The following is a 57,671-nucleotide window of genomic DNA, read 5'->3' on the forward strand; positions in this document are numbered from 1 at the left end:
TAGTTCTGAATCCAATCAGGAAAAGGGAATCTGATCATCTGAAATTTGTTCAGCCAGTTCCTCCGTTGTAAAACACGCCAGCTGAATGGCCGAAAAATAACCGATAATCCGAGCGTTGTTGTCAGTAGCTAACGGTGTTGTTGGGAAGGGCACTTGTGAATGATCGTCATCATAAAAAACACTTGGGCTAAAGGAAAGGTGATTTTCTTGATCAAGTATCGCTGCGTAGGCGGTGGTATCACTTTGCTGGAATTTCTCCGGCATTACTTATTCAAACGCTTTGGACAAGCCAGCCGCTAGTGACAATTTAGTGAGCATAATTCTTGAGTCGTTTTCGATTGGGAAATCGCGTTGCTTGTTGGATAGTGTAACACCTGGCTAGCGGCCAGCTTTGATGCGGCCACTACCTGTTAGTTTTTTACTTGATACATGAATGGTGTAATGCGCCCGTTTTTCGTCCTGAACCGTAAAACCTAACTGCGTGGCACCGTAAGCCATGACCTGACGGATTTGGGAGTCAAACTGATCGAACTGCAAAATTGCGTCGACGGGTTGATCAATTCGTTGCCAACGAAGCTGGGGATGGTAATACTCAGTAAAGGCAATTACTGTAGCCTGCGGGTAGGCTTCTGTAATAATTGGATAGTTTAACATAAGTAGAAGGAAGTTAAGTCACTCGACGGGTACTGATGGGTCGGAATACCTGAGTAGAGGACGTTTTTTGTTGACTCGGGAGCGGCCTGCCGGGGGCAGATGTCTTTAGGTCGGTCAGGTGAGGATTCCCGGGTTTAGGCAAACGGGGTGCCTTCAGCGTTGGTAGTTCAGCGGGGTGCTGAACGGCTCGTGCTATAATTTTCTTTACCTGATCCCAGTTCCTGCCGTTTCGAACATCCACTTTGGTTGAATCTGCTTCGGCATCCGTAAAGAACGTAAGCGCCCGCTTGGTATGGCTCATCGCCATCGGGGAGGGCGAAAACTGACGTTGATAGTTTTCGAGTACCTCTTTCAAGGGCATCCGTTGGAGGATCTCCGCCAGATCGTAAAAATCACGGCGCAATCCGCGGTTAGCCACGGCATGTACTTTCATCGCCACGGCATCCCTTAAATCCAGAAATCGGATGTTCTGCTCCGTAAGGGGGGCATGCTGCATTTGATAAGGAAACCGAATCATATCAAATTTTATCCCATCCAAAAAACCTCGAATACCTAAATCACTTTGTGCATACACATCGACACGAGCGCCAAAGGTTTGCTCCATGAATTTCTTCATGGCCTCGGCGGGAATGGCTTTAGGCGTAAACAAATCAATATCCGTACTTTGCCGGTGGCCCAGGTGCAGGGCAATTGCCCCACCCCCGCACAGTAAAAACCCGGCTTGCTCCAGCTCTCGATTCGTCATCAATTCCTGCAGCAACTGGTAGGGTTTTGCATCGATAGTTTGGAGATGATACATACGGGCTAGTTGATTATGGGCTTGGCCTTACGCATAAGATCAGTATGGAAGCATTAAGCGTGGGCAAACAGGCTCCTGATGGCGTTAAAACGAGGCATGCTTCAACTGTGATAAGTCCAGTCGTTTGTAAGCCCGGTACATTTCCGGTTTTAGATTCAGCCAGATGGCCGTCAAAGAGATGGTCGATGACTGCAATTCAGCGGTATTCAATAAGGCTTGTTTGATCGTCTCCAGATCAAAAAAATCGATTATGGCCAGCTTATCTTCATGGGTGCCCGCATCAAAAACGCGCGCGATAATTGTCTGGCGATCCTGATCGTTTTCGATATTGAGTGAGTCGACGTCGTAGCCCCATAAACTGCGCGTGGTGATTTGCAGCGACTTGCGGGAAGTATCCGGCTTGCCGGTTGCCAGGTTAGGTTTTGAATGATCTAAAGCCATGATCTTTACACTAAAAAGGATGAATAAACCTAAGTCTTATTGACCAAAAAAAAAATAGTTTAGCACGCCAAATAGGCCAGCAAATGAAATTATTAATTTTTTAGATTTCGGGCGCTATCAGACGTAAGGGCTTTACTGCGGGGACAAAAAAAGCCATCGCGTTGACCACGGTGGCACGTGAAAGCTCGGTCTATAATTCTTCCGGTGAGACTTTCTTTTCGTAGGTGGTAATCAACCGCCCCTGTTCATCGACAATGTCAACTTGCTCTACCACTTCAATCGTCGGTGTGGCATTCGCTAGTCGGTAGCCAACGTATAGAGACATCCCAACTTGAACGATTTCAGCGGCGATGGCTAAATAGAGCATCCACTGCCGCCCGGTTGCATCCTGTTTAAACAAAGCAAAGACGATCTTCACCAGGAAGACGCTGATGGCCATACCAATGCGAAGCCGGCTGATGAAATAAGCCTCTGGTCCCAGCAGAATGGCGATGGTGAGCCGAATTGCCCCTACCAGGAAAGCCTGTATGTAGTAGGGAATAGCAAACAGCTTAGGCACTTTAAACGGTAATGACAGGGGTTCAAAAAGGCGTTTCATGACCAGGCGGGCGTCTAAAAGGTTCTACCCTATCTAATATACAATCCAGCGGAAAAAGAATCGGGCTAATACGGCCGAGATGCTCACAAGCGCTTAGCAGTTCATCCCGGTTATCGCCCCTTTTTTATTTGACGGTTTGATTTAATCAAGGAGCTCGTCAAGGTGGTTAATCGATACAACGTTGCTACTGATCCTGCTTTTCACTGGTAAGCTGATTCACCCGGGCGGGCAGTTTTGCATACTCTGGTGATCGGGCAATTTCCTGCTGTAGCTTCTGGCTTAACTCATCGTATAATTCCCAATTCCAGTCTTTAAACGTCAGCGAATATAAATCGTATGGACAATCGGATACGCAGGTGTCAGCGGGGAGTGGTTGGATCTGTTTTAATTCAGGATGGCAGGTTTCCCCTTTCTTAGTTACCTGTACCGATAAAAGACTGGGAGTGCCTAACAGCGACAACAGATCAAACGGATAGGTAAGCTCTGATTCAGAAAAGTCATAGCCTCTCATTCCAATGACATCCCGGTAGAGGTGCGAACTTTGCCGAAGTGATTGCGTGTATTCTTTATGGATCAAAACGGGACGCGGTTGCTTTTGAACGAGTTCATACTGATCCGGCAACACCCAAGTCAACAGTACTTTTGGCCGTTGATACAATTGATTCGTTTGTTTGAATAGCTCCTCCTGGGTTCCTTTTTCAACAATACGAAACAAAATGCCCACGTATTCACCCGTGGTTAAGTCAGTTGGGCTTTGCTGAATGATTGGCAATAGAAGGCTCATCGTCGGTCTTAGTTAAAGGATTAAATCAAATAACTGGGGAGAATCCTGCCGTCGTTCACGAAGGTGGCGTCGAGACCAGGGTAATTTCTCATCGGTTTTCAGAAGCAAATACCGGTCTTTCTGTCTCTTTTGGTGATCCAGTAAATACTGCTTTACGTAGATCGGATTAACCGCATGGGTTCGGTGAATTCGAACAAAATCGTGCAGGTATTTTGACACCCATTTTAGACTCATCGCTAATAGATAACGGGTGTTATCCTTGAGATAAATGTAACAATACCCGCCGTTGCTTTCCAGTCGAATAATTTCTTCATTGCGCAGGGGCTCCATCTCCGATTTAATGCCATTAACGTTCACCTCTCGATAGATCAGATAAGCGGGCTCCCCAACTATAATTGCATTTTGTGTATCGTTTGTCATTGTCGCTTCAGTTAACCATTCTAACTCGTCCGTTGAACCGGATTCACCCCCCTTACAGGAAGAAAGCCGTTCTTCGTTTTCATCCGTTACTCTTATTTTTTCGGTACTTCCACTGTAGGTAGGAATTCTCAAATACCGGATCGTTGCATTAAGGCGTATACGGTGCATGGCTAAAGTAGCGTTTTTTGGGGAATTTTAGTGGCGATGGACTACTAACCTTTAACATTGGGTTTCAAATAAACCATTTTTTGAGGATATTTTTGTTTTTTTTTCGGCTCAAAAAATGCAAAAAAAGTGACTACTTGTTAGTGGCTTTCCTTTTCCACTCCAGATAGGCTTTTATGATAGCCTGTGCATCAGCGGTCTTAATCGTTTTCATCTGGCTTTCCGTAGCAAACTGCTTAGGCAGTTTAGCGTTCGTAACCCCGTCCGTTAGGTAGTACCCAAACTGCCCTTTTCTGACTTCGTATTTCCCGGCTTTGTGAATGATTGTAAGCCCTTTGGCAGCCGGTGTCGAAGAACTTGATTCTAACACTGGAATAGCAAGCTCCAGCGTTAGCTCATCGGCGGATAGCGACTCGACCCGCGTAAACGCATCGTTATATAAAAGATACGTTCCCTGTTTTGAGGTGCCTACCCGAACGGGTTTTTGCTTATACTCCCCCAGTAATCGAGTAGCTGTTTCCCGCTTGGCATCAGGAAGCGTCGCTTCCACATGGGCAATCATTCGCTGATGCATTTGATCATAGCTTTGAATAACAGTCAGAAATTTGCTTTTGCCCTCAACTATTTCGTCAAGCTGTTTCTCCATACCTGCCGTAAATCCGTAGTCAACTAATGGGGAGAAATTCGCTTCCAGAAAATCGGCTAATTGAATACCCGTAGCCGTGGGAACCAGTTTGGCTTTGTCACCCCCAACGGATTGTTGCTCGGTCGTAGTACGAATCGACCCCTGTTTCAGCGTAATGAGGGTTGCCGGCAATTTTCGGGCAGCGACATTGCCCGTTTCAGCATAACCTCGCTTTTGAATCGTCGATAGGATACTCGCGTAGGTAGATGGTCGCCCGATCCCTTTCTGTTCCATATTTTTAATCAGGGTTGCTTCATCAAATCGCTTTGGGGGCTGTCGGTAGGTTTGTTTACCCTGCATTTGATCGACGCGCAGCGTTGTACCAACCGCTACGGGCGAAATAACGGACGCTGCGTCACTTACCTCCTCCTCATCGGCCTCTGTATAGATAGCGCGGTAACCCTCAAAAATTAAGGTACTGGCTTTTGCCTGAAACGTATCAATGGGTTGCCCGGTGCCGATCGTTAGCATGGTCTCCTCGTACTGGGCTGGTTTCATTTGTGAGGCCATGGCCCGCGTATAGATGAGCCGGTATAAGGATTGTTCATCCACGTTATTTCCCGCCGTTTTAACATCCATATGAGTCGGTCGGATCGCTTCATGGGCTTCCTGCGCATCGGCTTTGACGGGAAAGCGCCGGGGCTGAAAATAGGATTCACCGAATTGGCTAATAACCTGCTGTTGAATGGCCTCAACCGCTTCAAGCGAGAGGTTGGGTGAGTCAGTACGCATATACGTAATATGACCCGCTGCGAATAACGCCTGAGCAACCTCCATAACCCGTTTTGCGCCCCATCGGTCATTTCCTTTGGATAGCTTGCGAATGGCTTCCTGTTGCAGTAAGGAGGTAGTGAAAGCCGGACCAGGCTGCCGCAGTACGGGCTTGCTTTGTTTATCCAGCAAGCGCCACAACTTGCCGGTGGCGGTATTTAGATAAGCCTGTAAAACAGGCAATGCGTTCATTTTTTGGATGTCCGCTTCCCCCGACCCTACGTAATTGGCTTTGATTAACTCATGTTTAGGGCTCGTAAAGACAGCCGTGAGCTTGAAGGTGAACTGATCTGTAAACGAAGAGATCGTTTTTTCCCGTTCTACGATTAGCTTTAAAGCAACACTCTGCACGCGGCCTGCTGTTAGATTTTTACCTGTTTTGCGCCGGGCGATATCCGATACTTCATAGCCGGCGATCCTGTCGATGGCACGCCGGGCTTCCTGGGCTTTGACCAGGCTCATGTTGATTGGCCGCCGGCTGTCCAGCGCTGATTTGATAGCTGCTTTAGTAATCTCCTGAAAGGTGGCCCGTTGTGCCTTGTCTGGTGATAGGTTGAGCAATCGGCTCAAATGCCAGGAAATGGCTTCGCCCTCCCGATCAGGATCAGTGGCTAAAATTACATGATCAGCACCCACCTCCCGAACCAGATTCTTTAGGCCACTAACGACTTTTTCCTTATCCCGGCTTACCTGATAGGACATGCTGTAGTTGCGCTCCCGGTTGATGCCTAACTCCTTTTCCGGCAGATCCTGAACGTGACCTACACTGGCGGCTACGTGCCACTGGCCGCTACCATATAATTCATCAAGGTATTGACCTATTTTTTGTTTTTTATTTGGTGACTCAACAATGAGTAGATGCTTAGCCATGAATTAAGAAAAGTAACGGGTTAGAAAATTAGATAGGTAAGCTGTCAACCCGACAAAAAGTACACGGCCATAAAACCCCCATTCATAGGGCCTACCCTGACCATTGGTACCCACGCAAAAGCGAACCGCTATCCAGCTTAGGCCGGTTGCCCAGAGCACACATTGTATCAACCGCCACAACCGTTCGAAAGACCCACCGGCTGTTCTGGTTGCCAGCACGGAGCTGCTCAGGCGTCCAAACCAAAAATGAATGACTAACCCCAGGACTACCAGTAGCAGGAGCTGACTCCATAACGGCCAGTTTCCTATTTCTTGAGTAAACTTATTCATCCTTATGCATCAGTTGATGAGCGGCTTGAAAACAAGGCAGAAACAAGCCTTCTTGTTGATCTGCAATCAGCGTTTGACAGCTTGAAAATTCATAGTCGAATGGGACAATTCCCAAGCTTATAAAGCTGTTGTGGACGGCTAAGGCGTCAATCAAATTCAAATCATCACCGGATTCCATTAGAATGCCAACGTAAGGCATGTCAGGATCTTCGGTATCAATGACATATACGACGCCAACGCTGCCACAGGGATTATGAGGCCCATAATGCGGTTCAGCAAGGGTTACCAGCTGTCCGACTTGCCAAAGCTCAGGCAGCGCATCGGCTTTTTGAGATAAATTAGGAAATTGATCCATCAGTGAGGCAAGAGGTTGAGCAAGGGAGAAACCTTCAAAATGTTTCATAAAGGTATATATTTAAATACTTTTTGACCAAATTTTACGGTCTCTTTTTTATGAAATTTTTGATCAGATTTAGAGCAGTAAACACAAAGGCCAACCCATCTTGATGCCCTTTTAAGAAAGTTGACTTATCTAATTTGCTTTATTAAGCGGTATGCTTCGGCAGAAATGTGGCGAACTGACTGAACAAGTAGGTAAGAGGGGCGAATGATTAAGTTAAGTAGTACTATCTGAACAGATACTTAAATGATCAGCAGGGATCTGCTTTATTCAAACATAAATACCGGTATACGGTGATGCGTTCGCTCAATGGCTTAATGAGCCGTTTTACAAGGAAGAATGACCTGAGCTGTCCGAGTAAACGGCCCTTGTTATGTCTACAACTAACTAGGCATGATCAATGGGGGGACGCGGTATCTGTTTTCAGCCTAGCCAGGAGCGACTCATATCGACGCACTAAGAAGTGATAAATAACCAGCTCATGCCGCCGTTGTTCCGTGGGGAATAGACGGTTGATGTGCATGTGAATAAGGCTGGTTAGCAGCTCATCTTTAACGACCGTCTGGGGCTTTTGCTGATAGAATAAATTGATTTGATCAAGTGCCGCTTGAAACGCCTGCGAGCGGTGCAGGAAGTCGTCAGTAAGTTGTTGCGCCTGATCGAAGATTGAATCGGCATACTGACGAAATAAAGAATTTAAGCCTTTTTTGACAGATTTCAAACTGCCCTCCTCATGCCAGTAACTGGTTTGATTTCGTTGACAGAATGCAATTTTAGCTTCCAGTGAATAGCGAAAATCGTCTACTAAGTTACTGACCTGTCCTATGGCAAAAGCATAACGCTCGATATCAGATTTGGACGAGTTCTCCTGGGAGGACAAGTAAGTCAAAATCATCAGACTATCCTGGCTGAATACAGTCTCGCAGGCCGCCATCAATTCTGGCGTGTACCGTTCTATCTCACGCTGGTAGGTCTCGATTGAAAAGCGATAAACAAGTGAATCAGGTGTTGAGGGCGTGAAAAATGAATTACAGGCCTCAATAAGTTTACTAATAACACTTGTATCGGATTGAAAACGTATACGAATATGGAAGTCGGGATCGGCAAAGCGAATAAAGAAGAATTGTTGACATAACCCACTTGACAGGAGTTGATTAGTGAAGTCGAACAAGCAGTGCGTCAGAAAATAATCCGCCGCTAATTCACTGAGATAGATTTTGTAATATAACCATGGCCCACCTGGATACACGGTGCGGGCTTCCTGAGTAGTCTGATCGAAGACAACACGCTGCGTAGGATTGCCGGGCGTAGTCGAAAGCCCTTTCAGCGGTATGATCAGTTCAGACACAAAATATCTGTCTTTCTCGACAAGCCAGGGCTGGTAAGAAGCAGGTAACCATTCTGTCAATCGAATGAGCTCGTTTTTATTTAGTTCATCAAGGAGAATCGTTTGACAAGGTGCTGCATCCAGATCCAGAAACAGGGTAAGATCCCGCTCTATGAGCTGCAGGTACTTTGGTAGATTGTATAACCGGCGTATGTGTTGCAGGGTGACTGGGCCGTTCTGTTGAACAGTGGAACGGCGGATTGTCCAGCGTGCGGGTTGAAGAATTAAATTTTTGTAGGTTATTCGGGGCAGTACTGGCTGATCTTTGAAATAGCCCCATCGAACCCCATAGCGATTCGTTTCCAGCTGCTCGATGTATCCCAGGAATTGATAGATATCATCGCCTAACGTAAATTTATGCGCTGTACTAAGCCTAGGCCGTATTCGCTGGCCAGTTGATTTGTTGATGAGGTAGATTTGTTCCGTATGCGTAACGTAAACGCCTAAGTCGTTGAGGCTAATAACTCGATCAGCGGCGACCCCTGCCGGTGTCAGATAAGGTATTTCGTACGATCGTAAGACAGGCCTGGAAACTACATTTCGAGCCCGATTAGGGCTTGGCGGAGCATGTACAACTTCAGCCAGTATTTCATTTGGATACTGGGACTGCTCCCAAGCACACATCTCCTGAACCTGCCGGGTTAACAGGGGATCATTAAGACAAAACCTGCCGAGTAAAAAAGTGGGCGATGAGGTGGTTCCCGCATTAATCGAGAAATGCCAATGACTGGTCGGTAGAGGGTTGACCAAATCCTCTACGCTTTCTTTTGCTACGGGTGGTTGCTGATACAACTCGCCAAACAAATAAAAACTTGGCGGTAATGGCCGCTTGGGCTGATCTTCTAAAAGCGGGATGATATCCTCTTCGGTTAACGAAATTTCCATGTGCCCCGTTAACGAAAAGCGCTCGTAGATCAATTTAACAAGGTTTGAGGGGGTTTCGGAGGCTTCGTTGGCCGGTGATGCAAACGGAATTTGTTTTAACAGACTCGTACTTGCTTCCGACTGGACATGAAAGCCTAAACCGTATTCGGGATCGAGGGCCGTGAGCAAATCGACCGTTGCATCCTGATAACGTTCCCTAAATTTGCGAATAAAGTTGGCTATTGGAAACTCCCTCTTATTTTGAATTAATGGGAGAATCAGGGAAAACTGCTCGGCCAGCTGATGAACGAGTTGCTGGTTAAGCGATAACTGATCGGGAGTGAATACCAGATCCGTCTGGATCATTGACCCCGCGTATTCGGCAGGACTGCTTTGTGGATGGCCATTGATTTTTTTAAGCTTCTTTTGAGTGGCCTCTAAGCCCTCCAGTGTTTGATCCTGACTCATCAGATCGTTACTGATGGTCACTAATTCCCGAAGCAGCGGAGAAACTACCTGTTTTGTCTGATCCAGATGGGTCAATCTACTAATCCAACTTGGACCAGTTACCGGCATCATTAATGAGTTCGATAGAAATTGACTGTCAATTAATTGATTTACAAATACTTCAGCCTCCTGCTGGTCTTCCAAGTCGAATAGGGCCAGTAATGACTGGAAACTAAGGTAAGTTTCTTGGGTTAGTTTCTCAACGATTAGGCTTAATTCCGCTGTTACCGCGTAGGAGGTTAGTATAATCCTGAAGCCCGTTGATTCTGGAACGGATTGTGAAAATCGAAACTCTTCCTCTACCTGATAGAGGCTGTTATTGAGCGAATAAAGTAGCTGTTTGCGTACAAATGGTTCCTGCAGGATAATCTCACTAGCACTGGTGAGTAACGTGGCATCTGGTCGACTGACTACCCGCCACGGATGGCTACCCAATGTAAAAGCGTTTTGCTTGTCAACGCGGCCTAGCCCGGCCCCAGCGAATAAGCCGAAAGGAGTCGCTCGTGAATACGAGCGAAGGATGTACCGCCAAAGCGCTTTTAGGGTAGGTGAAGAAAGCTGTTGCTGATGAGCCTGCGAAAGCCAGGCTTCGTACAGGTCCGGACTTGCTAGAAACAACCCTTTTTGATTCCAGGGCTCCTTTAGCCAGTCGGTGATAAGGGGCAAGTAGTCTTGCGACTGATTCGCTTGTATTTGATCAAGACGATTAATTAAATCGCTTAGTGAATGGGTAGCCGCTCTAACGACAAAAAAAGAATGGTCACCAACTTCATTTTTTACCATAACCCTAAAAAAAATAAACCCAGCCCGTTATCAGGTGGGTTCATTAAAAAGGAGAACAAATCTCGTTAGTCACCACCGGTAGTGGTGGTAATGCTGCCTCCTGTGTTACCACCACCGGTCGAGCTTTTACCTGCGGATTTCACAACAGCCGGAGTCATCCGTGAGGAAACCTTAATTTCTTTGAGCTGGAAGCGTTTCATAAGGATTGAGTTTATATTAAGATTTTATCATCCAAATTTAAACGCAAATTCACCTTAATTCAAAAGTTTTCGACCACAGTTATCGTTATTGTCGTCATTCGCTTTGAGGAGTCTGCCGGGAGAGCGAGCTGACGCGTTGAAACTTGGCGGGGATTGAGTGAAAATCTGGGGGGTAATGATTTCTGTGCCATGGTTGCTACGAGATAAAGTGATGAGTTTAAAAGTACTTATTTCCTTTTTCAATCCTTAGAATAGGTGGCGAGTGGCAAAGAAATGAGGGTTAAGGGGGTCAGTGGCTCAGTGGTTCAACATCTTTCAGTTGACTTTTCACGACAGAGCGAGTTTGACTTGCTCCATACAGGATTTGCTGACCGGCAGTTCTTTTCCATTAGATAACAAGACTGAATTGGCGTTTAGCTTTTGCACATGATCCGTATTTACCATGAACTGACGATGGATACGTAAAAATGGCGATGGTAGATTATTCCCAATCGAGGTGAGTGTAGTCCGGGGGGTTAGTGGTTTAGTTGGTGCCGAACGGCGATTAACCTTCACATAGTTGTCCCAGGATTCTATGTAAAAAATATCTTCAAAGGGTACTCGGAACAGTTCATAATTTGTCCGGATCAAAACAAGCTTTTTGTCGTTCTCTGCCCACAATACCTTTTCCGTAGCCTCCTGACCCGCCAGCGCATGCATTAAGCGCATGCGGTTTTCTACTTTGCTGATGGCTCCCTCGAACTTATCGAAGAAAATAGGTTTTTGCAGGAAATCAATCACTTCCAGTTCGTAGCCTTTCAAGGCAAACTCAACATGGGCTGAAGTAACGACCACCAGTGGCCGGGGCGTGGGTAAGGTTTTGAGAAAATCATAGCCGTTTTTACCTGGCAGATTAATGTCTAGAAAGATAAAATCAGGCTTTGTTTTGTCAATTAAGCTCCGAGCCTCAACGGCATTGAAAGCTGTACCGACTAATTCAAGCGTAGCAATCATTTCAATGTGTTCGCTTAGAATCTTCTGAGCCAGAGGCTCATCTTCGACAATCAGACACTTAATTCGTTTCGAATTCATAGTTAACTACGCTTGATTGATGAAGTGGAATTTCTAATTGAACATGATAGATATCGGCTTGCTCGTCAATGGTGCACTTGTATTGGTCGGGTTGAAATAACAGGTTAAGCCGTTGTCTGGCGTTGTAAAGTCCCAATCCACCCGCGTCTTTGCGGGTGGATGCGTTCTCGCTACTAACCGAATTTTTAATGTCCAAGCGCAGCAGAGCGGGGTTTTCCAGTATCTCAATCTTTATATCGATCCATCCGTCGTGGTAGCTTTTATGGATACCATGTTTAAAAGCGTTTTCAATGAAGGTCAAGAGCAGTAAAGGCGGTACCAACTGACCATCGGCGTTACCATGTCGGACAAAACTGATCACGCTTGGATCACGGAGTCGGCTTTGTTCAATCTCCACGTAATTCTGAAGAAACAGCAATTCTTCTTTCAGCTCGACGAAATTATTGTGGGTTCGGTATAGCGTATACCGTAAATAATCAATCAATCGACGCAACAGTAAGGCGGCTTCGCTGTTGGTTCGGTGAATGAGGGCATACAGGTTATTGAGTACATTGAACAGAAAATGAGGGTTAATCTGATCCTGCAGATATTTAAGCTGATTTCGGGCTAGCTTCTGATTCTGATCGTATTTCTTTATGTTATCAACTCCCCAGGTGGTTAGCCAGCGTATAAGTCGCAATTGACAGGGAAGCAGTAGATAGGATAGATTAAACGCCCAGATAAAGCCCTGGGCACCCTGAGAACGAAGAAAAGCGAAAGGCCCCAGATCCAAGACATACTTCGCATTTCGTTCGATAAAGCCGGGAACTGGCTTAAAATGGGTGACAGCATACCCGAATATATAATAGTCATACACATTGAAGAGCAGAAAGACCAGGAAAAAAGAGCTGATCAGAAAAGCAATTCTTCGCCAGAGCACTTTCCGGGTGGCATAGTAATAGATCAGCACTTTTAAAAGTGATGGTAAGACGAGATACCCTACTATATAATAGGTAACTATAGTGGTCACGAGGTGGCTCATGAACATGAACCGATGTAAGCCCGGGTCCACCGGAAGCTCAGGCCGAAGCTTAAGCATCCGGTAAAAATCATTGTAATTCTCATAACAGTTCCAAAGCCAGTACAGCACGTGAATAGCAATGCGCTGAGGGGTTATCTTCCGGCCGATGGTCAGTTGCTGAATGAATTCCGGGTTAAGATTTTCTGGGTTATCTTTAGATGAAAAAAGGGACATACCTATATGTAGCTAATGACCGACCGATGAATAAACCAAAAACTCTTTACTCAGTTTTATTTCTTCATGCCTTCCTGACTATCTTTTTCACAAATTGCACTATGATGCGTGCGGTTGGTCAGTCTACTCCAGCACTTCCGGTTTCTCTAACAATAGCTGGCCAGCTTACCTCCGAGACCAAACAACCCGTTATCCAAGCGACGGTTTCTCTGCTACAGGTCGATTCTTCCCTTATCCTGACGGCGCAAAGCGATTCAAGTGGTTACTTTCGAATCAATGTCGTTCATAATGGTGCCTATCTGGTACGAATAACGCACGTTGGACTTCAATCTATATTCCAACCTGTTGTTTCAAGCGATTCGACCAGTAGCGCCCCTCTGGCCTTCACCATGCAGACTAAGGCATTAAACTTAGCTGAAGTATCAGTAAAACAAAAGCGGCCATTCATTGAATTACTAGGTGACCGAACGCTGCTGAATGTCGAAGACAATCCACTGTACTCGGGCGGAACGACTCTTGATCTACTGAGCCTGGCACCCCGGCTGTCTATCGACGTTATCAATCGAAAAGTGGCCATTGACGATAAACCGGGGGTTGTGCTTTATCAGGATAACCGGCAAGTCTATATACCTTCCGAACGGATTGTAGCTTACTTACAAAGCCTGCCGGCCAACTCCATCTCACGGATCGAGATATTAACAAATCCATCCGCTCGCTATGATGCAAACTCGGGTGGAGTCATCTTATTATTTACCAAAAACTTTTATCAACAGGGAACAAGTCTGGACCTTGACCTTACAGGTGGATTTGGCCGGTATATTAAAGCGAATGCATCCGTTGGCGTGTCAGTCCAGAAAACAAAATTGTCTGGTAAATTCCTTTACAATCCATCTTATCGACCAACGTATTTTAGTTGGAATACGTACCAGACGGTACCTGCTGGCCAGTATGCAGAGTCCGGCTATTCATCGGGTAATCAACTAAACAAGGAAGACATCAGTGCTCATTTGTTTCGCACGAATTGGGATCTCAAGCTGACCAAGCAGCAAACCATTGGGGCTGTGCTTATGCTTAACCAGATTAGTGATACGCAGAATCCATCGTCTTCTCTGGAGTACCAGCTGGCCTCGCCTTCGGCCAGACTGACCAAGATCAATTCAATCTCTCAACTGCGCTCTCGGCAACTCAATCTATCCGCTAATGTGAATTACCAGTTTACTTTTTCGAAACCCCAAACGTTTCTGACAATTGATATTGATGCAGCCCAGTATACTGACAATTCCCGATCCCGGGCTGATTACACTCTTTTGCCGGATCAGCCAAGGCCTAGTGAATCACTGGTGATTGACTATCCGAATACCATCCGGTTTAAAACAGCTAAGGCAGATTTTACGACGGCAATATTTCAGAAGGGTACGCTGGAGACCGGCGTCAAATACAGTGCTATCACTTTACAAAATCAACCCGATCTTCTTAAAGCTACGCCAGGTTTTGATTCACTTAAAAGTTCTTTGATCCGGGCATTTCATTACGATGAATTTACTTCAGCGGCGTATAGTTCGGTGAGCTACCAGTGGTCGGGCATTTCCGTACGGGCTGGTTTACGTCTTGAGCATACCCACTATGAGGCTCAGGTTAATAACCGGTTGGAGGTGATACGGGATTACACAAATTTATTTCCTACAGTTAGTATCCAGTATACCAACAAACAAAATTTCAAATACACCCTCAACTTTAATCGCCGAATTGTTCGACCTGCTTTTGACGTCCTTAACCCATCTTATATATTTTATAACCCGTTGACGCTTTACACCGGCAATCCACTTCTTTTGCCTCAGTTATCCAGTAGTTTTCAGCTTGGCCTAATTACCCCGAAACGGTTGTCGCTCTCCCTTTCCTATAATCATAGTCGGAATCGTATTACTGAGATACTCTTCCGAAACGACACCACATCAGCTGCTATTTTGAACTATTATATAAATTTTGACTGGGAAAAGAGAATGTCGCTGGTGTTATCAATACCGGTGAAAATACGCCCATTCTGGCAGGTCCAAGCAACGATGACGGGTTTGATGAGCCGCTTTTATTCCACCTTTGAACGTGTGCCCATTACCACATCACAGCCCACGGTTGTGGTTAAACTCTTGAATACGTTCAGCATGGGCAAGTTGTCGGCAACTCTCGCTTTCACGGGTCGAAATACAGCTTTAATCGGGTATCTAAAATATAAACCGATCTGGTACCTTGATGCCGGCTTACAATACTCGATTAATAATAATTCCAGCCTCAAAATGTCAGCCACTGACATCTTCCATACGTTACTTTTACAGAACTATGGGAATTACTTGAATACATCCGTTGCTTTTTACCATAAATCCGAAACCCAGCAGCTCCTTGTTAGCTACGCGCTACGGTTTGGTCATACCAAAGCCAAACCGGTTAATGAACGCGAATTCGGATCTGAGTCTGAACAGCAGCGGTTGGGAGGAAAACGCTAACAGTCCGAACATGCCCTTTAACGCTTCATTGAAAGTATTAGCTTTTATGGCTTTATATCAACCGAAATTGCCAACACTCTTGGCTTTCTTGCTTCTTTGTTTTCCCTTCGTCAGCCACGCCCAAACGCCTTCCTTTATCTCTGACAGCTTGGATCGTTACGTTCAGAAAGGCATGCAGAATTGGCAAATACCTTCGATGGCCGTCGGCATCGTTCAAGATGGAAAAATCATTATTTCAAAGGGGTACGGGGTAAGAGAACTGGGAACAGCCAAGCAGGTTGACGAAAATACGCTGTTTCCCATTGCGTCTAATACTAAGCTCTTCGTAGCTACTGCTTTCGCTCACCTGGCTCATCAGAAAAAGCTTAACCTGGATGACCCCGTCGTTAACTACCTGCCATCCTTTAAAATGTATGATGCCCAGGTTACCCCACTCTTATCAATCCGGGACTTATTATCCCATCGGCTTGGGCTTGCCGGTCACAAAGCTGATTTTGTCGCTTGGAATACTAGTTATAGCCGGTCGCAGCTCACGCAAAAACTTGCCCAGCTAAAGCCGGACTTTCCCTTTCGCCAGCAGTTTGGTTATTCAAATTTAGGCTATGTGGCAGCCGGTGAAGTGATGGCATCCATTACAGGGAATACCTGGGAGCATGAGGTCGATAACTTGTTGCTAAAACCTCTCGGTATGCAACGAACCTATTTTGATCTGACAACGATCAGGGATTCCAATGTAGCTAAACCCTATTCCACCTGCTGTACTACATCCGATCAACCGATTACACTACCCTATGACTCGCTTGGCAGTATTGGTGCGGCAACGGGGATGGTGTCTTGTTTGAAGGATATGAACACGTGGATGCTGATGCAACTTGACAGTGGACGCTACCAGCAAAAGTCTGTTGTGCCATGGGAAACGATTGCCGCTACCCGACAGCCTAATACGATTGCCAGCACTTCACCTATTCCCGGTTTTCCAATTGAAAGTCAATTCTACGCTTTGGGAGTTAGCCTTCTTTACTACGCAGGCCATCAGGTTTTTCTGCATACTGGAACAAGCTTCGGCTACCGAAGTGCTTATTGCATTGTACCCGATAAAAAAGTAGCGTTCTTTATATTTTCCTCGAATGATCTTAATACTTTTTACGAGGCATTACTTTTTCAACTACTAGACAGCTATTTAGGACAACCTTACACCAACCGGGCTGACTACTTTTTTAAAGGCTACCAACGCCGGCAGCACAATGCGAAAGAGATACTTACCATGCTTGATAAACGTGTCTCGGCCGCTAAACAACCCCCTTTCTCCATCAATTCACTTAAAGGCACGTATCATAACCCATTATACGGTAATCTCACCATCACAACCCTGGGCACTGGGAAAGGAAAAACGAATATCTTGGTTCGCTTTGAACATCACCCGTCCTTAACGGCTCAACTGGACTATATGGATGGCAATGAGTTTAGGATGACTTTTTCAAATGTGCATTTTGGCATTACACCCGCCACTATTTCTGTATCGCTCTCCGGAGTGGTGAATGGAATAGCGTTCGCTCCTTCTGATTTCTTGGATGACGACGTGTATAAGTTCACAAAAAAATAAAGTCCAGAGCCCCTTAATGGCGGCTATGGACTTGTACGAGGATCATACCAGTAGAACGAACTTAAGTCACTTCTACTAATCATCCTGGCTTCCGATTTCATCCAGTAATTGATTCCAATCCTCATCATCGTCATCTGATAGATCAGAATTTACATCGGCTAATTCCCTGAATCCAATAAAGTTGAGTTGGCCTTCCAGCCAGCAACGGGTTGATTCAGGAGACATGAGTTGACCTTCCTGGTTCACATTGATCCAGATGGCCCGGCCATAATAAACCGCACCCGTTCCAAGCCATTGCCAGCCAGGTGGCAATGGGGGTTGAGTCAGGACATCCCCATTCATGATCGCCCGATCACCGCACGGATGATGAAGAAAAAAACCAATCTCTACGGTACCGATCCAACGGCTAATATCCGACAGGGAATCGGTTAGCTCGATTGGATATACCGACTCAAGGTAAGGATCGATTAGCCAGGCGGAAAATAAAGGCTTCATAGTCGCGGACGTTTTACAGGTTACTTGACGGGTATAAAAGTAACGATGAGCGGCAATTACCTGGTGAATAAAGGCCCTAAACGAACTTAACGCGCAGTCGAAAATGTAACTAGGTTTCGTAATTGTATCGGTACACCGATTACGAGCGTCGTATTCGATTTGTTGATACCGGCTTATCGGTAAGCACCGCTGGCTTCACATGTTCTTTAGGGTCGACGGGCTTACCCGGAGGAGGGGCGGTTTGTGAATTTGGCGGCACCGTCGCTGGTGTTTCTTTCCGAATTCGCTTGGCGCCATCTTTTGGTAATTCATTATTGACCGCTCCCTTCTCATATTGATGCAGCGGTAATCCTGTTGGTCCAACCTTCACCGTTGATTTTTGATTGGCGAGGGCAGCCGGGTCGTTTTTGAATTGAGACTGCAATTTTACTAGCCACTCGGGTTGAAGCGTGATGGGGTCATGTTGCCGGTTCTCAGGTCGGTTAGCCCTTATTTTATCAATTTCCTGCTGAATCTTATCGGCTTTTACTTTTAAGTCATCATTAAAATCTTTCTCCACCGAGCGGTTCACGTAAAAGTGATTGTCCGTTAGCCGGATTTCTTTGGTTAGGTTTTCCGCCCGGATCAACATAGGTCTGTTATTGGGAATATCAACAGTAATTTCCGTATCACCCAAATACGTTTTCCCCACTTTTACTTTAGCTTTCGTCTCGTCAACTAAATGGCCCTGATTCATAACCGAACCAATTCGCTGGGCAAGCTCCTCGGGCGATTTACCCGGCGGGGATTCCACGCCCTTAGGTAAGGTTAACCGTAACTGATTTGGATTGCCTGTCTTTTGATTGCCCTCCGTCATATACGCCTGCCAGGCCTGGTCCGGTTGACCAGGTAGTTTCAAGCTACCCATGTATTGAATATTAAAGCGTATCCCCGAGAAGTCATTATCGTTGGCTAAGATGAACCGTTCGGGTTTTATGGTATCAATGATTTTTTGTAACGTGGGCAGTTGCAGACCACCGGGCTGCCCCCCTGTCGATACATAAAGCCGGTCGCCAGCTTGACGGGGCGGGTGTAGCTGGTAGTGAGAGAGGGCGTCGATGGGGTTTTCGGTAATGACAATTTCCCGGGGTTTTACGCCTGGAATAACGTTGGATAACCAAACACTATCGTGTTTGGGAGAGACGAGCATATTATGACTGGCATTGCGCGTGTTGAGAGTCACGATGTGTTCCATATTACGCATCGGGAAGGCCGTGTTGGTGCCGGTATAGCCGTTTTTCGTCTCAAACGGGCGTTGCACAATCTGGCCTTTGAATTCTGGCGCATCGATGGTCTTGTCCTCAATATGACGACTATATAGCCAATTGCGTTGTTGCAAGGGCTCGATGTTAAGCAGTCGGGCTGTTGTGGTTTCATCCAGCTGACGAATGTCTTTCAAGCCAATGGGCCGGATCGACTCATGGGAGGTGTAAACATTACCTACCATGGGGCTAAGGTGAGCATGTAACTGTTTCCAACCATCCCGACTGCCCAGATCCAGGTTTAATTTATTGGATACCATGTTAATGATCGTTCCCCGGTCGCGGTTATCCTGAAACGATTTATAGGCATAATGTCCGGTTTCCTGTACCCGGTGCACGGTGATCTTTCGCCCGGTGGATTCCTCTTCCAGAGCCGCCCAGTTTTTACCGTGTTTCCCCTTAATCGGCTGCCAGCCCTGATCAATGAGATAAGTCACTAAATTGATATCCGATTTATACCGATTGGTGAGTGAACGCTCCTCGGCAACCCGACGATCGTAAGCATCTTGGCGGTTGGTACGTTTGGCTTCCTGCGGTTGAGTTGACATAGCGATTCAATTTATAACAGGGGAAAAAGGACGGGACGAAGGCCTTACGGACGAGGTCCTTTGGGAGGCTTCACGTCTGTTTTGGGTTTACTAACTTTAGCCTTGGCTGTTTTCGCCTCTACATCGGGCTTCACCTGGGCCGGTTTGGTCGTTTGCTCCCCTTGTTTAGTCACCGATGCCGTCTTCAGTTGCTGCTGGGCTGAGTGTGGGATGGGGCGGGCAGCTGTCTGGAGATCAGTGCCGCTGGGGGGTAGGTCATTTTTTTTGTTCAGCGTCTTCATTAAATCAAGGTGCAGTAGACGTTGAACGGATTCGGGTGTTTGCTGAAGGACAGGAAGGAGCGGTTGATTTTTTCCAATCGCTTTATCCAGTTGCTGACTGAGCTGAAGTAACGCTTCAGCCTCCGTTTTTGTGGCCATGATTGGCAGGGCAAACAACTTGCCGGTTTCGGGAGCCTGGGCAAGCTGGGGAAGTTTTATCGATAATACGTATTTGGCTTTTTCGGCCTGCGGGATGACCAACACTTCAACCCCATTCGGGTAAGCTTGCGTTGTTTGCCTTATTCCCTTTCCGGCGTAACTTAAACTATCCAGTAGTGGCGTAGCCGAAGTAGATCGTTCAGCAGCTTGTGAGGTAACCAACTGGCTAGTTTTCGGGGTTTGTTCCAGTTTGGGCGGCTTGATGCGTTCAAACTTAAACCCGCTCCTAGAGGCTGCCAGACGGACAAAGGCCGAAAACGTCTGGTCATCTTTTTTCATGTTATTGATGCGGATCGAGTATCCTTCCCGTAACCGCTCTTTGGCGGACGGATCAATGGGTACGCCCAACAACTTGTCCGGTATCGGAAATTTATCGGTGTTAATCACCGTCATTTTTTGCGTTTCCGGATTAATGCCAATGATGCCTCTAAAGGGTGTACCAGACGATGGGTCGATGAGTTGAACGGCGCGCCCCATATCGCCGTACCGCTGGAGATTTTCCTTATCTGTGGGACTAAATTGGTGGCCCAGGTAATTATCTCTCAGCTGCAGCCGCGCCTGCACATGCATTACGTTGATCGATAAACCCCGCGTTGGATGATTAATGACGCTGAGCTTGGCGGCATCGCCATCCTTCAATGGAATGATGTTGGTTTGTTTACCGTCCAGTAATTTCTTTATCTCAAGGCCGACCGGTGCGGAAACTAAATTAGACGATAAGTCCAGGTGAGCGGCTAGAACTGGACGCATCTGTTCTATCGTATAGCGTTTACCTATCAACGTAGATACATAAATTGGAGAGGTGTTCTCGACGGTGCTATCCATTCATTTAATATTTTGTATATAACGTGAAATTACAAGCTCACTCGTTTATAATAGCGTTTTATACCCGTTTCTTACCGTATCCCGCTTTAGCCGAGGCAATGGGCTCAGTCTGTTTCGTATTTTTATCCGTCTTTGCTACGGGCTCATTTTGGCGTGCGGGGCTTGGCGGGGTAGCCGTACGCGCGGGCGTTCTTCCCTCCGACAACGATGAAAATTTTTGATCAGCTCGCTTAATTTCCTCCGCTGTCGCGGTTTTTTTGGGTGGCAATACGACCCCACTCTGTTCCTTTCGATAATCCAGAATTTCCATTTTAGCCTGCGCCCTTGGACTTTTCAATTCCTGGCCATGGGGGATACGGTTTAAGGGCCTCCATTCAACCGGTGAGTCACTTACCTTATTGACCCGAATCATATCCTGATAGGTTAATGCGCCCGCAGGTTTGCGAACGATTTGGCCTTTTTCATCCTTGGCCGATACGATCGTTTTCTTCCATTGTTCGTCGGCCGCCTGACGAGCAACCTGTTTAGGCGTCAACTCAGCGGGTTGTGGCGCATTTCGTTGCGTATCTCGTTTTACCTGGAGGGCGTTGAGAGCCGCCTGGTTGACAGGCGTAAATTTCAACCCTCGTTTATGGGCGGCTACCTGCACGTCGGCGGTAAAGGGCTTGCCATCCAGACCCGTCATGTTTTTTACCCGGATGACTCCGTGGTTTTTCAGCGTCTGCTGCTGTTTGTCCGTAATGGGCACGTTGCGTAGAACGGTTGGTGGTACGAATCGTTCTTGCCGAAAGACGGTCAGCCGATTTGTCTGGGGATCATAGCCCACCAATCCCATAAACTGTTGATTGGTCTCTTTATCCGTCAACGGGACGGGACGGCCTAATTCACCAGTTCGTTGCAGCCGGATGTGATCTTCGTGCGTGAGCTGGTAGCCCAAAAAGCGGGGGGCCGGCGTTCGCTCTAGTTGCCGGGGAATCAGTTCAACGCGGGGACCTTTCCCCGGATCGTCATAGACAAATAAACGGCCCTGAACCGGGGTAGTGGTTCCGTTGCTATCCGTTTGATTCAGGGTTAGGCTGGACGTACGACGGGCATTTAATAGCTCGCGCATATCCTCGGGCGATAAGCTTTCCTTTTGAATACCCAGCGGTTTAAGCTGCATTTCCAGTTGCTCCCAGGTGAAGCGGTTGCCGGTTTCCAGCGGACGCGGATTAACGGGCTTTTCGACCCTGTTTAAGCTGTTATAATCTGTAGAAGCCATAGTGTCGGTATTGATTGAAATCTTAAGAGTGACGGCGAACCGTGGGTTGTTTAGGCCGGTCCGCCGGTGCGGCTGATTTAACGGCGTTGGTTGGCCCTTTTTTCTCGTTGGTCGAGTCCGAATTCTGCCGCGCGTTACCAGCCGGTTTTTGCTCAAGATTACCCGTCTGGTTTTGCGTTATTCGGGTCGCTCCATTTTTTGAAACAACGCTGGTATCCGTTTGGGTCTGGGGCTGGAAGCGGGCTTTGGCTTTCTCCAATTCATGAGGCTTGGCTTCCTGTAGGCGAATGCCACCGATAGGCGGATTTCTTTCCAGTTTCGTCAGTAATCGGGCCTGTTCCGACGGTGATAACAAGGTGTTGTCTTGCGGTTTCATCGTAAGGGGCAAGTATGCCTTTGAAACCCCATCCTTTTTGACCGCAATGGAATCCGAGTAAGTCAGTTCTTTAACTTTTTTACGCTGTTCAAGTCCATCCCCCGTTTTTACGTCGAGGGTTGTATTGAGCCACTTTTGATTGTTCTCTGGCGTCAGCGATTTGAGATAAATCACAAAACCCTGATTCGGCTTATCCCCACTTGCCGGCTGAGGTTGCAAAGGGCCTTGTTTGATGTTCTGCGGGATCGTTTCCCGCTGCTTTTTGCCGATACGATCCAGTCGAAACTGCCCCTCCACCGCCGAGAATTGTAGCGTTGCCGCATAGGGCTTTTTATTCTCATCTAGCAGCCCCGTTAACTTGATTTGTTTACCGTCGCGCAGCAGCTCCTGTTGCTGGGTGGTCAATGGCTGACCCTTAACCTCAGCGGGCACTTTTATGGATTCTTTATCAATGGTCCGCAGTAGTTTAGCTACCGGATCATAGCCGACCAGAACTTCCCGTTTGGTAGCGGTTTGAGCATCCGTGTACTCAACGGGTCGGTTAGCCATGCCTGTCCTTTGCAACCGCATAATGTCCTCTGTATATAAGTTAAGCCCCTTCGGGACAGACAATGAGGTTTTGAGTTGGGGTGGCTCAATGTGAACCTGGGGCCCTTTACCTGGAATCTCAATGAGCAGCAGTTTTCCCTGGGCTGGGGCTACTATACCGTTTCTGTCCTTTATGGTGAAGGATACGTTCGGGTGCGTAGCATAGCCATCCAGTAATAATGCTTTGTTCAACGGATCAATTGATTTTTCTGAAATGCCCAGTTTATCCATCTGGGGCTTGATCTGTTCCCAGCTGTAGCGCTTTTCCTGGTTCACGTAGGCGGCCTGCTGCCGAAATGTTTCAGGTACAATGGGTTGGGTCGTGGCTTGTTTATCTGAGGCCTGGCTATGAGCCGTTGCCGCGGATACGGTTGGCTGATGAGCTGCCGTCGACTTGAGTCCATCCGTAGCTAATACCCGTGCCGGCGAATTGGTAACAGCAGTTGTAGTACTAGTTTCTGAAGGTCTGGTTTGCTGACGCGACTCCAACCGGTCGAGCAGTTTTATAGCCAGCTTGTCCAAAAAATGATCCATTATCCGGGACACCATCGATTTTGGCCCAGCTTCTGGTGCTGTGGTCTGGCCGTACTGACGGGTAGTAGTATCCACGCTTACTGGCGGTCCAGGCCGCTCTGAATCGACTTGTTGAGACCGGGAATTGGGGCTTGCCGTTGGTTTTGGGTCAATCGGTTGATTGGCCGTCACTTTCTGAACGTCGGCCTGGTTGATTCCCGCGGGACGCGTTCGCCGTTCGAGTTCCCGAATTAATTCCTCCAGTGACAGCTGATTGGCTTTCGATGAACCATCCGGCGTAGTTGGCTCGTCGGTTGGCTTCCGCTTGAAACCAAAGTTCTCTCCCTTAAACAGTTTGTCCATCAGGTCCTGAACAATTTTGTAATTATTCAGAAAATTGGACACCATACCCCCTTCAGTTAATTTCAATTGAAGGATTTTCGTTAATAAACCCCCTGATGATTCTCCTTCGTCAGCTACCCGTTTGGCCGGTGCCGGATTGGGCCCTTTTTCGCCGGGCATAGGCAATGATGCATCCCCTTCCGCTACTGAACGACCAGGTAGGGCGGGCGATTTTACCGAATCAAAAGCAACATTAGCGGGCTTTACGGTTGTTTCCTTAGCATCCTGATCCGTTGGAGTATTTATCGACCGTTTTTGATCCTGAACAGGTTCCGTTGAGTCGAACGCTTTTTTAAGGCGCTCTAACAAATCAATGTTCTTTACCGCTTCACCCGGTGGTGGTAAGGTTAGCGGCGTTTCGCCCGATTGATGATTTCGAACCACATTCATCAAACTAACCATGTCAATCGGCGTACTAGGTCCGTGGTGTACTACGGCTGGAAACTGTTGCGTTGTTTCTTTCAACTCCATCAAGTAATCCGTAACCCGCTGCTGCACCTCAGGCTGTCTGGTCGTATCTAACTTTTCGACCAATTGATGCATTTGCTGCCGAGTCGTATTTTCGTTGAAAATCGCTCGGGATATTTCCTCATTGCTTAAATAGTTATCGCCTTCTAGGTACTGTCGTAATTGACGAGCGTGGGCCGGCAATGCCAAACTCATTTCTGTTGTTTGAATACCCTCTGCGATCCCTAACTGCGTGGCATCGGACCGGCTCCGTTCACTGGCCATGTCAACGCGCCAGCTTTGTGCATCCATTGGCAGTAGTCCTTGATCCTTCAGCCCCTGACGAATCGGCTCGTCCACTAAACCCGGTAATTCAATACTCCGGGTGTACAGGAGTTCGAACTGGGGATACATCTCCCCCTTACGGGCTACAGTCGTATCAACGACTGCCTCACTAACCGGCTTTAGCGCATGGGCTGGTATTTCCCCTGCGTAATCGTTTAGGTAGCCAGTTATTGAGGCCGGAATCTGACCCCGTTGAAGGCCCTGCTGTTCAGCATCAGATAAGGGATTTTGCTGCTGCTGAATGCGTTGCTGGCGAAATGGCTCCAGCAATTCCTGCATGATCGGGTCCTGGGTGTAAAGCACGGTTCGTAGATCATCGGACGGCCGGGCATCCAGGGGCTTTCCCACGGCGGCGGCGCGTTCCTGGGCGGCCATATCATTGTTGATGATCGTAGCCAAGGGAACGTAGAGATTGGCCGGTAGTCGATTGTCATTTTCTTGCCGATAGGTTAAAATCGGCTGGGGCAATTGGCCCCGCTGGGCAAAAGCCGACAGCTCAGCAACCGTCAGGTCAAGGGCAGGTTCTGTAACGGGTTGAGGTTGCATCTTGGATCAGTACGTTAAGTGATTTATGCAAAAAAATGGTCAGTATCTAATCAAGATGTAATAATACAATACAGAAAGTTGGATAACTTTGGGAATGAAAATCATTTTTTTTTCGGTCACGTTTCGCCGCTTATGACTTACTCGCTCAGAACTTTCATTTTTTGCTTTTGTATCAGTTGCGGAGGGGTATTGGGCCCGGCTCAGGCTCAGGTCATTTTTAAAGTGGATTCACCCATTAAGCGCCATCAGCCCCTGATGCCTCAGCCTCAAGAAGCCCTCGAATTTGCGCTCCCTATGGTGGATGAGGTGGACTCATCGGCCAATCCAATACCTGAGCAAAACGCCATGGTTAACTCCCCAAAGCGGGATAGTCTTAGTGGATACGGGAAGCGATTATCCCCTCCCTTAAATCGTCCGGTTAACCCCAAACAATCATTTTTGGTAACCTACATGGGTAGCCCCCTGAAAAGCGATACCAGTTCTCAAAGTCGGTATCGATTAGCGCCTATTGAGTATACTGCTGCCGATTCAAGTAAACGGTATCGCTTGGACAATCGGACACTGGCCCCTCGACGGTTTGTCGATCAGGATTCGATTATGGTTGCGGTTTTGGAGGATTCCTTACGGCGTATCCGTCAACAACTGATACCTCTTGGTCAGACAGATAAAGCGTCGGCTCAATCAGCCTTTGATTTATACCGGTCCATTCCATCCATATTACCCGTTCGACTTCGCTCTTATGAAGACTTCCGGATTTCATCTGCGTACGGACTACGCGTTCATCCCATCAGTGGTCGCTTACAGAATCATGCCGGTATTGATTTACCTCAACCTCGCTTTACGGCGGTGTATGCGACGGCCGATGGCGTTGTTGACCGGGTTGTCTGGCAACCAGCCGGGATGGGGCTGGCTGTTTATATTGTTCACCCCTCCGGGTATCAAACCGGCTACGGTCACCTCGAAGACCATTCGGTACTCGTGGGAGAGGTTGTTCGCCGGGGACAAGTAATTGGCCGGGTTGGATCGACAGGCTTAGCCACGGGGCCACACCTTCATTACACCGTTTTAGCGGGTACCCAACCTGTTAATCCGGCTTCATACTGTTTTTTGTTACTCAATGCGTTAGACGAATCTAAATCCAGCGTTTCCCGTTCCGGCCGGTCATCCGTTTATCAACGGAGAAAGTAGTATAAAGGCTCTTTTTCGACAGACCGAAAAGGCATTCCTACCGGATAAATTAAGCCGTCGGTATGTTAAAGTGGCGACAAGTACCTTTCGGGCTACCCCGTTCCGAATGCTGAATAAAAAAGGCACTTGACTAGTCAAGTGCCTCTCTGAACAGGTTTAGCTTAGGGGTTAATTATCCACGGCGTATTCATCGTTTACTGCGTCATACTCCTCTGTATCCTCATAGGTGGCTTCTTCATTGGCAGCTTCTCCCGTTAAATAGTTGGGATCAGCAGTGCGCAGATCCCGTAGCAAATGACTGTTCGGTCCCTGACGAATAGCGTCTAATTCTGTTTTGATCAGATTCGTTACCTCGATCTTCACTTGTTTAAACTGCTCGTTCATCATGTCCTGCACCTGTTTGTCACTCAGGTTTTCGTAGGCTTTAAGGGCCGGTATCTCGGGGAGCTTACTTAGCTCTTCGATCATTTCTTTATCGACGACGATCTGCGCATGAAATATTTTTTGCTTGATGGTTGCGTCAAAGTTGTCCGCTATCGATCCGACAAACCACCCCTGGGACAGGTTGCTGATTTTACTTTCGGGAATGACCGAATCCATGGCCGTCGAAAAATTAGTTGTTGTTTCTTTCTCGGTCACGTTAAAGCTTTGACGCTGCTGTACGTTTTTACCGAAACGACTCGATAGATTTTTGGCCGTTTCTCCGACAACCTGTCCACTGAATATGTTGCCAATCGTGTTAAAAATTGCTTTTGCTTCTTTATCTCCGTAATCCCGTATAAGCTGAGTCAAATCCTGTAACCCTAATAAGGTAGACACTTTATTAGAACGAGCCGTGGCAATCAGGTTATCCAACCCTCGCATATAAATAGTGGGTAGCTCATCAACGATGATGGAGCTTTTCAGTCGGCCTTTGCGGTTTACAAGCTTAATAAGGCGGGCATTGTAGAGCCCCAGGGCTGCTCCGTAGACCGACTGGCGGTCAGGATTATTACCAACACAAAGAATTTTGGGAGCATCGGGATTATTAATGTCCAGGGAGAAATCATTGCCGGTCATCACCCAGTAGAGGCTGGGAGACGCCATGCGCGATAAGGGAATTCGCGCCGATGCAATTTGACCTTCTAACTGCTCTTTTGCCCCGTTTTTTAAGGCGCTGAAGAACGGCTGAATTAAATTCTCAAGTTCAGTCTCAGCCGCCATTAAGGGAAATATCTCTTCATAATCGTGATTGGCGAATTCAATAATGTGCGGAAACGTACAGTAATTGATATGATCCGCAACCCCTAGCTTTCCCCGCTCCGATTCAGGAAGTGTGTCTAAAAAAACCTCAACCTGACGGTCATTGAACCGTTTCATGTACCAGATGCAGGACATCAGAAATGTTATCGGTGACTCGACAAAGAAGTCGCCCTGCTTTTGTAACCAGCTTTTATTCAGATTCAGCAGGATAGTAGCACTAGCCTCCTGGGCATCAATGATGTCAGTCATAAGACGGGGTAAGAGTGGATTACACCGATGAGAGCGACGGGGGTCGTCAAAATTGATCGTGTAAAACCGGGGTACTTTGCCGTACATCTTCTTATATACATCCTGATGTTTGAGTAAGTAGAAATAAGCGATGCGCGATAAGTCGGGAAATTTGAAGTCGTAGATAAACATCGTAAATCCTTTTTGTATCTGCTGGCGAATGTAATTATTGACTACGGCAAAGGATTTCCCGGAACCAGGCGTTCCCAGGACCATCGCCGCCCGAAATACGTTGACAACATTAATCCACCCCTTGTAAAGCTTTTTTTTGTAGGTGAACAGGGTGGGGATGTTTACGGAATATTCATTGTCGACCAACTCTGTTTCTTGCATGAAGCTCTCGTTCTCTTCATTGAACGGGTCATCGCCCATTTTTAAATTGATGATACTGTCGGCAATGCCCGCCGCCTTGATCAGGGTTAAATAACCCGACACGGTTGATAGGACGTATAACAGGTTAATTGTATTGTAGCTTAGAGTCCGAAGAGTCAACAGCAGTGCGCTCCCAAAGTAGAGGAGAATACCAATCAGTCCGTACAGAAAGGCATCGTTCCAGGTTGCCGTAATATTCTTTTTGGACTTATTCCCCAGTACATAGACAAGTAATAAAAACAGCGCTGCCAGCTTGGAATACCACACTTGCTCAAATATGTGCGTCGAACTGTTCAAGGAGCGAATGAACCGATCCAGTAAGCCCAGGGGTATCCCTAACTGCTGAAAAACGTTGTTACAGAAAACATAAAAATGAAATAAGAGGACTGCATACCCCATAAACATGATGGTGTTCAGGATACCTCTGTACTCTTTGTCCTGTTCTTGTGAATTAGCCATGACGATAAGACTTGTTTTGATTTACAATTAAGAATAATCCCGCTGCTGACTAGCCCGATGGCTTTGCGCAAGGGTTAGCGCAGCTTGTGGCGCTGCCGTTCCTGCTGAAGTAAAACCGTGACTTCCTGTTGAATTGCCGCCATATGGTCATTCAATCGCTGGCCAAGCTGCTGATCTGTCAGCATAGCCAGTTCAGGATTTATAGGTAGTTCAGCGAGATTCTCCGCAAGCTTTGCTTTTCTGGCAGTCACCTGAGCGAAAAAAACGGGGTGCGTGGGAGGAGCATCAACCTGCGTAGCTACTTCCCCGGCAAAGCAGCCATAGGGTAAAGCGTTTAAAGTGGCGGATGATATACGGGGTGCTTGCGTTGCGTTCGGTTTAACGAAAAAGGACCAGCTTTTGGATGGTTTTACTGTTTCCAGTCGCTTTGTCAACCGATCAGCGATTTGTTGCGCTGAGGTGCCCCGCACTTGTCCGGCCAGTATCGTTCCACTCATGGTAAAGAGAGCCTGAGCTTTAACTTTGCCATATTTGTTTTCAAGTTGAGTAAGATCCTGAACCGATAAGCAGAGGGCAATTTTATTGAACCGGGCCGTGGCTAACAGACTGTCAAATTCGCTTAAATAAAGGGTAGGAAATTCGTCGAAGATTAACGCACTGGGTCGTTGATGGGGATGATTGACCTGTTTGGCCAGCAAGTGTGAAATCAACGCTAATGGGACAGAAAACAAGTGGCCCGAGGCTGGATCGTTTCCCAGACACAGTATTTTAGGATTACTCGGATTATTGATATCTACCAATGCTTCACTCCCTGTCATAATCCAGTAGAGCACCGGATTTTTTAAGGTGGACAGGCTTAGTTGCATCACCTTCAACAGCCCCTCCATGTGTTCACGCGTATCATTTGCATCAATGTTGGTTATGGCTTCCATCAAATGGGCCAGCTCGGGCTCGGCCTTGAGTAACGGAATGATCTCTTCGGTAGGCCTTGTTGCAAATTCAATGATGTGGGGTAGGGTGCAGTAGTTAAAGCGATTTGATTTAGTGGCCGCAGCTCGTTCTTCAGTCGGCAACCTATCTTCATAATTCGCTTCCTGCCGATCGTTGTAGCGCTTCATGTACCAGATACAGGCAGTTAAATAATTGATCGCCACCTCAACGAAAAAATCTCCCTCCCCCTTCAGACTCCAAGATCTATTTACATTGTACAGTAGGTTTTTCGCGGCTTCTAAGGCTTCGAAGCTATTGGTGAACCGCTCGGCCAAAAATGGATTACAGCGCGACGAATAACGGGGATCAGTAAAATTGATGGCATGAAACGAAGGGCTTACTCCCGATTGGTTCGTCGTTTTTTTCAGATTGTCAATGTAATGCGTATAAGCCAGCCTGCTTAGCTCAGGCGATTTATAATCGTAAATGGCCATCGTGAATTCTTTCTCCAAAAGCTGATGTACAAAATTTTGGACAAAGGTTTCGGTTTTACCTGTTCCGGGTGCTCCTAAAATCATTGTACCCCGAAACAGATGTGTCAGGTTAATCCACCCTTTTCTGACCTGATTCTTATAGCGCCAATGGGTCGGAATATTAACCGAACACGCATTGGCAATTCGGCGGGTTTCCTGGTTGAAAGAATCAATCAGCTCGTCGGCTTGTGTTGCTGAATTCATCATGATACATTGGATTTAAACTGGAGAAGATAAAGTGATTTATCACGGCTCAGCACCAAATACATTGGTGAACTGGTATGAAGATTTAGTTGAAGAAAGTCGGTACATCCGTCCGTGAATAGCCCGCTTGATTACGTAATTCATGGACCCTCCCGTAAATGGGCAGGCCTGTAACCAGGTAAGCTATACACCGATTCGACAGAAGCTCTTCTCGATCCTTGCGGCCATACGGATGAAATCTTGACATAAAGTACCTGTTTGAAATACGCTATAACGCAGAGCATCCTACACTTTGGTTACTGGCTTTCTCAAAATTGACTCTTGTCAATCACATATCTCTAGAGGGTATTAAATTATTTTTTTTTCGGTCACAATCATCAAAAAAAAAGTTAATGACTACGGCCTCGACGTCTCACGGGCGTAGCCTCGCCAACTCGTTTTTTCTTGGGCCGAATGGCACTAGCCGACTCACCCAATATATCCAAGAGTCCTTTCTGGGGAGCCTGGTTTTCAAATCGGTCCAGCAGAGATTGTAAACTGTCACTGGATGAAGATTGCTTCAGCGAAGATGAACTAGTAGACAGCGCGTAAGGCTTTGAGCTGTCGAGTGCTGGTTGCGAGCCTGACGTTTGGCCCTTGGTCGGCTGACGATTGGCTCGTGGTTGACTCACTAGTTGATCCAATAAAAGTTGGGGCTCTCGAATTTGGGATAGATGAGGAAACCGGTCATGGACTCGTTCAATCAATTTATTGAGCCTACCGGGTTCAACGTCGCTATCAACGGCCCTGGCTAATGACCGCATCCGTTGGGCGGCAACTGAATCGGGCGCTGGCCAGGCCCCTTCGAGTACATAGACATTCTTTCCCGGTTGAGAAGGGAATTGGCGGCTAAAGGTCTGAGCAATTTCGGGCGGCACCGCTACGTAGCTGGCGGGGTCCGTTTTATAGTGCCCCATTCGGAATACCGGTCTGTTCGTAGAATCAACTTCCTGTTTGATTAAGAATCCCCGTTGATACAAGGCTGATAGATGCCGTCGGGCGTCACCAGGCCGAGTTGTACCGGGTTCGCCGAATTGTTGAGTGGTGTCGCTTAAAACTTGGCTCCCCCGTTGTTCATTGTACCATCGTTGAAAGGTTGGCAGCATCGGCTTGGGCAGAATAATTTCTACGGCTGGCAGCGTTAGACTGGCCACCTGCTGACGAGTTAGACGGGAGAAATCGTTGCCCTGACTGATGGCCCGTAGTAGGGCTTGATCGGCCGCGTTGAGACGGGGGCTTATAAGTTCATTAGAAACGGGACGGCTAAAGTTAGTTTGTTCGGAAGGGGTTAGAGTATAGAACCGGCCGGGATGGGTTGAGTGTTCACCTTCTTTTAGCCGCACTTGCCCGGATTCAGTTCGTTGCCAGATCAAGCCTAGTTGCGTGGTAATCTGGTAGCGTTGCTGAGCAGTTAAATCCGCTTGTTGTAAAAGTCTTACCAGGTCCTGGCTTACGGTGGATACTGGTTGAGGGATTACTGGTTTGGTTGGTAAGCTGATCGCTTTGTTTGCTTCCGGCGTTGCATTATTTCCTGCAGTTGATTCCAGTTGAGCCTGTAGCTGAATTTGTACCCTCATGGCTTGCTCCATCACCGAACCCGAACCCGGTGAATAATTGGCCTGACGATGCCACCGGCCAAGCTCTCCCTGCATCAGTGCCGTATTGTTGAGGTCTATTGCCTGGCTCATGGAAACCAGACTGCGCCCCGCCGACGATTTTAACGTTTGGGTTTGATCCGCTAGTGTGGGTATGGACTCTTTCTGTAATCGACGAGCCAATGCATCTGGCACGGGAGTAAATCCGTCTGAGCGGGTTAAATAGTGTCCCATTCGATAGGCACCACTGGCTAACGCGTCGATGACAAAACCTCTGGCCTGAAGTTGAGGAAGTAGGGGTTTTTGGTCGTTCAGGTGAGTACTTACCTGATTGGCATAAGATTTATTTAGCCCTATTGAGACATGGTCAAATCGCGGGCCGATGGCCGCTTTGAGGTGAGCAGCCGATACCTGGTAAAAGCTGATCGGGTCGGGGGGCATTTGTCCACTGGCCAACGCCCCATACAGCAATCGTTCCGGTTTAGTTAGACGACTTCGGAACGCGAGTGAGGGCCCCTGATCCTGTTGTAGCTGTTTTTGAACAGACAAGGGTATAACATAACGTAGCTGTGCGTCTTCCCGGTGCGTCAGTGTTCCCTGATCAACCGTAAGTACGAAATCAGCGGCCGACAGAAACGCCCGTTTACTGGCAGCCGATAGTGGAAGCTCGCTGGCCAGCGAAACGAATTGATTGGCGGTCTGGCTAAAATAGGCCTCTTCTTTTGACCGGATCTCGGGTAATTGACTTTGTTTATAGGCTTCAAATTGAGTGACTGCCTGCCGGGCGGATTGGGGATTAACCCCCTCCTCTATTAACAAGTCGGTCAGTAGCTCATGGGGAAACTGGCGGATGAGTTGGCTCTCAAAAAAGTAAGGCTTTTTACCATCAACACCTTGCTGCCGTACCTGCTGATAAAAGTGACTAACACGTCGACGCAGGGCGAGTTCCTGGGAAGTTGGCTCCGTCTTTTGGCTTTGCCCTTTTATCGGCTCGCCGGACCCAGCTGAGCGCTTAGTTCGTGGTGGTTGATCGGTGGTGCTTGGGGAGGATGCCCGAACTCGGTTTTGAAGCGTGTCAAGCCGAACACTCCGGTCAGTAAATGCGGCTCGTTGAACCAAGCGGGTATAGGCTGGTCCAAGTTCATTTTCACCGTATACATTGCGACTTTTATGATCGACGTACATGTACTGCTGTCCCGTATCGATCACCTGAATGCCGGCGCTTCGTAACTGAGTTCTAAAATCCGCTTCACTCAGTTGGCTGTACGATCCCAGACTGCTGTGAATCCGTTGGCGCGTAGCTTCTTTGCCACTACGGATGCGGGTAGCATTCTGTTTGAATTTGCGCTCCAGCCGCTCGTAAGTCGGTGCAAACGCAAAACGACTGGCTTTAATGGCCGGGCCAATCGCTTCCCCCCGTTGATCGTTCGGCCCATTGTATAATTGAAACGTAATGCCCTTATAGGGCTTTCCGTCAGCTGCCACGCCACTTAACTGATTCATTTGTACCCGGTGCTGGTGGAGAAACTCAGAAAAGGTCAGCACATTGGAAAAATTATAATCTGTCAGGGCCGTACGCACCACGTTACCGATCGCTTTTTTAGCTTCGGGTTCTTTATAGCCAAGGATTTGTTCGGGTAACAACCCATTCATCAGTAGCTCTTTTCCTTGCTTCTCGGCTTCAACTAAGCCATATTCTTTTTCCAGAGCCTGACGGACGGCATTGCTACGTCGCTGTTGATGGGAATCAGAAATTTTTTTTCCTTGGAAATCGACCGATACAGAAACAATGTGAATGTGGGGATGATGAGTATCCTCGTGTCGATAGATCAAGTAGGGCTGTTCGCCATAGCCCAATCGGTCCATGTAATTTTGTCCGATTTCACTTAATTGATGATCACTAAATTTCTCCGAAGGATGAAACGCTAATGATACGTGAAATGTGGGTTTGCTTATGTTTTCATTGCCCCGCGCATAACGTTCCAGCTCGTTAATTTTTTGCTTGACTGGTAGTTTAGCTTGATCATAGGCAACCGCATTAAAACCTCCTAAAAAACGGGCTTCTCCGTGAGCTACTTTATACTCATTGTACAACACGGCACCAGCCGGATTGGCTCCTGTGTTTATTCGGGCCACCATGAGTTAGGGGTTTAATTTTTCGCTGAATAAATCCGCCTGTCTATACTGTTGATCGCTCCAGTGAATCAGCTTTGCTATGTCAATTAACAGCTCACGCTGCTGTGTTATTTCGCCTCGCACCTCGTTGGATAGATAGATATTATTCAGGCGTTTGACGGATTGATTATAATTTAACCCAATGGCCCGTAATTGAATGACAAATTGGTTTAGCAATTTGATACATTGATCCAGCCGCTCAATTATAGCTTTTGGCTCTTCTTCTACGCTAAGCTTTCGTGAGGATTCCTCATTAATAGTCCAAGCAAAAAGTCTATGTTTGGCAAACTCATTTCGGGATATTTTCTTAGTCAATCGCTGATGTTGCCAGGCCTCGTGAAATGACCGGGCTTCCCCGTCAGTCAGATGGAGGTAAATTCGATTCGTCTTTTTAAGAGCTACTTCTTTGGTTGGTCTCCCGCCTTTATTACTCTTTTTCCGACCGGGATTCTCGGTTACGATTGACCCTTTGTTGGCTGACTTCATAGGACTGAATTGGTTGCTAAGACAAAATCGATTCTCGATTACGGGGCGGTTTTGGTGAGCGGTCAGGGCTGAATGTGTTAACGAAGCCCTATTAAACCGCTTTTTTTAGCCTCGCAGAGCAAGATTCGTTTGAAGCGGTAAAAACGCCCGTAGGAAGAGTTTTTTGCCGCGAAAAACACATCTTGCTTTCGCCGTGGCGAATGGGTTTTCCGGCGAGAAAAGCCCCCGATGGGCGAAAAAGCCATCAAACCCTTTTTTTATTAAAATTGCGTATGACTGAACCACAAAATGCTACCAGTCGATCCGCATCTCAAAGGTAATGTGTCTTCATTTATCTTAAAATATATCCGCTTAAAAAGTAGTGACCGAAAAAAAAATAATTTTACAGCTTTGTATAAGAGTGGTATGACTAGGTTTACTTTTGACTAAAACAGGCAATAATCGTCTATTCCAGCATTCTGGTAGGATAGCTAGGAGGCTAGGAGGCCAGGATAGCTAGGGAGCTAGAATAGCTAGGAGGTTAGGGGGTTAGGGGGCTAGGGAGCTAGGGAGCTAGGATAGCAAGGAGGTTAGGGAGCTAGGGAGCTAGGGAGCTAGGATAGCAAGGAGGTTAGGGGGCTAGGGAGCTAGGAGGTTAGGAGGTTAGGGGGCTAGTAGGCTAGGATAGCTAGGGAGCTAGGATAGCTAGGAGGCTAGGATAGCTAGGAGGCTAGGGTAGCTAGGACGTGAACTTGTATGTTTTCTGCTGGAATTAATAATTCATAGTTAACGGTATAACTAGCATCTAAAGACTTAATTTCTAGTCAAATGTTTTTAAAATTAATTTAATCAATAAATACAATAAGTCATGACTAAAGTAATCAGTTTTATGTCCCAGAAAGGGGGTACAGGTAAAACCACCTTATCTATTTTGACAGCTACCTTTTTGCATTCTATTGGCGCTGGAGTTGCCGTAATTGATGCAGACTTTCCTCAACACTCTTTTACAAGAACACGAACAAAAGACATCTTAGACTTAAAAGAAAAACAGGGCAAAAAACAAGGTGAAAACTTAACGCTGGTTGATTCCCAGATAAAACCTTACCCTGTCGTTGATGCAACTGTCAAAGAAGCAACAGTAGCCTTGAAAAGCATGAAAACTAGTCAACAACTTGACTTTATTTTAATTGATATTCCAGGTACGTTTAATGTTGAAGGCATTGATTATTTGATCGATTCATTAGATCTAATAATAGTTCCAGTTGAACTTGAGTATAAATCTATTACGGCGGCTATGGAAACCATGTCTATGATTCGATCCCTAAATCCCAAAGTGAGCATCAGCGTAGTATGGACTAAAATTAAAAGGAACCATAAAGTTGCAGAACGCCAAGCTTATGAAGACTACTTTAAATCCAAGTTTAACCCTTATATTTTTAAGTACATGCTACTGGAAACGGTTAGAGTAAGCCAGCTGCTTAATACCATAACTCCGCAGCCTGAATCTATAAGTGAATTTGTAGATGAAGCTGGTACAATGCTCTTAAGCATAGAAGGTAAAACTGCTTTAATGAATTAGTTAGTATGGGAAAAGTAACATTACCGCCTCTGCCTGGAGTAGAACCCAAGGGTAGTATTGCCACCTATTTATCACAAGTGCGTCAGAAACGCACTTATGATGCATCATCTTCAAACGATCATGGAGGTGAAGCGACTTCCATGGTAGAAGATCAATCGTTCACCGAACTGCTTGACTCCCCTATAAATTCTCCCGATAAAGCTGGCTCGACAACGCCTGTTGAACTCCAAGGTCAAAGCTTCGGTCCGATTGCCGTTAATAATTCGGCAGACAGACGTAATGAGGAATTGTCCAAAATTTTGGACAATTCCCCTAGTGAGCCTAAGCGAGTTAACAATGCTGGCAAAAAGGATACGGCATCTCCGATGTCTGTCGATAATGAAGCTGTTGAGCAGCGCCAGATGACGCCTAAACGTTCCCGCATTAGGACTGATGTGGTTTCAAGTACTCCCCTGCCCATTGTCAAACTCATAAATTCGTTGCCCAATAGGTTTGCAGCGGGCTACTTTACAAAAGGAGAATCGAAAGTGCGTCTTACAGCAGAAATGGCTGATTTAATTCAAATTATTGTTGACTCTAACGGAAGGATTGAGCAGCCCAAATATTTTGCGGATAATTTAGTAAACTATCTCTTAAAAGAGTTTTTCATAAAGTACGCATCCGACATTGAGCAACTCAGCATAGAACAACAAGAACGACAACGTATTCAACATCAGAAAAATTTGACTTTGATTAAACAGACTGAAAACAACTTGACCTGAAAATAATGTATGCTCCCTTACTAATTAAATTTAGTGCGATGTGAGTTTTGTCAAACCACTATTTATAGTCAAGTGATGATTAACCGCTGATCGGTTAAACGGTATCGACATTTTAAACTTTTTGCTAATGAATTTACTAGGGTTTTTAGCTATCATCATTTCCGTTACCGGCCTGATCTGGCTACTACAAATAATTTTTAAAGGAAAAGAACGGATCGATATTAATCTATCCGTTGGTCGTAGAGCTACCTCTTCATCCGAGATGCCCACGAACTTAGCTGATTCGAAAAAAACCCATCCGGGCATCCCCCAAACAGAACCAAATTCCATATTGGGTGAGGTTGTCAGCATAGGTAGTAAGATACCCTCATCAGCTACGTCAACTGCTGATTCTTCAGCATCCACAAATCCAATCAATGCTACTCCTAGGTCGCATCCTACCGAGTCAAATGGAACAGACCCGGATGCATACCTGCATAAAGCATTTGAGGACGAATCATTTGAGGAACATACTAACGAATCGCTTTTGCAAGAGGTTGCCGGTGGCCAGCTCACGCCGCCAATGGGTCAGCTGACTTTATCTGGTTTCGGCAGCATTGCCTCACAACTTCCCTCAGATAGCTTTGACAAGCCTCAAAGTTCGGAGCAGATAGAAGCGATGTTTGCTGTGTTAAAAGAAAGCACCCGGCGTATAGAGCAGCAAATGATCGCCCTGTATGAGGTTCATCGCTCCATGCAAGCCAATCAAGACACACCTTCCAACTTGGCTCAGTCCACTCTAGAAGACCAAACAGCTAATGATGCTGGTGACTATGATTTTGGCGCGGATGATGACGATAATGACAATGAGCACTCATTTGGGGGCGGATTAAATACGCAGCTGACAACGAGTACTCCAGATGAGGAATCACAAAGTGCTCCGGCCACTGAGTTTATTATGACGATGGACGAATTATCCATTCTGGTACCGGCTGGAACAATCCAAACGTTCGATGCATCGGATGTCTTGGAACCAGCACCTGAGATACGGCATGAAGCGCTGCCTTATTTCGCTAACTTAAATAAAACCGGGGAATTAGGTTATGAAGTGGTGGAAGCGATCAAACGCAAAGCTCCCACACGTGAGGTCAGGCATCGCGTTCGTCAGGTCATACGAGCCATTGACCACTTCAATCTAAATAACGATGCAAATGCTGCTCTACGGTTGACGGCTGTATTCCGGCACTTGCCTGAACACTTAGGAGAATATGATGATGATGTTGCTGCTATCGGGCGAAAGTTTGGACTAATTGAACCCGCTAGTGAACCGGCTTCAGTAGAAGCTGATTAAGAGTACACACAATTTTTTTTCTAAAAGTGTGACCGAAAAAAAAATAATTAAAGGCTTTTGTTTTAGGGTACTTCCGAATCAATACTTTTGAATCAAGATAGACGGGGGTCTATCTCCATTGAATCAAACCTTTCATAGTCTTATGAAAAAACTTCTTGTAAGAGGGTGGAATACCCGAACTCTGGTAATCACCTGCGCGCTCCTGAGCATTGGCGTGTATGCCATGGCGGGTGGAACAGCGACGGCTGCAGCTGGTTTGGAACAAGCCAATACGGGCATTCGGGCCATGTGGCCAACGGTACAAAAGTTAATGTTCACCGTCATGGCGATCATCGGTCTGGTCGGTGCTGCGTCGGTATACGGAAAATGGTCCAATGGTGATCCTGATACCCGAAAAGCCGCTGCTTCCTGGTTCGGTGCCTTGATTTTTGCCGGACTGGTCGTCGTTATACTGGGTGCGGTTTTTACTCCAGGTTGATATGGCTCACCGATTACCTAGGTCACAATCGCCGAACCCTGCCTGACGGTGGGGTTCGGCGTTTAAAGCTGACTCCAACAAGCATCCTTTCACTTCTTAATGGTATCCTCATGTTGACTAGGCCTTGGATTTTACCGCTGGTTCTTTTGTCCCTGCTCTTACTGACTTGTTCGGATGTCTGGGCGGGTGGCGCGCCTCCCACAGCCGTAGCCAAAGCTACGTATCAGATATCAAGTGCTTATAAGGCCATGAAGATTCTAGGCAGAACAGTGGCTATGATCTGCGCGATGATCGGCTCGGTAAAGGTTTATAACAAATTTCAGATGGCTGATCCGGACATGTACCGATCCATATTCGCCTGGATATTTGCCTGTCTGTTCTGCCTGTACTTCCCTTACTTCTTTGATCTGCTTTTCCGCTAAGACGCACTATGTATCAAATCAATAAAGGTGTCGATCGCCCGCCCGAGGTACTCGGAATCAGGGGCATGAATTATTTGATCTACCTGGCGGGTGGCACGGTTGGCGGCATGGTGGTGGCCACCATCGCTATGCTCATCGGCGTACCCGCCGTGTATGCCTATGGCGTCATGTTCGTCATGGTTTTTTTAGGCTACAATACGCTGGCCTCCTACAGTAAAAAGCATGGTGAACGGGGACTATCCAAATTCAATGCGCGGAATCGGTATCCAACCGTCATTCAGGTGCGCAGCACCCGGCCTTACCGGGATATGCTTATCAAGCGAGAGGTGAAAACGTCAACCTGGGATCGATTTAAACTAAAACGCAACTAAATCATGGCCCAACGCACAGAAGACTTAATGAAGTATTGGCCTCTGCGGTCAATTGAGAATGACTGCATCATTTCTAAGATGGGCGATATTACCGTCTGTTATGAAATGACCTTACCGGAGATCTACACGCTTTCCGCGCACGTCACGGAAGGTGAATTCCGGGTTGAAACGGGTGACTTCCGGGAATTAAATGAAATGTGGGGTAAGGCGCTCTCGGTTTTGCCAGAACACTCTATTTTTCATAAACAGGACTTTTTCACGGTTGACACCTATGACCCGACGCGGGTAGAGGAAGGAGGGTTTCGGAATACATTTCTGGATAAAGCATCGTCCCGGCATTTTCACGAGAGACCCTACCTCAACCACCGCTGCTATTTATACCTAACGAAAACATCCAAGCGGGCCGTGTCCACCATGCAGACCAGCCTGGTGTCCGGTCGGTTTCTGTCTAAGGAGATTTCAGACCCCATCAAGCTGTCAGAGTTCTATTCAGCCATCGAACAGTTCGTCTCGATCATCAATTCAACGCGCAACGTGAGCATGCGCCGGCTGGCGGGTGAAGAAATCTATCAGAAAGGTGATAAGCCGGGTATTCTCGAACGCTACATGAGTCTGGAGGCTGAAGCGGATGTGGTACCGCTGTGTGATATACGTCGCGGAGAGGATCTGATGATCGGCGATAAGATTGTTAAATATTTCTCCCTTTCAGATATTGAAGACTTACCGGATACCGTGTATACCCACAACGCGGTGAGTGCGCTGTCCACGGAGAATTCAACGGTATCGGTGGGCTTTGCTGCTCCCGTCAGTTTAATGCTGGGGGTCAACCACGTGTATAACCAATATATTTTTAAAGAAGATCGTAACGAAATCTTTCCGCAACTGGAAGCGCGGGCTACCCAAATGACCGCCCTGGCGTCCTTCACAAAAGCCAATGCCAGTAATGCGGCCAAAATAAACGATTACCTGCATTACGCGGCCGACACCGGTTACCCGCCCGTTAGGGCACACTACAACCTGCTGGTGTGGACAAATGATAAAGCGGATCTGCCACAACTGCGCAACAAAACCAACGCGGCAATCGCCAAGATGGGGGTTCGGCCCCGGGAAAATTCGACTACTGACAGCTTATCCATGTTCTGGGCCGGGATTCCAGGCAATGCGGCCGACTTACCTGACGAAGATAAGTTCTGGACATTTACCCCCCAGGCACTGTGCTTGTTAAACGAAGAGTCCGTCTCGCCAAACTCGTATTCAAGCATGGGCATCCGGGTAACCGATCGGCTATCAGGCAAACCGCTGTATGTTGATTTTTCGGACGCACCCATGAAGCGAGGCTGGATCACTAACCGGAATAAATTTATTCTGGGTCCTTCCGGATCGGGCAAAAGCTTTTTGACCAACCACTTCCTGCGGTCTTATTTCATTCAGGGAGCCCATATGGTGATTGTCGACGTTGGCGACTCCTACGAAGGACTATGCTCGATGTTAGGCGGAAAGTATCTAACGTATAAACCGGAAGCGCCCATTACATTCAATCCCTTTTTCATAGAAGGGCGTGCCAGACCGGACATTGAAAAATTGGAGTCGATCAAGGCATTGCTGCTTTCACTGTGGAAAAAAGAGGAAGAAAACCTGAGCCGGCTGGAGGAGACCGCCCTGTCACTAGCCGTCAATGGATACTTTTCCCATCTGGAACTCAACCCGGAGATTTTCCCCTCGTTCAACTCCTTCTTTGAGTTCCTTAAAGATGACTTTAAAAAGGCGCTTGATAGCCGGGGGATTACCGCTAAAATGTTTGATTATGACGCCTTCATTGTCGTTATGGAACCCTTCTACCGGGGTGGGGAATATGATTACCTGCTGAACTCAGCGGATAATCTTGACCTGACCAATGAACGCTTTATTGTCTTTGAGCTCGATAATATCAAAGATAACGCCATTCTGTTTCCGGTGGTCACCATCATCATCATGGATACATTTATTACGAAAATGCGCACGCTCAAAGGCATTCGTAAAATTATTCTTATTGAGGAAGCCTGGAAAGCCATTATGAAAGAGAAGATGGCTGAATACATCAAGTACTTGTACAAGACGGTTCGTAAGCATTTTGGTGAGGCCTGGATTGTGACCCAGGACATCGACGATATCCTGGGGAATAAGATCGTTAAGGACTCGATTATCAACAATGCGGACACCCGTATTTTGATGGATCAGAAGAAGTACAAAAACCGGTTTGAGGAAGTAAAGAAGTTCCTGGCACTGACCGATCAGGAAAAGAACCTGGCCCTCTCGGTTAATCGCGATCTGAATGCAACCCGGAAATACAAAGAGTTCTTTGTGAGCTTCGCGGGTCAAATCAGCCTGGTTTATGGACTGGAAGTGTCCGTCGAAGAATACCTGGCGTTCACCACCGAACAGAGTGAAAAAGAGGCCGTCAAAAAGCTGGTAGCGGAGAACGGGGGCAATTACGATTTAGGTATCCGCTCCTATCGGGAACAGCATGGGTAAGCTGGCCGACTGCATCGATTATGTCCAATCAGTTTACAACATCCAATCGTCTATGAAACACTTACTCATGCACGGGCTTCTGGGGCTCCTGCTAGTCTTGATGGGCCCGGTTTCGGGTTACGGGCCTGCGTTTGGCCAAACGACGGACCCCGTTTCAACAACAGGATCATGGAATCCTTCGACCGACCCATTGTTCAACCCCAATGATCCCTCAACCTGGCCCCCCTCCTATGACCCAAGCAAACCAGGTTCGCTAAGTATGGCCCCGGGAAATGTTCCCAGTGTTGATCCCATCGGCGAGCATCTTGGCGATGATGGTACAAGTGGCTCAAGCAGCTTTGGTTCGTTCGTTGGTCAAAAGGTCACCACGTATGCCGATAAGGTAAAATCGGAGGTCGAAAATTTGATTGGTGAGTACGAAGACCAGATTCTTCAGGGATTAACCGATGCGCTGGAAGGCTGGCTGATGAGCCAACTGCAGAGTTTGCTCGGAGCCTCCCCGATCCGAAGCGTCGAGGCCCTCAAAAAGTTAATGAAAGATGCTTACACAAAACAACAGAAGATAGACTACCAACAGTTGAAAGTCGATTTCGCCGAGCAGAAGGGTAATACCGAGCTAAGTGCCGGCTTCGGCGATTACTATAAAACGCTGCATTTAAAAGAACACGCGCAGGCGGTTGAGTATACGATCAAACAGATCAATTCCATGGCCAGCAATAAGGTGTTTACGGCCGGAGAGCAATCCCAGTTACAAGCCCTCATCGGTGGACTATCGGATATGAGTGATATCGTCAATGAAGTCAAGTTTGCCACGAATCACTCGTCCTCCACGGCTTACATGGCCGAAGCAGACCGAATCCGGACGTTGGATGAAGCGTATAAGCGTATTCTCGACCGCGAAAAACGGGCTCAATCGGTGAAGGCCAAAGTCAAGGCAGTCTTCGTCTATCGAATGAAAGATGCTCAGCGGGATACGACGCTGGATGATCTGATTGGCACCGCAGACACGGGTGGTAACGATGGTAGTCCGCGGGTGCGTCGAATTAAATAAATCAGTCCTCATCGCTAACTCTCTACGATCATGCGTATTCCAAAACTACACGGTTCCGGCCCAAACAGCAGACGGGGTTACTTCTGGCTTGGCTTCTTTCTCCTAACCTTATGGGTATCCCCGGTTCACGCTCAGGTGTATGATCCTAGTAATCCAACGCCGGGGACGGGCTACACGATCAACGATCTGCCCGATCCGATGTACGTTCATACAGACTGGGGCTCCTCACTCGACGTCCAAACGAAGGTCGATAACATCCTGCGCGTACGAGGCGGTGAGATCATGAGTGGCTTACAGGATTACCAGGTTGAGCTGACCGATATTTTAATTGATAAGCTCAAGGACGAACTCGTCAAGATGTTTGCCGATATGATGCCCATTGGCTCCATGGCAGAGAAGATCATCTCTGCGTATCAAAAGAAAAAGGACGAAAATCTGGCGAAAGCAATCGATCGGGTGAAGGTCCTGTCGAGGAATTCCCTCAATAAGCAATTGAAAACCAAGTATCAGGATTTTAAGGTCAATTACGCCCGGATGAACGCTAAATGGAAAAGCTTACCTGAACTCAAAAATTCGGTGGCCGATCACTTGTCGGAAAGTGAACACGATAAACTATGGGGCGAACACGTGGTGGTCATGGATGGATTCAAAGATGATGATACCCACAGTAAACTGAAGTGGCTTTATCCGGAAATCGATCCAAACGCGCCGGGAAATAAGGTAGAGCATGGTTGGCACGCGTTTGTCTCCGATGCCATCGTGATGGATGATGCAAAAAAATTTAAGGAACTACTCATGGCCATTTCTAACAAGGAATATGACAATGATGCCATGGAAGAAAAGGAAATGGTGGCTTATTCTCACTATGACCGGATGGTGATGAAGCGGGCGATACTCGACCGTATGCGAGAACGGGTGCGTAACCTACAGGGCATCAACAAAAAAGTCAATCAACACATACAAGGCAGTATGCGAAAAGATCAGCGTAAGCAATTGACGGATGCATTGGGCGGTAAGGATACCTACATGCCACTACCCAAAAAATAAGTACCCCAAGCGGGCCATAAGCCCAACTGATCACCTTTTTTCAATTCCCATGCAAGATTCAGTTGTTCAACAACTCGACACTTTAGTTAGCCAATTGCTTACGCAATACAGCTGGTTTATTGGTCTGGCCCAAGCCATTGGCGGTTTAGGCGCGCTTTGTTACGTGTTCACGCGGGTATGGGGTCATTTAGCCCGCAATGAAGAAATCGACATTGTGCCGCTGTTTCGCCCGGTAGCGCTGGCTATCTGTTTGATGAGTTATGGTGGTATTGTGAACGGCGTTACCTCCTTAAGCGGAGCGCTTAATGAAATGACCCAACCCTTTATCGACAGCCAAAAAACGCTGGTCGATAATCTAACCAAGCAGAAAAAGACAGCCGTAGCGGCCAAACGACAAAAAACGCTTGGCCTGATCGATTCAGATCATGACGGGGAAGAAAGCTGGATGGAGATATTGAAGGCAATGTTCGATGCGGATAGCGCCACCCAATTTGGAGCCGATATGATGAGTTACTCGGTCCAGAATGTTGTCGATCAGCTCATGACGACACTTGGAGAAGTACTCTACCTATTTGCCTTTTTATGCCTTAAATTTTTAGTCAGCTTCTTCATCGTGGTTTTGCTCATCACCGGTCCCATTACGTTTGGGCTGGCCACGTTCGAATGGTTTTATTCCGGTCTGGCGGCCTGGTGTACCCGGGTAATCAACATGCTGATGTGGATTCCTATTACCAATATTTTATCGGGTATGCTGGAAAGCATTCACGTGATGATGCTGCGTAAAGATCTGCAACAATTAGCGGCTTCTACCGACAGCACCTTTACCCTCGATGATTTTACCATGGTTATCTTTTACCTCATTGGCACCGTGGCGTACCTGACAGTGCCGATGGCCGCCAGTTGGGTCGTTGAATCCAGCGGAGCCGACCAAGCCATCAGCAAGACGCTGGGCGGGGCCAAGGCGGGCGGGGGCGTACTGGGTGGCGTCGGTGGCGTTGGCGGTGGCGTTGCCCGAAGTGCAGGTCGCAGTGTTTCGGGTGGGTTCGAGCGAATCCGCGAATGGAACAGCAAACTGCCTACGCTCAATAAGATTTAAATATTCACTTATTCCTTACTAAAAGTTTATGGAAGCTCCTCATTTCAGATCATTACACAACATTGAAACCTCGTTCAAGATGATCCGCACCGTCATGTTTGCGGTCATTTTGGGTACGCTCCTGCTGGCCAGCGGCATTGCCTGGTGGGCGTTCGATATCACCGAGAAGTCGCGTTCCCGGGTGTACGTTATGGAAAACGGCAAAAGCATCATGCTGGCGCTGGCTCAGGATCACAATGTAAACCGGAGTGCAGAGGCCAAAGACCACGTCCGTACTTTCTTACGGTTATTTTTTGACCTGGAGCCCGACAATCAGCAGATCCGTAAGACCATTGAAGAAGCTTCCTACCTGGGCGATGAATCTGTCGTCAGGCTTCACAAGGATTTTACCGAAAAAGGCTACTATTCAGACTTGGTACAGGGCAACGTCCACCAAAAGATTGAGATTGACCCGGAATCAATTCAGGTTAATATGACGCAAAGCCCCTATTATTTCCGAGCGAAAGGCAAACAACTACTCGTTCGGGAATCGACCGTCACCTACCGTAATCTGGATGTAGAAGGGTTTCTAATCGACGTTCAGCGGACCGATCGCAATCCGCATGGCTTTATGATTGAGCGGTTTCACCCGCTGGATAATTCCGATATCCAGACCATCACCCGTAACCAATGAGACAGCCGATACGTCGCCGTAACGGGCATCCGTTAGAACCCGGTACCGCTCTAGCCCCTCAGCCCCGGTGGCTGTCAAGTCCATGGGTTGGAAAACTAAACAACTCCTACCACCTGGCGACCAGTTGGGTAACCAGGTGGATCACGCTTCGAATCCGAAGCTGGGAAGGCCAAACGTCAGTTAGCCAGCGTCGCCGGCAAGTGCTGCTATTCTTTGGCCTGATTGGACTTTTCTGGCTCATTCGGTTGCTCTACCTGTTTTATCAACTGCCCCCGCTCTCCGCTTTGGTACCAGCCCTTGGCCAATTGGCCAAGGAAGCCAATGTAAGTCAATCTACTACCCGACGGGAATTGTCCAGTGATTCGACTCACAAAGCCGACTACTTGAAAGCCCGGTCAGGCGTGACCCGCCGTAGTCCGGACCAGCTCCCTCAACAGAATAAGAACTAGTCTTTATTTCTAACCAACAATGGAAACGCAAAAACGATCACTAAAAGATTTATTCGGGGACAAACGATTCCTGTGGAGTATCCCAGTGTTTTTAGTCCTGGTTGGGGCTTTTCTGTGGGTTGTTTCCTCTTCTCCCGAGAAAGAAGCGCCCCAGCAGACACTTTCGGTAATCAACACCCGGGTCCCCTCGGCCAAAACCGATACGTCCTTAAGCAAAGCCAACAAGCTGGATTTGCAGACGGAAGCTGCCGTGGGTGAAAATCCACAGGCATCGAACATGCAGGGAATTCCGGACGCACAAGAATACGTATACGGAAGCCGTTACAAAACCCCATCGAGCCGGTCAATGAGTCACTTAGATTCAACTGTCTACGAAACCAATCGACCTTCCCGGCGAAGTCAGTCCAGCGCGGGCGCATTTCCCGAGGTTGTCAATCACCGGTCATCAGGTAGCCGCGGCTCCTCTTCACTTCCGCTAACGGAATCCGATAGCCGTCTCGACGATGACGATGCTCCCATCACCTCGCCCCAGCAGGCTAAAGAACAAGCCGATAAAAAAGCGAAGTTGCAGATGGCACTCGACAAGCAGGCGAAGCTGGAACGGCTGTTAACCGAATATAAACAGGATAAGGCGACGCGCGAAGCCCGGGAACAGGACAAAACTAAAGCACTTAAAGTCGTTACCGACGAGGAGGGGCGTATGGCTGTTCCGATCACTTCGTTAACTGGCCGTGATTATACCGGGCGCAATTCTTTTTTTGGTTTGTACACGGAAGATGCCCGTAAAGCCCAGCAGCGGTTGTTGGACGCTGAAGTAGGCACCATTCGGGCGATGGTTTATGGCGATCAGGAAATCAGTAGTATGGGCTCGCGCATCAAAATCCGTCTGCTCGAACCGCTTTATATTCGGGGTATCGTTATACCCGCCAATACCCTTTTATATGGTATGGGACAGTTCGCTGGTCAACGCATCAATTTATTGATTCGATCCATTCAGTATCAGAATCGTTTATTTCCAACCAATATCCAGGTGTACGATATGGATGGCATGGCTGGCCTTTACGTGCCAAACATGACGAATCTGGATCTGGCCAAACAGACGGCCGCGCAGGTTGCGCAAAGTGGTGGTGGAGGTGGCCTGGGGGGTGGGCTTTATGTCAATTCGTCGCCGAGTGCCGTTCTGGCATCAGCCGGACTACAGGCGGGTCAGCAAATTACCCAGGGGGTAAAGCAAGGTCTCGCGCGGAAAGCGCAAATGCAGCGGGCCTATCTTAAGAACAATTACTTCGTACTGCTGCGTACCGTCGACCGCACCGAACAAGGGGGTACTGGTTCCGTCGGTACACCAGGCAATCCACCCATTATGCCGGTCTCCAGTCCGATAACCGAAAAGCAAATGCAGTTACAGATGCTTCAAAATATTATTAATGAACAGTAAACCCTGCCGGATGCTGGTCCCTGAAGGCCAGCCTTGTTTAACCTTTATTCGCCAAACTTTTTATGAACGCTTATTTTTTTCGACCTATTGGCCTGATTTACTTCACCAGTATCAGCCTGTTGGTAACCAACGGAGCTTCCGCTCAATCAGCAGGAACTAACCGGCCTGTCTCGGCTCCCGGTCAACCTGCTACCGTAGCCTACGCTACTGGACGCCCGTTTCGCCATACGTTCACGGCTGCTCTGCCCAGCCGGGGTCTATTGACAAGCCCTTCAGCCTCGACGGCCACAGCACCGGTCAAAAAGCCAACAACTCTGGCCGGGGCAACGCCTTCCGTTAAGCTGGTGAAGCCGGATACGTTACCCTCGCTTGGCACGCCTAAAGTGGTGACAAGCTCGAGCGAAAAACGATTCATAGCCGCCCCTTCCAGATCGGATACAAAATCCGTGTCGGCGCGCTCTCCCGTTCCGGAAGCCGATGATCAGGCCGTTCCGGCCAGCCAGATTGATGATACACCCCTCGCCGAGATGACCATTGTCAATAATAATGCGCACGCCCTGCGGGTACCCGCCATACCGATCCGAGACTATAATGTTGTCAAATCGTATTATACAGAGTTGCCCTATAACAAGACGATATCCATTATTTTCCCAACGCCGATTAAATCCGTCGATCTGGGATCGCGCGATATTATTGCCGACAAAGCGTCCGACGTGGAGAACGTATTGAAGGTGAAAGCCAGTAAAGTGGGTTTTAACGAAACGAATTTTAGCGTTATTACCACCGATGGAAAATTCTATTCATTCGTGGCCAACTATAACGAGCAACCCGCCTTGTTAGCGCTCAACCTGGCCATGAACACAATGGGATCGGAGGGCCCCGCCCGCGTGGGTGGATCGCGGGAAGATTCGGAAGAATTCATTAATGGCCTCAATGCCAAAGATGGCGTTATTCAGTTCTCGGGGATTCGGGCCTCCGCTTCGGAAGTGGTGTACAACTGCGATCAGGTGAATCACAAACGGCGGACGATTCGTCACCTAGGCGTATCAGAAAATCTGATGGAGGCTACCATTCGTGGCTTTTACGTGAAAGACAACGTCATGTACGTCAAATTACAATTGAAAAATAAGTCAAACATCAATTACGATATTGACTACATGCGCTTTTTTATCGTCGATAAGACCATCGCGAAACGAACGACGTTTCAGGAAACCGAGATTGTTCCTTTCTACGTGCACAATGATGGCATTCGGGTCATACCGGGACACCAGAAAATGGAACAGGTCCTCGCTTTCCAGAAATTCACTATTCCCGATAACAAACGGATTCTAGTGCAGATCAATGAAGCGGGTGGCGGAAGAGCCCTCACCTTTTTGATGAATAACGAGGACATCATGAACTCCGGAAAACTTTAATTCACATGAGACTACTTCGTTTTCTTCCATTCGCCCTGCTACTGGTTTTCGAATTACTGAGCCACAGCAGTTTCGGCCAGCGCCATCGCAAAGGTCAGTACGCCTTTTCCCTGCAGGGAGGGATCATGGACCGCTTCCCAAGGGGAATTAACCTGCGGGCTAATCAGCAGGGAAGTCTGGTGCGAACTGATTTCGTTCGCTACACCCGCGGGGAACATTATTGGAAAATTGGCTATCAATACGACCGAAAATTTTACCAACCACTGGGAGTCCAGGTGATCAGCGAGCGGCATACCCTGGGCATCGACTACGCGCCAATATCGCTTCACGATTACCGAAGGACCTTTTACATCTCCCCCGTGCTTGGCATTTTCACTGGCCTGGAGATTGTCAATCAGGACCAGCACGACCTACCCATTGGTTTCATCGGTGCCCAGGGTCATTTTACGTTTGGAGGAAATGTTGGCTTGGAAGCCGAAGTATTTTTGACCGATCGAATCTCGTTGATCGGTGGGATTACCGAACGATGGTATGCCGTGAGTGATCTTAACCGCCTGCATACCCAGGCTCAACTGGGACTTCGTTTCACCTTTGACTCGTTTTAACCGGCCAAATCATGAAAAACAAATTTGTTTACCTTATCGTCATGGCGACTGGCCTTCTGCTGGGAAGCTGCATGAGTGATGATCTTGGCTTGCAGACCCAGACTCCATTCAGCGTGTCGACTACCAACACGCCCGCGCTGGTGCAAGCCAAAGATACCGTTGAATTTCGCTTACTCATCAATCCCAGCCCTTATCTCTCGGCAACTTCCTACCGGGTCAGTTTTCAGAACACCGACTCAAGCCTCCCCGTAGCGGTTAAAATAGGCAGGCAGTTGGCTGCTCAGGGCGAGTGGCTTTCAATTAATGATCTGTCTCCCTGGATCGCGGTTCGTTGTGATTCGGTTGGCCAGCCCAAGCTTTTATTTTACGTTAAAAATCAGTCGGGTGATTTACAAACTGTCGAAGTTAGTTATACCTCTGCCAAGTAAACCTTTTACAATAAAAAAGCCGCAGGACCGATCCTGCGGCTTTTTTGTGGACTCAGGCCTTACATAGACGCTTTACTTTGGTGCTTGATCAGATTAGATGGCAGATCCAGCAAATATTGAACCTGGCTCTGCAGCTGGGTAAGTACCAGCAGTAGAAACTGCAGATCGGCCAGTTCCCAGCTGGTTTCTTCCCGAACACGAACCAACAACAACTGGGTGATGAGCGGCTCATCGAGGGGTAAGCTTTTAATCATACCGGGAGGCATCGCCTGGAGCTGCTTCCATAGATATGCCCGGCAGTCCGCCAGTAGTAAAACCACGGCGAGCTCATCCTCCATGTGTAAGCCCCGCAAGAGATCAATAACATTGTCGAAGGTAAAAGGTCGCCGCCCGCCCCGCTTATTGTAAAAGGAAGCCTGGGAGTCAGCCCAAAAAGGCTGTACATGGGAAAACCGTTTTCCTTGCAGCTTCACCAGTAACAGTTGCTGGATTGCCTGATATTGTTCGAGAAGGGCTTCGAGAGAAAGTTGCATGGTAAAAAAAAGCCGGGCCATTCCTGGCCTGGCCGTGTAAAAAAACTTTATACCCGACGAGCGGGCTATTCGATTACGTTGTCAATAGGGCAGCGGTTTGTCCGGTCTGCCGGCGCGGTTATCCGGCTAGGCTTGAGGCAACCACCTTAGGCCTGGGTTTTGCCTGAGACGCAGGTTGAGTATATGAAGTTGGCAGTACGTTCTGATCCCGTGAACCGTCCCCGGCCCCTACCTGAATCGTACGGCGACGAACGACAACTTTACGCACAGGGGCCTCCAGCGAAGGCAGAGTAGGCTTTAAGGCTCCCCCAATAAACTTCGCAATAAGGGCGATTACATACGTGCCAACCAGAAATCCAACCAAAAAAATGACAAACATGGCCATTGTAATAACAACGGGCACATCTTCCGTTATTAATAAGCGAAAGGTACTGTCTATTAAAGAATTCTCAAAATTTAAACGCGTTATTTTGCCCCTAGCGCTACGCAAGTCTTCCCAGTAGTCTCTCTAGTATTTTGCGAGCGATCGTATCGCTCATCCCCACTAAATAGCGTTGGCAACAAGATTACAGAGGTCCTAATCCATTGATTACCGATGGCAGTTAATCGACGTCCGATAGTGAAAAGTTTGGTTATAGTTGATTCCAGAAGTCAAATCTCATTTCTGGTGAATGTGCTTTTACAGGCTGCACAGACAAATAGTAACTATCACCAATGGAGCCCCCAGGCTCTTTTGGCTGCATGGTCCAACTTATTGTAAATTCGTCTTTATATTTGAGAACATCACCTTTCAATCGTTGTGTCTCAAAGTTTCCTTCTTCTGGTAGTAGGCCACATTCATAAAAATCTGTTGCAATATTTCTGGCGAAATCCTCAGCCATTGTCCGAGTTGAGAATAACAGATAGTGAGTCCCCTCTGACCGATCATTGCGATCAAAGCGCTCAAGAATTAATAAATGGGTCGCATCCATGATAAATAAGTCAGTCATCATTTAAATTCCTCGCTTAGCGTCGTCACCTCTCCGGCTGATCAGCCAAGTAACCGCCCTTATTCGTCGGGATTGGCAGGTAACGTGTTAAGCGCTTTAAGCCATGGTTTCAAGTCCGTCGCTTGCAACAACTGATGAAGATACCGGGTCTGTCCTGGTGGGACAGTTTGGAGCAGGGCCGCAAGCAGGTTTTCCGCTAACTGAATCAGGACCGACTCGGCTTGGGGCAACCAGCCTTGCCGTTGCTCATACGCCTGGAACACCGCGATTAGATACGCCACTTCATTTGCCGCATGATGCTGACCGTCCGAATGATGCGCCACGGCGGTCCGCCGAAGCGGTGCCAGGCTGATATAACCAAGTGGGCCTAAGGCTACGAGCTGGCCAGCTATTACGGGTAAATGCGTATAGATACACCGCAAAGGCCAATTCCCAACGGGGGCTGTTACAAGGGGGAAGGTTGGCGGTGTCGTATTCATAACTTGCGATTACTTCTTGATAAATATACCAAATTCTTTCAATAGAGCTGTCAGTACCTGTAGAAAGCTTCGGCGTAAAACTTGAGAAGAGTGTCCGTGACGGTTTTAACTGGAAGTTGTCCGATCCAGACAAGTGTTACACGTATATAGGTATGCATCAGCGACTTTTTATGATTCCAGTGGCCATTTTTTATGAGGGATAAAGGGTTAGTTATGAGGAAAGGGAAAAGGTTGATAAACCCTCTTCCCTTTCCGGTAAGAATTATTTTTCAGCCACTATTCTTTAGATAACTGCCTGGGTCAAATGGTGAAAAAGGCTTCCATCCAGGTCGTAGCGTTGATTTATGGTTAAGGATGTTGGCTGATGAAATAACGCGTGATTCAAGCCATTATACAATAGCCACAAATTGGGCTTGGCGGCTAATCGACCAGCCTCCTCGTCCATTCGTTCAAGGGCAAGTTGCACCAGTTTCTTTGGCACCTTCACTCCTTTCAGGTAGCTCTCCGCCCGCTGCCGCTTGATCGTATGTTCAGCCAGCCGGGTATACATCTGAGCCGTCAGGGAATCCTGAGCGGAAACGAATTCATTAAACATTCCGCTGAGCGTCTTTTCGAAATCGACTTCAGTAAATCCGGTATGACGGATTCGGCTGTAAGCCAGTGTTGTTTCTTGACCCACCTCGACGTGTTCGGTCGTTTCGATACACGCCGGTTCAAAGAATGTTTTCGTTTCCCGAACATGGGTATGACGAGTTGGCTGCCCCTCGGCAAGCCATTGTACGTACTCGTCTAAGCTCATAAACTCGTCGGCCCATCCCATCAAGCCATTGCCACAGACCAGTCGGTAATAACTAATCCGCATGCGCGGAGCAATTTCGGTTGTGTCTATACTACGTTGCGTGGAGAGAACTTTCCCCTGAATGGTAAATGGGCTCTTTCCCGAATACGAATTGGTGATAATAATCGCTTTTTGCAGTGTATCGGGCGTTGTCGAGGGCTGACTGCCCGGCCGCTTGGGTGAAATTACCTCGAACCGTTCTTCAGGCAAGGTTAAGGTCAGCGAAAATTCACCCTGGTCCGAATAGGATGCTTGCAGGGTATGCCGTCCCATAACCCGACCGGCTACCTCGCGAATTAACTGATTTGGGAAGAGGGAATAATTTTTACCCTGTAAGCCAAAAATTACTGGCTTGGTGGCCTGGGGCGGCCTGCCAACGATAAATTTTTGCCGATCCCGAGCGACGGACTCGTAACCCGGCATGAGGGCTGAAAACTCCTGCAACTGAACGGGAAATGCGATCTGATTCCAATCGTCGGTTTGGGAAAGTCCCTTTGCTTTTGCCATGATCGTCAGTAATAAGGGGTTTGTAATTGAGAATTTTAACTAGCTAAAGATAACCAAGGGCGTCTTGCCAACCCCTATAATTAATAGTTAACTAATTGACTATCTGTGACTTTCTTCCCTGTTATGCCTCTTTTTGGGCGTATACAAAGGCAAGCCTTGCGTTCGTTTCAGCCAATGCTTTTGTCCAAAATTTTGTACAAACGCTGCTGGCAAGTCAAACTTTTCGTAGCTGCCTTATGCAGGTGTGGCCTAGTAATACAACCTGAAAAAGTGAAGTAAAACGTTCAGGGCCTTCGCCCTGTAGCTTACTCAGCGAGTATTAGTCCCTGCTGTAATGCCCATTGTTGGACCCAATGCTGCAGCTTGGTTTGATCTTCGTCCAGAAGTGGTTCAAAATCCCGGCTGACTTCCTCAACCAGACGGTCCATAGCAAGCGGTCTGCTTGCCGTTCCGCCAAACAGCTCATCCATGACGGGACGTAATTCCTCCAGGATCTGTTCGACTGACGAGGGCGAAAATGGAAGCGGTACAGGAAACAATTCAGCCCACTGCAGCGGGGGGATTCCTGAAATCAAAAACTCACGATCTGGGGGTGTCAGGAACGGAAAAGCATCCTGCATTAAATCACCCTGACGGGCTTTCCTTCGCCCTTCTTCAAACTGTTCTAGTGTACAGGGCAGAATGTGCTTACCGACTTGCTGAGTAAGCATGTTGATGCGCTGAACCGTAATTCCTTCCGGACAGGGCCAATACGTTCCTTCGGGCAAAAAACCGGGTCGAATACCAATTGATGTCGTCTCCATAATTGACTAATGGGTTGTCGTGCTGACTTCATTTATCGGGTCAAACTTTAAGGCCAATACGCTTAGTAAGCCAGTGAGAACGATGACTATTTGTCGGATTCATTCGACTTAGAATACTAATAACTAATTGATTATTAACCCTGTACTAAGATACCCATTCCACTTTTCAATTAAGAAATAGGCCCGTATAGTTGCCGTATGTCCCGGTGACCTTCTCCCCGGTTATGGCCCCTGCGGGATGAAGTAGTAAAGTGAGGTGAAACCCAAATACCCAGACCGGCCTTTAGAGCGGGTTTGGGTATTGACTCAAAAAAAGTAGGTTGCTCCTATCCCCATCCCGCTCCCGCTCAATAGATTCACGGATACCCATACGTGCCGTAATTCGGCTGAGACCTGAACACCATACAGCAATACGGGTTTAAGTTTGCCCGCTTGTAAAAGCTGCGCGTAGCGGGTGGGCTGGTTATCCGCAACGGTCACTTCCTGATAGAAGAAAGCTCCGGCTAGTCCACCGATTAAAATATGGGGTCGGGCGACAAATCCGATCCCAGCTAAGAGAGAGGGGTTAGCTTTGTACTGGCCCTGCGCCCCAACGTACAGTTCGTTCTTTCGACGTCCAGCGAGCAGTGTTACATAGCCGCCCCATTTGGTTTTAGCGGTCGCATTAACGAACAGGGTACCATTCGTTTGCACAGCCAGTCCAAGACCCACGTTTCCAACTGCCTTTTTAGGGAGGCAGCTATCCGGTTTATTAATGCGCTCGACGGCATCAAAGAATGCTTTTAAACCCATCGACTGCTTATTCATCCCCAGCGCGTACGGATTCAAATAAGAACTCTTAAGGGGTGATGGTTTAACCGGAGTGATAGCCGCTGTGTCCTGCCCATGACAAGTAGGGCAAAACAGCAGGGTAGCAATCCAGTACAATAAGAATGTGGCGAATACCAGACCCATTCCTTTCAAAAAATTTACGACCTGCGAGCGTTTGGGTTCTACAAGTTTAATCATGGTTTTTGGGGCGGTACCGCGCCGGCGGACCGGCCGCCGCGTTTGTGCCTACCGGCGATGGATGATTTATTTTACTTAATTAAAGATACCACCCCCACCCCTTAAATTGCTGTTTAACAGACAGTTACACCATAAGCTATCCGTCGCCCTTTTCCCTGTTATGATCCCCCCGTAGGGGGTTAGGGGGGCCACACTATCGAATCCAATACCACCGTAGGTGATGCGATGGTGAAGTGCTATGCAGTGGTCGTTAACCTTGTCTCCTACAACCTCCAGAATGTATATCCCAAAAAAAACGGTTCGTGTGTGGGACACGAACCGTTCAAACTTCATCAGCTTTTTGCTCAAGACGAATACTCGTCGTCAACAAATTCTTCTTCAGACTCCTGGCTAACCGATTTTTTATCCAGCACCTTTACGCGTGCATTCTTAATTTTAATGCTGGCGGCTGGCTTACCGTCTTTATCGGTGTAGGCTTCCGCCGTTACTTTACCTTCCACCAGCATCAATCGCCCCTTGCTATAGGTTTCCGTGCGATCACCTTTGACTACGCATTCAACCCAGATGGTTTTAGATACTAGTTCCTGCGTATCTTTTGTCTTGTAGCTGTCATCCAACCCAATAGATATTGCCGTTAATGGCTGACTCAACGAGTCATTAAAAACCCTCGTTGATCCAACGTGACCAATTCCTACAAATTTGTTCAACCCGAACATAGACATGGCTTTACCGGTTTGTGCCTGATTAGGCGATGATTAATTGATTTAACACTATAAAGATAACCTCTATTTATTTTAGTCATTAACCTGAATGTCAGCAACTTAACTACAAACTAAACACTTTCTTCCCTGTTATGTGCCGCCCTTTACGGGGGTTCTAATTTTATTTATTGGTAAGCTGACGCGTTAATCTTTTTCCAGTAGCCCAGCCCTCAACGCTATAGGCTATATCACTGCGATATCCCCTTCATTTTCCGTCAGTTATTCTCTGACATAAAGTTAAATAATTCATCAGAAGATGCTTGAAAAGTTCTTTTTGTTTTTTTTTCGGTCAACTCAATTGATAGGATGTTATCTTGTCACTACTGCTACCAATCCTAGTTCAAATGACGCTTGTTAGCCAATTAGACTTGTTTGCACAACAGCCACAACTCATTCGATATGACTTGTCAGGCACGAATTATAGTCGGTTTACCGTCGATGGTGCTGACCAGCCCGATCAAGAATCGGGTCAGATAGACTTACGAAATGACCGGGGTGAGGTATTGGTTTCTTTGCAAAGCCGGCGTAATCGATCCGTATCGGAACAGGCACGTCGTCGCTTACTACTGGAGACGGCTTTTTCTCAAGGCCGGGTGCTGGCAGGCCTGCAGCTGCCTGGGCTCAAACTTGTCCAAGTTCACCTGGTTGGCACCAGGCGTATGGATTTAACGGGTGCCAGCTTGACGAAGGCACTTGTCACGGCTGGTCGAATGTGGGCTGATCTACGGGGATCGACGCTGACGGATCTGGCAGCATCGGGGGTAGATTGGCACGGCAGCCAGCTGGCTGACTGTCAGTTAACGGGGGCCAGGGTTACGGGGTCTAATTTCCAATCCGTCAGCTTTTGTAGATCGAACCTGGAGAAAGCCCATTTTCTGGATTGTCAACTACAGATGAGCGACTTATCCTGGTGCCATTTACATCAGGCCAGTTTAAAAGGGTCTGATCTTTCGGGCTGTGACCTGCGGTATACTGATCTTACCGGTTGCGATGTCCGGGGGACATACCTGCGGGGAATTTCTATTTCGGTTGCTGCACTGGAAAAGGCAAATTTAAAACCGATACGTCAGCGGATACAGCACCTGGTTTTGGCTTATCCGCTGCTAAAACCCGTATGGGTTGCGGCTCTTGAGGCGGGTCACTGGCAGGCAGGATCGGCCGAAAGCTTAAGCGATTTCCTATCCCGGTGCCTTGGCTACCGGGTTGGTGCCGGCTGGCAAAATGTACCCGGAAGTACCGAATGGATTATCTGGCAATTTCTGCGCTCAATTCAAACCGGTGAGCGGCCCACTTCTCATTCCCTGGCTAACCTGCTCTATAAATGGGTCTCGCTTTAGTGATCGGCAGGTATGACCGAGGGACTTGGCTGTAAGGAGGTGAAGTAGTAAAGACCAACAAAACAGGGCAAACGCACTGCGA

At 47.6% G+C, this 57,671-nt stretch carries 50 protein-coding genes; 20 read left to right on the forward strand and 30 right to left on the reverse strand.

The genetic code is table 11. From position 1 onward, the window contains the following. Nucleotides 1-15: 15 nt before the first annotated feature. From ACYVEA_RS28955 to ACYVEA_RS29015, 13 genes are all read right to left on the reverse strand, one after another. Nucleotides 16-264, reverse strand: coding sequence for a hypothetical protein (locus ACYVEA_RS28955; protein ID WP_461116905.1), 249 nt, complete (start codon nt 262-264; stop codon nt 16-18). A 114-nt stretch (nt 265-378) separates the two neighbouring features. After that, nucleotides 379-654 (reverse strand): hypothetical protein, encoded by a 276-nt coding sequence (locus ACYVEA_RS28960; RefSeq protein WP_461116906.1) that lies wholly within the window; start codon nt 652-654, stop codon nt 379-381. Between the two features lie 13 nt (nt 655-667). Further along, entirely contained in the window at nt 668-1,453 is a 786-nt protein-coding gene (locus tag ACYVEA_RS28965; protein ID WP_461116907.1) for a nucleotidyl transferase AbiEii/AbiGii toxin family protein, read from the reverse strand. A gap of 84 nt (nt 1,454-1,537) precedes the next feature. After that, on the reverse strand, nt 1,538-1,894 hold the full coding sequence (locus tag ACYVEA_RS28970; protein ID WP_461116908.1) for a DUF6922 domain-containing protein: 357 nt from the start codon (nt 1,892-1,894) through the stop codon (nt 1,538-1,540). Between the two features lie 190 nt (nt 1,895-2,084). After that, nucleotides 2,085-2,492 (reverse strand): hypothetical protein, encoded by a 408-nt coding sequence (locus ACYVEA_RS28975; protein ID WP_461116909.1) that lies wholly within the window; start codon nt 2,490-2,492, stop codon nt 2,085-2,087. A 184-nt stretch (nt 2,493-2,676) separates the two neighbouring features. After that, nucleotides 2,677-3,276, reverse strand: coding sequence for a phage replication initiation protein, NGO0469 family (locus ACYVEA_RS28980; protein ID WP_461073731.1), 600 nt, complete (start codon nt 3,274-3,276; stop codon nt 2,677-2,679). A gap of 12 nt (nt 3,277-3,288) precedes the next feature. After that, the gene (locus ACYVEA_RS28985) at nt 3,289-3,864 is read right to left on the reverse strand and encodes a LytR/AlgR family response regulator transcription factor (RefSeq protein ID WP_461116910.1); all 576 of its coding nucleotides are present in this window, start codon (nt 3,862-3,864) and stop codon (nt 3,289-3,291) included. A gap of 130 nt (nt 3,865-3,994) precedes the next feature. Beyond that, nucleotides 3,995-6,187 (reverse strand): type I DNA topoisomerase, encoded by a 2,193-nt coding sequence (gene topA, locus ACYVEA_RS28990; RefSeq protein ID WP_461073733.1) that lies wholly within the window; start codon nt 6,185-6,187, stop codon nt 3,995-3,997. Between the two features lie 322 nt (nt 6,188-6,509). Beyond that, nucleotides 6,510-6,920: a hypothetical protein gene (locus ACYVEA_RS28995; RefSeq protein ID WP_297369770.1), complete on the reverse strand. Its 411-nt coding sequence runs from the start codon at nt 6,918-6,920 to the stop codon at nt 6,510-6,512. 394 nt (nt 6,921-7,314) lie between these two features. Next, complete coding sequence (locus ACYVEA_RS29000; RefSeq protein WP_461116911.1) at nt 7,315-10,341, reverse strand: lantibiotic dehydratase; 3,027 nt, start codon at nt 10,339-10,341, stop codon at nt 7,315-7,317. Between the two features lie 182 nt (nt 10,342-10,523). Continuing rightward, nucleotides 10,524-10,658, reverse strand: coding sequence for a hypothetical protein (locus ACYVEA_RS29005; protein ID WP_297369764.1), 135 nt, complete (start codon nt 10,656-10,658; stop codon nt 10,524-10,526). A 327-nt stretch (nt 10,659-10,985) separates the two neighbouring features. Then, nucleotides 10,986-11,729, reverse strand: a complete 744-nt coding sequence (locus tag ACYVEA_RS29010) for a LytR/AlgR family response regulator transcription factor (RefSeq protein ID WP_297369761.1) — start codon at nt 11,727-11,729, stop codon at nt 10,986-10,988. After that, entirely contained in the window at nt 11,710-12,963 is a 1,254-nt protein-coding gene (locus tag ACYVEA_RS29015; protein ID WP_297369757.1) for a sensor histidine kinase, read from the reverse strand. The genes ACYVEA_RS29010 and ACYVEA_RS29015 overlap by 20 nt, the downstream gene beginning before the upstream one ends. A 101-nt stretch (nt 12,964-13,064) precedes the next feature. On the opposite strand from ACYVEA_RS29015, the gene ACYVEA_RS29020 reads away from it, so the two are divergent. Both ACYVEA_RS29020 and ACYVEA_RS29025 read left to right on the forward strand, forming a co-directional pair. Then, nucleotides 13,065-15,461: an outer membrane beta-barrel protein gene (locus ACYVEA_RS29020; RefSeq protein ID WP_461073737.1), complete on the forward strand. Its 2,397-nt coding sequence runs from the start codon at nt 13,065-13,067 to the stop codon at nt 15,459-15,461. Then, nucleotides 15,406-17,064 carry a serine hydrolase domain-containing protein gene (locus ACYVEA_RS29025; protein ID WP_461116912.1) on the forward strand — a complete coding sequence of 553 codons (1,659 nt, stop codon included), beginning with the start codon at nt 15,406-15,408 and terminating at the stop codon, nt 17,062-17,064. The genes ACYVEA_RS29020 and ACYVEA_RS29025 overlap by 56 nt, the downstream gene beginning before the upstream one ends. Before the next feature lie 75 nt (nt 17,065-17,139). Here ACYVEA_RS29025 and ACYVEA_RS29030 read toward each other — a convergent pair whose 3' ends face one another. The 5 genes from ACYVEA_RS29030 to ACYVEA_RS29050 all read right to left on the reverse strand — a co-directional run bounded on the left by ACYVEA_RS29030 (nt 17,140) and on the right by ACYVEA_RS29050 (nt 25,190). Then, the gene (locus ACYVEA_RS29030; RefSeq protein WP_461116913.1) at nt 17,140-17,559 is read right to left on the reverse strand and encodes a hypothetical protein; all 420 of its coding nucleotides are present in this window, start codon (nt 17,557-17,559) and stop codon (nt 17,140-17,142) included. A gap of 139 nt (nt 17,560-17,698) precedes the next feature. Beyond that, entirely contained in the window at nt 17,699-19,408 is a 1,710-nt protein-coding gene (locus ACYVEA_RS29035; RefSeq protein WP_461116914.1) for a toprim domain-containing protein, read from the reverse strand. Between the two features lie 44 nt (nt 19,409-19,452). Beyond that, entirely contained in the window at nt 19,453-20,637 is a 1,185-nt protein-coding gene (locus ACYVEA_RS29040) for a DUF3945 domain-containing protein (RefSeq protein WP_297369745.1), read from the reverse strand. A gap of 133 nt (nt 20,638-20,770) precedes the next feature. After that, a complete protein-coding gene (locus ACYVEA_RS29045) occupies nt 20,771-21,973 on the reverse strand; it encodes a DUF3945 domain-containing protein (protein ID WP_297369743.1) in 1,203 nt (400 codons plus the stop codon). 22 nt (nt 21,974-21,995) lie between these two features. Next, nucleotides 21,996-25,190: a DUF3945 domain-containing protein gene (locus tag ACYVEA_RS29050; protein WP_461073742.1), complete on the reverse strand. Its 3,195-nt coding sequence runs from the start codon at nt 25,188-25,190 to the stop codon at nt 21,996-21,998. A 255-nt stretch (nt 25,191-25,445) separates the two neighbouring features. Here ACYVEA_RS29050 and ACYVEA_RS29055 point away from each other — a divergent pair, with 255 nt between their 5' ends. Next, a complete protein-coding gene (locus tag ACYVEA_RS29055) occupies nt 25,446-26,378 on the forward strand; it encodes a M23 family metallopeptidase (RefSeq protein WP_461116915.1) in 933 nt (310 codons plus the stop codon). Between the two features lie 168 nt (nt 26,379-26,546). On the opposite strand, the gene ACYVEA_RS29060 is transcribed toward ACYVEA_RS29055, so the two are convergent. The 4 genes from ACYVEA_RS29060 to ACYVEA_RS29075 form a co-directional block, all read right to left on the reverse strand. Continuing rightward, the gene (locus ACYVEA_RS29060) at nt 26,547-28,739 is read right to left on the reverse strand and encodes a YWFCY domain-containing protein (RefSeq protein WP_461116916.1); all 2,193 of its coding nucleotides are present in this window, start codon (nt 28,737-28,739) and stop codon (nt 26,547-26,549) included. Between the two features lie 74 nt (nt 28,740-28,813). Further along, nucleotides 28,814-30,409: a type IV secretion system DNA-binding domain-containing protein gene (locus ACYVEA_RS29065; protein ID WP_461073743.1), complete on the reverse strand. Its 1,596-nt coding sequence runs from the start codon at nt 30,407-30,409 to the stop codon at nt 28,814-28,816. Nucleotides 30,410-30,795: 386 nt separating this feature from the next. Continuing rightward, nucleotides 30,796-34,179, reverse strand: coding sequence for a relaxase/mobilization nuclease domain-containing protein (locus tag ACYVEA_RS29070; protein WP_297369722.1), 3,384 nt, complete (start codon nt 34,177-34,179; stop codon nt 30,796-30,798). 3 nt (nt 34,180-34,182) lie between these two features. Next, entirely contained in the window at nt 34,183-34,701 is a 519-nt protein-coding gene (locus tag ACYVEA_RS29075; RefSeq protein WP_461116917.1) for a plasmid mobilization protein, read from the reverse strand. A gap of 847 nt (nt 34,702-35,548) precedes the next feature. Here ACYVEA_RS29075 and ACYVEA_RS29080 point away from each other — a divergent pair. The 16 genes from ACYVEA_RS29080 to ACYVEA_RS29155 all read left to right on the forward strand — a co-directional run bounded on the left by ACYVEA_RS29080 (nt 35,549) and on the right by ACYVEA_RS29155 (nt 50,334). Beyond that, a complete protein-coding gene (locus tag ACYVEA_RS29080) occupies nt 35,549-36,259 on the forward strand; it encodes a ParA family protein (protein ID WP_297369716.1) in 711 nt (236 codons plus the stop codon). A gap of 5 nt (nt 36,260-36,264) precedes the next feature. Further along, nucleotides 36,265-37,020 (forward strand): hypothetical protein, encoded by a 756-nt coding sequence (locus ACYVEA_RS29085; protein WP_461073746.1) that lies wholly within the window; start codon nt 36,265-36,267, stop codon nt 37,018-37,020. Between the two features lie 127 nt (nt 37,021-37,147). Next, on the forward strand, nt 37,148-38,350 hold the full coding sequence (locus tag ACYVEA_RS29090; RefSeq protein ID WP_297369710.1) for a hypothetical protein: 1,203 nt from the start codon (nt 37,148-37,150) through the stop codon (nt 38,348-38,350). A 142-nt stretch (nt 38,351-38,492) separates the two neighbouring features. Beyond that, nucleotides 38,493-38,828, forward strand: a complete 336-nt coding sequence (locus tag ACYVEA_RS29095) for a DUF4134 family protein (protein ID WP_297369708.1) — start codon at nt 38,493-38,495, stop codon at nt 38,826-38,828. 110 nt (nt 38,829-38,938) lie between these two features. Further along, nucleotides 38,939-39,250, forward strand: coding sequence for a DUF4134 family protein (locus ACYVEA_RS29100; protein ID WP_461116918.1), 312 nt, complete (start codon nt 38,939-38,941; stop codon nt 39,248-39,250). A gap of 8 nt (nt 39,251-39,258) precedes the next feature. Then, nucleotides 39,259-39,621: a DUF4133 domain-containing protein gene (locus ACYVEA_RS29105; protein ID WP_297369703.1), complete on the forward strand. Its 363-nt coding sequence runs from the start codon at nt 39,259-39,261 to the stop codon at nt 39,619-39,621. A 3-nt stretch (nt 39,622-39,624) separates the two neighbouring features. Further along, nucleotides 39,625-42,132 carry a TraG family conjugative transposon ATPase gene (locus tag ACYVEA_RS29110; protein WP_297369700.1) on the forward strand — a complete coding sequence of 836 codons (2,508 nt, stop codon included), beginning with the start codon at nt 39,625-39,627 and terminating at the stop codon, nt 42,130-42,132. A gap of 52 nt (nt 42,133-42,184) precedes the next feature. Further along, nucleotides 42,185-43,183, forward strand: a complete 999-nt coding sequence (locus ACYVEA_RS29115) for a hypothetical protein (RefSeq protein ID WP_297369697.1) — start codon at nt 42,185-42,187, stop codon at nt 43,181-43,183. A gap of 30 nt (nt 43,184-43,213) precedes the next feature. Next, nucleotides 43,214-44,230, forward strand: a complete 1,017-nt coding sequence (locus tag ACYVEA_RS29120; protein ID WP_461116919.1) for a hypothetical protein — start codon at nt 43,214-43,216, stop codon at nt 44,228-44,230. 49 nt (nt 44,231-44,279) lie between these two features. Next, on the forward strand, nt 44,280-45,326 hold the full coding sequence (locus ACYVEA_RS29125) for a hypothetical protein (RefSeq protein ID WP_461116920.1): 1,047 nt from the start codon (nt 44,280-44,282) through the stop codon (nt 45,324-45,326). 28 nt (nt 45,327-45,354) lie between these two features. Continuing rightward, on the forward strand, nt 45,355-45,999 hold the full coding sequence (gene traK / locus ACYVEA_RS29130; RefSeq protein WP_100990270.1) for a conjugative transposon protein TraK: 645 nt from the start codon (nt 45,355-45,357) through the stop codon (nt 45,997-45,999). After that, nucleotides 45,996-46,448 carry a hypothetical protein gene (locus tag ACYVEA_RS29135; RefSeq protein ID WP_297369684.1) on the forward strand — a complete coding sequence of 151 codons (453 nt, stop codon included), beginning with the start codon at nt 45,996-45,998 and terminating at the stop codon, nt 46,446-46,448. The genes traK and ACYVEA_RS29135 overlap by 4 nt, the downstream gene beginning before the upstream one ends. A 19-nt stretch (nt 46,449-46,467) precedes the next feature. After that, a complete protein-coding gene (gene traM, locus ACYVEA_RS29140) occupies nt 46,468-47,886 on the forward strand; it encodes a conjugative transposon protein TraM (RefSeq protein WP_461116921.1) in 1,419 nt (472 codons plus the stop codon). Nucleotides 47,887-47,948: 62 nt separating this feature from the next. Continuing rightward, on the forward strand, nt 47,949-49,301 hold the full coding sequence (gene traN / locus ACYVEA_RS29145) for a conjugative transposon protein TraN (protein ID WP_461073583.1): 1,353 nt from the start codon (nt 47,949-47,951) through the stop codon (nt 49,299-49,301). A gap of 5 nt (nt 49,302-49,306) precedes the next feature. Continuing rightward, nucleotides 49,307-49,906 (forward strand): conjugal transfer protein TraO, encoded by a 600-nt coding sequence (locus ACYVEA_RS29150; protein ID WP_297369675.1) that lies wholly within the window; start codon nt 49,307-49,309, stop codon nt 49,904-49,906. 11 nt (nt 49,907-49,917) lie between these two features. Continuing rightward, nucleotides 49,918-50,334 carry a TraQ conjugal transfer family protein gene (locus ACYVEA_RS29155; RefSeq protein ID WP_297369672.1) on the forward strand — a complete coding sequence of 139 codons (417 nt, stop codon included), beginning with the start codon at nt 49,918-49,920 and terminating at the stop codon, nt 50,332-50,334. Between the two features lie 59 nt (nt 50,335-50,393). Here the strand turns inward: ACYVEA_RS29155 and ACYVEA_RS29160 are convergent, their stop codons facing one another. The 8 genes from ACYVEA_RS29160 to ACYVEA_RS29195 all read right to left on the reverse strand — a co-directional run bounded on the left by ACYVEA_RS29160 (nt 50,394) and on the right by ACYVEA_RS29195 (nt 56,207). Further along, complete coding sequence (locus ACYVEA_RS29160; RefSeq protein ID WP_297369669.1) at nt 50,394-50,867, reverse strand: hypothetical protein; 474 nt, start codon at nt 50,865-50,867, stop codon at nt 50,394-50,396. A gap of 118 nt (nt 50,868-50,985) precedes the next feature. Continuing rightward, nucleotides 50,986-51,270, reverse strand: coding sequence for a hypothetical protein (locus ACYVEA_RS29165; protein ID WP_461116922.1), 285 nt, complete (start codon nt 51,268-51,270; stop codon nt 50,986-50,988). Between the two features lie 229 nt (nt 51,271-51,499). Next, nucleotides 51,500-51,838, reverse strand: a complete 339-nt coding sequence (locus ACYVEA_RS29170; protein ID WP_461116923.1) for a hypothetical protein — start codon at nt 51,836-51,838, stop codon at nt 51,500-51,502. 77 nt (nt 51,839-51,915) lie between these two features. Then, a complete protein-coding gene (locus ACYVEA_RS29175) occupies nt 51,916-52,335 on the reverse strand; it encodes a hypothetical protein (RefSeq protein ID WP_297369662.1) in 420 nt (139 codons plus the stop codon). Nucleotides 52,336-52,618: 283 nt separating this feature from the next. After that, nucleotides 52,619-53,680: a hypothetical protein gene (locus ACYVEA_RS29180; protein WP_461116924.1), complete on the reverse strand. Its 1,062-nt coding sequence runs from the start codon at nt 53,678-53,680 to the stop codon at nt 52,619-52,621. A gap of 305 nt (nt 53,681-53,985) precedes the next feature. Next, on the reverse strand, nt 53,986-54,483 hold the full coding sequence (locus ACYVEA_RS29185) for a hypothetical protein (RefSeq protein ID WP_461073592.1): 498 nt from the start codon (nt 54,481-54,483) through the stop codon (nt 53,986-53,988). Between the two features lie 306 nt (nt 54,484-54,789). Beyond that, nucleotides 54,790-55,491, reverse strand: coding sequence for a hypothetical protein (locus ACYVEA_RS29190; protein WP_461073594.1), 702 nt, complete (start codon nt 55,489-55,491; stop codon nt 54,790-54,792). Between the two features lie 344 nt (nt 55,492-55,835). Next, complete coding sequence (locus ACYVEA_RS29195) at nt 55,836-56,207, reverse strand: single-stranded DNA-binding protein (protein ID WP_461116925.1); 372 nt, start codon at nt 56,205-56,207, stop codon at nt 55,836-55,838. A 389-nt stretch (nt 56,208-56,596) separates the two neighbouring features. Here ACYVEA_RS29195 and ACYVEA_RS29200 point away from each other — a divergent pair, with 389 nt between their 5' ends. Beyond that, nucleotides 56,597-57,589, forward strand: coding sequence for a pentapeptide repeat-containing protein (locus ACYVEA_RS29200; protein ID WP_461073596.1), 993 nt, complete (start codon nt 56,597-56,599; stop codon nt 57,587-57,589). Nucleotides 57,590-57,671 lie beyond the last annotated feature (82 nt).

This window comes from Spirosoma jeollabukense (assembly GCF_054777855.1).

Excerpts from the sequence above, each read along its gene's own strand:
- ACYVEA_RS28955 (WP_461116905.1), bottom strand. The coding sequence starts at position 264 with ATGCCGGAGAAATTCCAGCAAAGTGATACCACCGCCTACGCAGCGATA.
- ACYVEA_RS28960 (WP_461116906.1), bottom strand. The coding sequence starts at position 654 with ATGTTAAACTATCCAATTATTACAGAAGCCTACCCGCAGGCTACAGTA.
- ACYVEA_RS28965 (WP_461116907.1), bottom strand. The coding sequence starts at position 1,453 with ATGTATCATCTCCAAACTATCGATGCAAAACCCTACCAGTTGCTGCAG.
- ACYVEA_RS28970 (WP_461116908.1), bottom strand. The coding sequence starts at position 1,894 with ATGGCTTTAGATCATTCAAAACCTAACCTGGCAACCGGCAAGCCGGAT.
- ACYVEA_RS28975 (WP_461116909.1), bottom strand. The coding sequence starts at position 2,492 with ATGAAACGCCTTTTTGAACCCCTGTCATTACCGTTTAAAGTGCCTAAG.
- ACYVEA_RS28980 (WP_461073731.1), bottom strand. The coding sequence starts at position 3,276 with ATGAGCCTTCTATTGCCAATCATTCAGCAAAGCCCAACTGACTTAACC.
- ACYVEA_RS28985 (WP_461116910.1), bottom strand. The coding sequence starts at position 3,864 with ATGCACCGTATACGCCTTAATGCAACGATCCGGTATTTGAGAATTCCT.
- topA (WP_461073733.1), bottom strand. The coding sequence starts at position 6,187 with ATGGCTAAGCATCTACTCATTGTTGAGTCACCAAATAAAAAACAAAAA.
- ACYVEA_RS28995 (WP_297369770.1), bottom strand. The coding sequence starts at position 6,920 with ATGAAACATTTTGAAGGTTTCTCCCTTGCTCAACCTCTTGCCTCACTG.
- ACYVEA_RS29005 (WP_297369764.1), bottom strand. The coding sequence starts at position 10,658 with ATGAAACGCTTCCAGCTCAAAGAAATTAAGGTTTCCTCACGGATGACT.
- ACYVEA_RS29010 (WP_297369761.1), bottom strand. The coding sequence starts at position 11,729 with ATGAATTCGAAACGAATTAAGTGTCTGATTGTCGAAGATGAGCCTCTG.
- ACYVEA_RS29015 (WP_297369757.1), bottom strand. The coding sequence starts at position 12,963 with ATGTCCCTTTTTTCATCTAAAGATAACCCAGAAAATCTTAACCCGGAA.
- ACYVEA_RS29020 (WP_461073737.1), top strand. The coding sequence starts at position 13,065 with ATGATGCGTGCGGTTGGTCAGTCTACTCCAGCACTTCCGGTTTCTCTA.
- ACYVEA_RS29025 (WP_461116912.1), top strand. The coding sequence starts at position 15,406 with ATGAACGCGAATTCGGATCTGAGTCTGAACAGCAGCGGTTGGGAGGAA.
- ACYVEA_RS29030 (WP_461116913.1), bottom strand. The coding sequence starts at position 17,559 with ATGAAGCCTTTATTTTCCGCCTGGCTAATCGATCCTTACCTTGAGTCG.
- ACYVEA_RS29035 (WP_461116914.1), bottom strand. The coding sequence starts at position 19,408 with ATGTCAACTCAACCGCAGGAAGCCAAACGTACCAACCGCCAAGATGCT.
- ACYVEA_RS29040 (WP_297369745.1), bottom strand. The coding sequence starts at position 20,637 with ATGCGTCCAGTTCTAGCCGCTCACCTGGACTTATCGTCTAATTTAGTT.
- ACYVEA_RS29045 (WP_297369743.1), bottom strand. The coding sequence starts at position 21,973 with ATGGCTTCTACAGATTATAACAGCTTAAACAGGGTCGAAAAGCCCGTT.
- ACYVEA_RS29050 (WP_461073742.1), bottom strand. The coding sequence starts at position 25,190 with ATGCAACCTCAACCCGTTACAGAACCTGCCCTTGACCTGACGGTTGCT.
- ACYVEA_RS29055 (WP_461116915.1), top strand. The coding sequence starts at position 25,446 with ATGCCTCAGCCTCAAGAAGCCCTCGAATTTGCGCTCCCTATGGTGGAT.
- ACYVEA_RS29060 (WP_461116916.1), bottom strand. The coding sequence starts at position 28,739 with ATGGCTAATTCACAAGAACAGGACAAAGAGTACAGAGGTATCCTGAAC.
- ACYVEA_RS29065 (WP_461073743.1), bottom strand. The coding sequence starts at position 30,409 with ATGATGAATTCAGCAACACAAGCCGACGAGCTGATTGATTCTTTCAAC.
- ACYVEA_RS29070 (WP_297369722.1), bottom strand. The coding sequence starts at position 34,179 with ATGGTGGCCCGAATAAACACAGGAGCCAATCCGGCTGGTGCCGTGTTG.
- ACYVEA_RS29075 (WP_461116917.1), bottom strand. The coding sequence starts at position 34,701 with ATGAAGTCAGCCAACAAAGGGTCAATCGTAACCGAGAATCCCGGTCGG.
- ACYVEA_RS29080 (WP_297369716.1), top strand. The coding sequence starts at position 35,549 with ATGACTAAAGTAATCAGTTTTATGTCCCAGAAAGGGGGTACAGGTAAA.
- ACYVEA_RS29085 (WP_461073746.1), top strand. The coding sequence starts at position 36,265 with ATGGGAAAAGTAACATTACCGCCTCTGCCTGGAGTAGAACCCAAGGGT.
- ACYVEA_RS29090 (WP_297369710.1), top strand. The coding sequence starts at position 37,148 with ATGAATTTACTAGGGTTTTTAGCTATCATCATTTCCGTTACCGGCCTG.
- ACYVEA_RS29095 (WP_297369708.1), top strand. The coding sequence starts at position 38,493 with ATGAAAAAACTTCTTGTAAGAGGGTGGAATACCCGAACTCTGGTAATC.
- ACYVEA_RS29100 (WP_461116918.1), top strand. The coding sequence starts at position 38,939 with ATGTTGACTAGGCCTTGGATTTTACCGCTGGTTCTTTTGTCCCTGCTC.
- ACYVEA_RS29105 (WP_297369703.1), top strand. The coding sequence starts at position 39,259 with ATGTATCAAATCAATAAAGGTGTCGATCGCCCGCCCGAGGTACTCGGA.
- ACYVEA_RS29110 (WP_297369700.1), top strand. The coding sequence starts at position 39,625 with ATGGCCCAACGCACAGAAGACTTAATGAAGTATTGGCCTCTGCGGTCA.
- ACYVEA_RS29115 (WP_297369697.1), top strand. The coding sequence starts at position 42,185 with ATGAAACACTTACTCATGCACGGGCTTCTGGGGCTCCTGCTAGTCTTG.
- ACYVEA_RS29120 (WP_461116919.1), top strand. The coding sequence starts at position 43,214 with ATGCGTATTCCAAAACTACACGGTTCCGGCCCAAACAGCAGACGGGGT.
- ACYVEA_RS29125 (WP_461116920.1), top strand. The coding sequence starts at position 44,280 with ATGCAAGATTCAGTTGTTCAACAACTCGACACTTTAGTTAGCCAATTG.
- traK (WP_100990270.1), top strand. The coding sequence starts at position 45,355 with ATGGAAGCTCCTCATTTCAGATCATTACACAACATTGAAACCTCGTTC.
- ACYVEA_RS29135 (WP_297369684.1), top strand. The coding sequence starts at position 45,996 with ATGAGACAGCCGATACGTCGCCGTAACGGGCATCCGTTAGAACCCGGT.
- traM (WP_461116921.1), top strand. The coding sequence starts at position 46,468 with ATGGAAACGCAAAAACGATCACTAAAAGATTTATTCGGGGACAAACGA.
- traN (WP_461073583.1), top strand. The coding sequence starts at position 47,949 with ATGAACGCTTATTTTTTTCGACCTATTGGCCTGATTTACTTCACCAGT.
- ACYVEA_RS29150 (WP_297369675.1), top strand. The coding sequence starts at position 49,307 with ATGAGACTACTTCGTTTTCTTCCATTCGCCCTGCTACTGGTTTTCGAA.
- ACYVEA_RS29155 (WP_297369672.1), top strand. The coding sequence starts at position 49,918 with ATGAAAAACAAATTTGTTTACCTTATCGTCATGGCGACTGGCCTTCTG.
- ACYVEA_RS29160 (WP_297369669.1), bottom strand. The coding sequence starts at position 50,867 with ATGCAACTTTCTCTCGAAGCCCTTCTCGAACAATATCAGGCAATCCAG.
- ACYVEA_RS29170 (WP_461116923.1), bottom strand. The coding sequence starts at position 51,838 with ATGGATGCGACCCATTTATTAATTCTTGAGCGCTTTGATCGCAATGAT.
- ACYVEA_RS29175 (WP_297369662.1), bottom strand. The coding sequence starts at position 52,335 with ATGAATACGACACCGCCAACCTTCCCCCTTGTAACAGCCCCCGTTGGG.
- ACYVEA_RS29180 (WP_461116924.1), bottom strand. The coding sequence starts at position 53,680 with ATGGCAAAAGCAAAGGGACTTTCCCAAACCGACGATTGGAATCAGATC.
- ACYVEA_RS29185 (WP_461073592.1), bottom strand. The coding sequence starts at position 54,483 with ATGGAGACGACATCAATTGGTATTCGACCCGGTTTTTTGCCCGAAGGA.
- ACYVEA_RS29190 (WP_461073594.1), bottom strand. The coding sequence starts at position 55,491 with ATGATTAAACTTGTAGAACCCAAACGCTCGCAGGTCGTAAATTTTTTG.
- ACYVEA_RS29195 (WP_461116925.1), bottom strand. The coding sequence starts at position 56,207 with ATGTTCGGGTTGAACAAATTTGTAGGAATTGGTCACGTTGGATCAACG.
- ACYVEA_RS29200 (WP_461073596.1), top strand. The coding sequence starts at position 56,597 with ATGACGCTTGTTAGCCAATTAGACTTGTTTGCACAACAGCCACAACTC.